Genomic DNA, 57,671 nt, shown 5'->3' on the forward strand with positions numbered 1-57,671 from the left:
CGCCGGTCGCCTTCTCCGGATTGTCGGAGAGTTTGACGGCGGGCCGGCCGTCAACGGACGTGACCTTGCAGACCAGCGAGATCGGATCGAGATCGACCGAGCCGTCCGGCGAACAGCCGACAAAATCATTGGTGAGGTTGGTGCCCCAGCCGAAGGAGAGCCGAACCCGATCGGCAAAGCGCTGGTGGATCGCTTCGATCGATTCGACGTCCATGGCATCCGAGAACACCAGCAGCTTTTGCCTGGGATCGCGGCCTTTCGCCTTCCACCAGGCGATGATCTCCTCGCCGGCTTCGATCGGCGGCGCGCTATCGGGACGGAAACCGGTCCAATCGGCGACCCAATCCGGCGCGTCGCGCATGAAAGCCTTGCTGCCGAACGCGTCGGGCAGCGCGATCAGGAGATTGCCGGCATAGGTCTGCCGCCATTGATCGAGAATGCGATAGGGCGCAAAGCGCAGCTCCTCATCGTCTTTCGCAAGTGCCGCCGCGACCATGGGCAGCTCGTGCGCATTGGTCCCGATCGCCTCGAGGTCGTTGTCCATGGCGAGCAGAACGTTCGAGGTGCCGGTGAAGGAGGAGCCCAGACCTTCCTTGACGGCCTCGACACACCAGCGCTGCCACAGGAAGCCATGGCGGCGGCGAGTACCGAAATCGGACAGCCGCAAGCCCTCGATTTTTCGCAGCCGCTCGACCTTGGTCCACAGCTTCGCCTTGGCGCGCGCGAACAGCACATCAAGCGCGAAACGCCCCTGCCCTTTCATCGCCTGCCGCGACCGCAGCTCGTTGAGGATCGCCAGCGCCGGGATCTCCCACATCGTGGTGTGGGTCCAGGGGCCGTGGAAATGCAGCTCGTATTGGCCTTCCGCCTTGCGCAGCTCATATTCGGGCAGCCGGAAGCTCCCGAGCCAGGCGATGAAATCCGGCGCGAACATGTGGGTCTTGCCGTAGAACGTGTTACCGGCAAGCCAGATCAGCTCTTTCTTGGTGAACCGGATGGTGCGGGCGTGGTCGAGCTGGGCGCGCAGCTCACCCTCGTCGACGATGTCGGCAAGCCGCACCCGCTTGGTGCGGTTGATGACGGAAAAGGTCACCTTCTGATTCGGGTAGAACTCCCGAATCATCTGCATCATCAACAACTTGTAAAAATCGGTATCGAGCAGGCTGCGCACGATCGGGTCGAGGCGCCAATTGTGATTGTAGGTCCTGCTCGCGATGTCGGTTACGGTCATTATGGCGTTTTAGCGCGCCGGCCCTGCCGCAGCCAATGGGGTTTGTCGCAGGGGCTGCTGCGCTAATCCAGGATCGGCGGCAGGCCCGGATCGAAGGCGAGGGCTGATTCGACCCATTTTGCAGCGCGAAGGACACGGACATCCTCGCGGTAACGGCCGGCGATCTGAATGCCAAGCGGCAGGCCGTTCCGGCCGAAGCCGGCGGGCAGCGACACGGCCGGCGCACCAAGGAAGGTCCAGGGGGCGCAATATTCGGCATCGCCGGTCCAATGCAGGCCCTGCGGGGCCTCGCCGAAAGCGGGCAGCGTCAACACGGCATCGAAGCCCTCCAACTCGGTGTCCAACGCCGCGCGCCGCTCCTCCTGGACTGCTTTCGCGATCAGGTAGTCCATCGCGGATTTCCCTTTCCCGGACTCGACATGGGATTTCAAGACGTCGCTGACGCGATCGGGATAACGCGCGATCAGATCCGAAAAGATGACCGTGGCCTCGCTCAGCATGATGGTGTTGATCGCGGTCCAATTCACGGCGTCGAGGGCGGACAGTTCGAGCACCTCCAGCACGGCGCCCGCGCTACGCAGCTTGTCGATGACCGCGCCGAACAGCGCCTGCTGCTCCGGCTCGGCGCGCTCCCATTTGGCGAAGCGCACAATGGCGAGCCGCGGCTTGTCCATCGCGATGACGCCCTCGTCGATATCGATTTCGAAGGACGGCAGCGGCCGACCGTGAATGTCGCCATCGTTCGTGCCGGCGAGCAACGAAAGTGCGAGCGCGACGTCATCGACCCTGCGCGCGAAGAAACCGACATGATCGAGCGACGGGCTCAAGGGGTGCACACCGACGCGCGGAATCGCACCGAAGCTCGGCTTGAAGCCGACCACGCCATTGAAGGCGGCGGGACGGATCACCGAGCCGAGCGTCTGCGAGCCCAGCGCCAGCGGCACGAGGCCGGCCGCCACTGCCGCCGCCGAGCCGGACGAGGAGCCGCCCGGCGTGTGCGCGACATTCCAGGGGTTCACCGTGGGACCCGGATGGCGCCAGGCGAATTCGGTCGAAACCGTCTTGCCGAAGATCGTCGCGCCGAGATTGCGCAAACGCTCGACCACCCAGGCGTCCGCCGCGGGAACGTGGTCCCGGTAGATCGGCGAGCCATTGGTGGTCGGCATGTCGTGCGTGGCAATGATATCCTTGATCGCAACCGGAATGCCGGCCAGCGGCCCACGATGCGGCGCAACGTCCCTCGCCAGATATTCGAACGCCTTCAGGCGCGGCTCGATCAGCTTTGTCCGCGCCAGGCAATCGGCCGCATAGGTCTCTGACGCGGATGGATCGGCTCTGAACTGACGCAACAGATCAAGGACGCCTGCGCCGGCTTTCGGGGCAGGCAAGGCGCGTTGTTCGGTCATGGCAATTTCCCACGGACATTCGAGACAGCGCAGCATAACGCATCCCGAGACGCGCAGCCAAGAAAGGCTACTTACTTCATCGACAGAGCGGGCTCGATGTACTTCCGCACCACAAAGCTCTTATAGTCAGGCTGATTGGCCAGATTGCCGAGCGCAATCTGGGTATCCATCGCGACCTTCAGCGCGTCCGGCGTGATATCGACACTCGGCGGATAGACGCCGTCCGCCAACATGCGCTTGACCGCGGCTTCCACCACCGCCGGCTCGAGCGACGGAAATTCCTTCTTGGCGATCTCAACCGTCTTAGCCTCGTTCTTGGCCATGAAGCGCATCGCCATTTCCATCGCATTGACGACGCGCTGCGCCGTATCGGGATCGACGTCGTTGCGCGCAGTCACCGCCGAGAAGGCGTAGGCGCCATAGGCTTTGGGAAAGCCGAACACCACCTTCATGCCTTTCGCGACCGCCTGGTCCAGCCCCGGCTCATACATCACGGCCACATTGGCCTGCTTGGCGACGAACGGCCCGGGTTCGCTGCCGATCGCGACCTGGATCAGGTCGACGTCGGTCTTGGGATCCATGCCGTTCTCCTTCAACAGCTTCATGAAGAGCGAGGTCGAGGTGGTCGGCATCAACCCGGTGACGACCTTCTGGCCCTTGACGTCCTTGATGCCATCGAACTTGAAATCCGGCGCGGTCGCGATCCACACGGCGGCGCCGTTGACGACGTTGGCGATGATGCCGACCGGCGCTCCCTTGGAGGCTGCGATCGCGGTCCATTCCGGCCCGTGGATCGAGAATTGCGCGCTGCCGGAGATCACGGCGGACAACGCCACGGTCGGCGCGCCGGCGGTCTCCTTGGTCAGATCCAGGCCCTGCTGGGTGAAGAAACCTTCGTCGATCGCGACATAGAGCGGCAAGTATAGCATCGACTGGAACGCCTGGCTCAGCGTCACCTTCTTGTTCTCGGCGAGTGCCGGCGAAGCAAGCAGCAGCGAGATCAGCGCAGCCGCCTTGGCGGCACGCGTCAGCAATGACATCGAAATACTCCGTTCGTTTCTCATGGAAATCAAACCTGAACCTGCTGCGTCGCACTGGCCTGCTTCCACGGCAGGCTGGTGCGCTCGATCATGTCGATGACGTAGTAAAGGAGAAAGCCCACGATCATCAGCGTGAACAGGCCGACCCACACCGTGTTGAGGTCGTAGAGGCTGGAAGCCGTGTAGATCAGGTGACCGAGCCCGCGCTGGGATGAGATGAATTCCCCAACGACGGCCCCGACCAAGCCGAAGCCGATATTGATGCGGAAGGTCGCGATGATGGAAGGCAACGTTGACGGCGCCACCGCCTTGAAAAACACCTGGTGCTTGTCGGCGCCCATCGAGATCAGCAGGGACTGCAGGTCGGGATCGGCATCCTTGGCGGCCTGATAGGCCGCGATCAGCGCGACGATGGCGGTCAGCGACACCGACAAGGCGACCTTCGAGACGAGCCCGGTTCCAAACCACAGCACCACGATCGGAGCCAACGCGATCTTGGGCACGCTGTTGATGGCGACGATGAAGGGCTCCACCAGGCGGGCAACGAACACGGAGTACCACAGCGCCAGCCCTAGCAGGGAGCCGACGATCGTCCCGATCACGAAGCCGAGCAGCGCTTCGAACAGCGTGGTCCAGGTATCGGAAATCAGGTCTCCGCTGGCGAGCATGCGGAAGGCGTTCTGGAAAATGCCAAGCGGCGAGCCGACCAGGAATGCCGATACGAGGCCGAGCCGAACGCCAAGCTCCCACAGCACGAAGAAGGCAATCACCGCCAACGCCTGCAGGACGGCGCGGCCGAGCATCGTGTCGAAAGTCTTGCGGCGTCGCATACGCGCGCGCGATTTCGTCGCCGAAGGTGCGCTGGGGAGGGTCAGGGTCACGCTGTCTTCTCGGTCTGGATGTCGAGCTCGGCGCAGAGCTGATGGAAATAGCCGGAGAAGCGGCTATCGGCGCGCGCCGCAATCGGTGAATGCGCCGCGATGTCGATGTCGTGCACGACCTTCACCCGCGCCGGCCGGCCACTCAGCACCACCACCCGCTTCGACAGCGCCACCGCCTCGTCGATATCGTGAGTCACCAGGATGACGGTCTTGTGGTAGGTCTCGACGGCCTCCTTCAGCACGCCCTCGAGATACAGCCTCGTCTGGTAATCGAGCGCCGAGAACGGCTCGTCGAGCAGCAGGATGTCCGGATCCATGATCAGGGTGCGGATCAAGGCCACGCGCTGCCGCATACCGCCCGACAACGTCTTGGGATAGACGTTCTCAAAACCGGCGAGGCCGAAGTCCTTCAGATATTGCCGCGCCTTGGTCTCCGCTGCGTCGCGCATGACACCGCGAGTCTCCAGGCCCAGCAGCACGTTGCCGAGCACCGTACGCCACGGAAACAAGAGGTCCTTTTGCATCATGTAGCCGATGCGACCGCGCAGGCTTCCGATCTGCGCGCCGCGATAATGCATGGTGCCGGCATCGGCCTCGATCAGGCCGGCGATGATATTGAAGATCGTCGTCTTGCCGCAGCCGGATGGACCGATGATGCTGACGAAATCGCGTTGGTGGATGTCAAAGGACAAATCGTCGAGCACGCGGACTTCGCCGTGCTTGCCATGGAAGGATTTGCTGACGCCGCGGACGCTCAGCTGGGTTTCGGGCTTGGACATGCCGCAGCTGACGCAACTTGCATGCCAAGCCCGAATCCTCGGAGTTTCCATGGTTCAGCCCGTTTCCGGGCACACCGTGCCTCGACGTTTCGCGGTGCATGGCGTGTCTTTGGGCATAACGGCCAAACCTGAGCCCACGGGTTTCGTGAGCGCCACGTGATCGCGATGCGGCATTGCGTCCGCATCCGAGGCTTGTTGCATCGCGAGGCAACCCAGCCGCTTGATACGCGCCCAAGCCGGCCCACGTGAATTTTCACGGACGAGCACCGGCCAGGGGGGCTGGTCGCTTTTCAGTCGTGGAAGATGTGCTAACATTTTTTGTCCGATCCACTGAGTTGGCGGACCAACGAACGTCTCAAGACACGTTTCGAAAAATGATGGCGGCAGCATCGAAGCTGCCTGATGGGAGTGAAGCGATGACATCGGCTTTCCACCGGAGCATTCTTGCGCTTGCGACCTTCGGCCTTCTGGCCGGAACCAGCCTGAGCTACGCGCAGCAGTCGGACGCCGCCCGGCCGCTCAAGAAATACGAGTCCGGCAACAAGGAATTCTGGACGCATCCGCCGGATGACTGGTTCCTTGGCGATGAAACCGAGGCACAGAAGGGGTTGGCGCCGCCATCCGGGCCGCCGACCGGCGCCTCGGAGGCAGAACTCGCCGACATCGTGAAGAAGATCAAGCTGCCGGACGGCTTCAAGATCGAGGTGTGGGCACCCGGCGTGCTGGCGGCGCGCCAGATGGCCTGGGGCGACAAGGGCACCTTGTTCGTCGGCTCGTTCGGGCTCGGCAACGTCTACGCGATCACCGACAAGGGCGGAAAGCGCGAGGTCAAGACGGTCCTGAAGGGACTGAACATGCCGACCGGCGTCGCCTTCCAGGACGGCGCGCTCTACGTCGTCGAGGTCAACAAGCTGGTCAAATACGAGAATGCCGAAGCCAATCTCGACAATCTCGGCCAGGGCAAGGTCGTCTATGACGACATGCCGTCCTATGCCGCGCATGGCTGGAAGTATATTGCGGTCGACAAGGATGGCTGGTTCTACATCCCGTTCGGCCCGCCCTTCAACATCGGCATTCCACCGACCAGCGTGGCGCAGATCCGCCGTGTCGATCCGCGCACCGGCAATGCAGAGATCTGGGCGCTCGGCGTGCGCAACAGCGTCGGCGGCGACGTCGACCCGCGCACCGGCAAATACTGGTTCACCGAGAATGCGCGGGACTGGATCAGCGATGATCTGCCGAGCGACAAGCTCAACATGATCGCCAAGATCGGCGAGCATTTTGGCTATCCCTATTGCCACCAGGGTGACTTGCCGGATCCGAAGTTCGCGATGGGCCACCAATGCTCCGAGTTCACGCCGCCCGTGCTCAAACTCGGCAGTCACGTTGCCCCGCTCGGGATGAAGTTCTACACCGGCGACCAGTTCCCGGCCGAATACAAGAACAACATCCTGATCGCCGAGCACGGCTCCTGGAACCGCCACAAGTATCAGGGCGCACGGATCATGCGCGTGACCGCAGATCCTGACGGCAAGAATGCTAAGCAGGAGGTGTTCGCCTCGGGCTGGATCGAAGGTGATCAGGGCTATCTCGGCCGTCCCGACGACATCGTCCTTGCCAAGGACGGCTCGATCCTGGTGGCGGACGACTGGGCCGGCGCCATCTACCGCATCAGCTACGAGAAGAAGTGATCATCTGAGAGATTTGGGGGCTGCGGCTGCCTTATGGCGGCCGCAGCCTTTGTTTTGAACGGTACACGGCCGTCGGTGCGGGCGGCCCATCACACAAACAAAGACTGCCGTCGCCCGTTGCCGGGACATCCCGGATAGAGCTGGAAACAAGCTTCCGGGCTGACGCGTGGAGGGGAAGGATATGCGAAAGGCTCTGATCGAAGCCGTGCTCGTCACGGCGGCCCTGCTAGCCGACTACTCCGTCACACATGCCGCTGACATCGCCGCCGGCAAGGCCAAGGCCGAGCTCTGCGTCGGCTGCCACGGCGAGAACGGCATTTCACAGACCGAGAACATCCCTTCGCTCGCGGGCCAGCAGGACCAGTTCATCCAATGGCAGCTGGTGTTCTTTCGCGCCGGCACGCGCAAGAACGAGGCGATGCAGCCGATCATCGAACAACTCAACAACGAGGACATCCGCAATCTCGGCGCTTATTTCGCCTCGCTGACGCCGCCAAAGGCGCCGCCGGATGACAATCCCGACCTATCGCAAAAAGGTGCACAGGCGGCTGCGGGCCGCCGCTGCGCCTCATGCCATACCGACAGCTATGCCGGAACCAAGGGCGTGGCGCGGCTTGCTGGCCAGCGCGAAGAATATCTCGTCAAGGCGCTACATGACTACAAGAGCGGCCTGCGCGTCGGCGGCAGCCAAGCCGCGATGGCCGACGTTGCCTACCCTCTGAGCGGCGAAGAGATCGAAGCGCTGGCGCACTATCTCGCGCATTTGTAGCAGCACAGGGACTGTCGTCCCGTGCAGACGCACCCCGCAGGGACGCAAAGCGTACTGAGCTATCCTCGCTGCGCCTCGTATACCTTCAGCTGTGTATAGGCGATGCGCAGCTTCGGCACCGGGACTTTCGCAGCGTCTGCGCGGGCCACGAGATCGCCGATCACATGATCGGCCTCGACCGGCAGGCCGGCCTTGAGATCGCGAAACATCGAGGCCGTCATCGGCGATCCCTCGGTGGTCAGCATGCCGGAGACGCGCTGGAAAAAAGGCCCTGCGGGCGGAAACCCGGCAGCGGCCGCCACCGCGCTGCATTCATCGAGCATGCCGAGCAGAAACTCCTTGCCGCCCGGCGCGGCGAGAATGACCCCGACAGGCGCGCGCATCAGCGTGGTCGAAGCAGCGAGCGACGCCAGGAACACCCATTTCTCCCACATCTCCTGCAGGATATGCTCGCTGGCGGCGGCATTGAAATTGCCGCGCTTGAACAGCTCGAAGATGGCGCGGACGCGGTCGGACATCCCGCCGGCGCGCTCGCCGAAAGCAAACGACTGCATCGGCTGCAGCTGCACGACCTCGCGCTTCTCGTTCAACGTCGCGGCGATGGCGCAGAGCCCGCCGAGCACGTGGTCGCGTCCGAATCTCGCATCGAGCACATCGAGATGGCGCATGCCGTTGAGCAGCGGAATGATCGCAGTCTGCGGTCCAACTGCGGGCGCAAAGGACGCGATCGCGTCATCGAGATCGTAGGCCTTGCAGCTCAGCAGCACGACATCGAAATGCTGCTTCAACGTATCCGCTTGCACGGTCGCCGGATTGGGCAGCGTGGCATCACCGGCCGGGCTCCTGATCACGAGACCTGCCGAGGCGAGCTCGGCTGCACGGCGCGGTCGCACCAGGAACGTGAGGTCGCAGCCGGCCTGCAACAGGCGGCCGCCGAAATAGCCGCCGATCGCGCCGGCACCGACCACGAGAATGCGCATGGGATCTTATCCTGTTCTTGCGAGCGCCGGATACTGCCGCGACGGATAGCCAATGGCGAGTAGCGAATGGGGATGGCTTCCATTCGCCATTCGCTACTCCCTATTCGCCACTCACCACTTCTCGCCGAATGGCCGGATCTCCAGCTCGAACGTCCAAGCGCTCTTCGGCTGCTGGTAGAGCTGCCAGTAGGCACCGGCGACGGACGCCGGCGGCATCAGGAGGTCGGGGTTGTCGAGCGCCTCCTGACCCCAAATCTGCGCCCGCCGCTCGCGCACCCAAGCGGTGTCGACCCCGGAATCGATGATGAGATGGGCGACGTGGATATTCTGCGGCATCAATTCGCGCGCCATCGATTGCGCCACGGCACGCAGACCGAACTTCGCGGACGCAAAGGCCGCATAGCCGGCTCCGCCGCGCAGGGAAGCGGTCGCCCCGGTGAAGAAGATGTTGCCTTGTCCGCGCGGCAGCATCAGCCGCGCCGCCTCGCGGCCGGTCACGAAGCCGGCCCAGCAGGCCATTTCCCATACTTTGCGGAACACGCGGTCGGTGGTTTCCAGAATCGGGAAATTGACGTTGGCCCCGACATTGAAAATCGCGACCTCGAGCGGAGCGTGCTTATCGGCGTCGTTGAGGAAGGCGGTCGTCTCCTCCTCCTTCCGGGCATCGAGCGAGCGACCGAAGATCGTGCCGCCTGCGGCCTCGACCTCCTTGATGAGCGGTTCGAGCTTCTCGCCGTTACGGCGGCCCGCGAACACGGTGAAGCCCTCGGAGGCGAACTTCTTGACGATCTCGGCGCCGATATAGTCGCCGGCCCCGACGACCGCGACGGTGGCGTTACGCTTTTGCATTTCGATCTCCTGTTATTCCGGGGCGCGTCAGCGCGAACCCGGAATCTCGCGCCTCATCTCGGGATTCCGGGTTCATCGCTGCGCGATGCCCCGGAATGACGTCCATGCCGACGTACCCGCGATGACAGCGCTACTTCGCCATAATCATCTCTTCGACATCGCGCAGCTGCTCCTTGCCGAAGAACATCTCGCCGCCGACGAAGAAGGTCGGCGAGCCGAAAGCGCCGCGCTCAACGGCCTGCTGAGTGTTTTCGACGAGCTTCGCTTTCACCTGCGGCTCCTGGGCGCGCGCAAACAACTTTGTGCCATCCAGCCCGGATGAGGTGATCGCGGCAATCGCGACCTCCGGATCATCCATCTTCTTCGGCTCGCGCCACATATGGAAGAACGCCGCCTCGACATAGGGATCGAACACGCCTTCGAGCTGCGCGGCAATGGCCGCACGCATCAGGTTCAGCGTGTTGACTGGAAAGAACGGATTCCAAACATAGGGCTCGACCTGAAAGCGTTTCAGGAAACGCCGCGTCTCCAGCTCGTGGAACTCGCGCTTGTTCTTGATCCCGGCGAACGCCTCAGCGGGCGATCTGTTGTTGGTCGCCTTGAAGATGCCGCCCAGCAGCACCGGCACATATTCGAATTTCATGCCGATCCGCCGCTCGATGGCAGGGATGGCCAGGTGGCTGAGATAGGCGTTCGGACTGCCGAAATCGAACAGGAATTGCGGCGCGGGCCGGCTCATGGGCGATCTCCCCAGACCTTGATTTTGGCCCATCTTGATCCAGCCTCGCAACCGCGTCCAGCATTTTATGATAGTCATCATACATGATGACCATCTCCGGGCGGATCAGACCAGACGGCTGATCGTGCGCTTCCGCCAGACCAGGAGATAGAAGCTCATCTGCAGCAGGAACATCGCCGAAAACGTGATGGGATAGGCGAGCCATACGCCGTCCAGGCCCAGCTGGGAGCTCAGTGCGACGGCCGACGGGACCTCGATGGCTGCAATCGAGAGCATCGAGATCAGCAGCGGCATCCACACCGTGCCACTGGCGCGCATGGCGGCCGAGAACGCCGTCGCCATGCCGAACACAACCGAGCTCCACAGCACGATGTGCAGCGAGCGCTGCGCGAGTTCGAGCACAGGCGGCTCCGTGATGAAAAAGCCCATCAGCGTGCGGGAGAACAGGTAGGCGATTGCCACGAGCCCGCCGGTCAGCACGAGATTCATCTCGAGCCCGGTTCGCACGATGCGGCCGATCTGCCCGGCATTGCCGCGGCCGATCGCCTGCGCGCCGAAGATCGAGACCGAGATCGCGATCGAGATCGCCGGGAACTGCACATAGGCCAGTACCTGGTTGACGGCACCATAGGCCGCGGTCGCGCCCGAGCCGAAACTGTTGACGAGGCCCAGCAGCACCATTTCGGCGAGCGACATCACGATCATGTTGATGGCCGCGGGAATGCCGAGCCGCAGCACAATGCGCAGCAGGAGCGGATCGATCGACATCCCACGCCGGAACGCGGCATCGAAGGCGAGCGGATGCTTGCGCCGGCGCAAATGCGCGTGCAGCCAGATCAGGGTGAGCAAGCTTGAGATCGCAGATGCCCAGGCCGCGCTGGATACACCGAGCTGCGGCAGGCCGAACGTACCGCGGATCAGCATCGGCGTGAGTGCGAGCCCGATGACGGTCGAGACCGCGAGCGCGATCAGCGGCGTCACGGTGTCGCCGACGCCGCGCATCAGCGCCGTGATCAGAATGAAGGTGAACGTCAACGGCATCGCAATCATCATGATGCGCGCGTACGTGACAGCGGCATCGAGGATGTTTGCAGGCGTCGCGAGCGCGACCAGGAGCGGCCGCGCGAACAGTCCGCCAAGCACCGCGATGAAGGCTGCCATCAGCAAGGTCAGGCTCAGCGTCGTGCCGGCAATGGTCTTCACCTTGTCCGTTTGGCCGGCTCCCCAGGCCTGCCCGATCAGCACGCCAGCGCCGGAAGCCAGCCCAAGGACAAAGGCGATGAAGAAGAACATCGCGGGGAAGAACACCGACACCGCCGCAAGCGCGTCGACGCCGATCATCTGCCCGAGATAGACATTGTTGATGGTGCCGAACAACGCCTGCAGGATGTTGCTGAGCATCATCGGCGCGAGAAAGACGAGAAAGGATTTTCGGAGCGACGGAGAAGTCGACACGAGGACGTCCTGCAGGTGAGAGCAAAAATGCGCCGGGCTCGGGGGATAGGCCGGAAGTGGTATCTTATTAGGGCGAACGGTCTCGATAGGCCAGCCCAATGGCGTGATCGCGAATGTCGGCAGGCCAGTCCGCGATCAGCTCGGCGAAACGACGCAGGTCGTCGGCGAACAGCGCGCGTGACGCCTCCTCGAAATGCGGGAAATTCCCGGCCATAGCCGACATGAAGTGATAGGCCGCGTCGCGCGCTTCTCGCGCGCGATCCTTGTCACCGCTTGTGCGGCGCGCCTCGTCGACCAGCTTGCGCAAGGCGACCGAGGCGCCGCCGGGCTGCGCATTCAGCCATTCCCAATGACGGGGCAACAACGTCACCTCACGGGCAACGACGCCCAGTCTGGGTCGGCCCCGACCACGCGGCTCGACGGTCGCGGGCTCTGGGGCGGAGGGTGCCTCGACATGCAGACGCGATGCGACCGCTGCGCCAGTTTCGCGCAGGTCGAGATCTACCGGGCGACCGGTCCGGTCGTTGAAGATCATGATCGGCGCATGCGTGCCGTCGGCGCGTTTGACCGCAAGGGCGACTTCAGCGAGCGGGCCCGTAGCAAGCCGGCGCGCGCCCTCGAAGACAGTAAAGGTTTCGATCATCCTCACGACCCAGCTGGGATTGGCATTGACGAGCCATCTATTAATACCCGGATAAAATAAAATCAATATCACCCGGGTGATTATGTCGCCAGAATACCGGTGGCGAATGGATCGCCGGATTGCATTCAGCCTGCTAGGGAACGGCAGCGAATCCGAAGGCCCCGGGATCACGATGCTGACCGTTCACCACCTCAACAATTCCCGCTCTCAACGCGTGCTGTGGCTGCTCGAAGAGCTCGGCGTCCCCTATGAGATCATCCGCTATGAGCGCCAGCCGGATATGCGCGCCCCCAAGGAACTGCGCGCGATCCACCCGCTGGGCAAATCGCCGGTCATTACCGATAGCGGCCAGACCATCGCCGAATCCGGCGCCATCGTCGAATATCTGATCGAGACCTATGGCAACGGCCGCCTGATTCCGCCGCCGAAAACACCGGAACGGCTGCGCTATAGCTACTGGCTGCATTACGCCGAGGGCTCGGCGATGCCGCTGCTGTTGTTGAAGCTGCTGTTCAACATGATGCCGAAGCGCGCTCCGGCTCTGCTGCGGCCGTTGGTGCGCAAGGTGTCGAACCAGGCGCTGACCACGCTGGTCAATCCGCAGCTCAAGCAGCACATGGCCTTCTGGGAAAGCGAGTTGCAGAAGAGCGAATGGTTCGCCGGCGACGAGTTCACCGCGGCGGACATCCAGATGAGCTTTCCGCTGCAGGCGGCGGCGGCGCGTGGTGGGTTGGAGCAGGGCCATCCGCGCGCGATGGATTTCCTGGCGCGCATCGAGGCGCGCCCCGCCTACAAGCTGGCGCTGGACAAGGGCGGACCGTATACGGTCGGCAGGTAGCGACAGCTTTGAGGAGCCGGCCAGCGGCGCATGGCGCTACTGTCCGGCTGCCGTTGCGCCACGCGTGCGGGGGTCGGACGCACCAATCAGACCGTCAGCGGTCACCAGGATCGAATTGGCCGACGTCTGGCCCATCGGCTCCACAATCCGATGCCCCCTCGCTTTCAGCTCAGCAAGAACCTCTTCGGGAAAGCCGCGCTCCACCCGAACCTCATCAGGCATCCACTGATGATGCAGGCGCGGCGCGGCCACAGCGGCGGCGACGTCCATATGATAATCCAGCACGTCGACGACCACCTGCAGCACGGTCGAGATGATGCGGCTGCCGCCCGGCGAGCCCGTCACCAGCACCGGATTGCCATCCTTCAGCACGATGGTCGGCGACATCGATGACAGTGGTCGCTTGCCTGGTCCGGGCAGATTGGCCTCGAAGCCGACAAGACCGAACGCATTGGACGCGCCGGGCGCCGCGGTGAAATCGTCGAGCTCGTTGTTGAGCAGCACGCCGGTGCCATCGGCCACAAGTCCGACCCCGTATGGGAAATTCAGCGTATAGGTGTTGCTGACCGCGTTACCGTCATTGTCGACCACCGAAAAATGCGTCGTATTGTTGCCTTCGCGCAACGGCGCCACGCGCAGCACGGCATCGGCCGGCGTCGCACGATCCGGGTCGATGCTCGCGCGTTGCCTGGCCGCATAGTCTTTCGACAACATCACCGAAACGGGCGCATCGACGAAGGCGGGATCGCCGAGATAGCGCGCGCGGTCGGCATAGGCGCGCTTCATCGCCTCGATCAAAAGGTGCAGCGAGGCCGCCGAGCCCTGCTTCAGTTCATCGAGGTGAAAGCCTTCGAGGATGTTCAGCGTCTCGATCAGCACAGTGCCGCCGGAGGACGGCAGGGGCATCGAGACGATGTCATAGCCGCGATATGTGCCGCGCACGGGTTGCCGGATCACGGGTTGATACGATTTCAGATCATCGACCGCGATGATGCCACCAGCCTCCTGCACAGCTTTTGCCAGCTTCGCCGCCACGGCACCTTCGTAGAAGCCGCGCGGTCCCTGCTCGGCGATGGCGGTGAGCGTTGCGGCCAGATCGCTCTGGACTAGCCTGTCGCCCTCGTGCAGCGGCGTGCCGTCCGCGCCTGCAAAGATCTTTGCTGAAGCCGGCCACTTTCCGATCCTCGAATAAAATAATGGCAACGTATCCGCGACGTGTCCTTCGACCACGAAGCCGTCGCGTGCGAGCACAATGGCGGGATGGACGAGCTGCGCCAGCGTGAACTTGCCCGAGCCATATTTTTCCAGCGCGAGCGCCAAGCCTGCGACCGTGCCGGGCACGCCGATCGACAGCGCCGAGTCGCGCGACTTCGCATTATCGGGCTTGCCGTCGGCGCCGAGGAACATATCGCGCGTCGCAGCACCCGGCGCCGTCTCGCGGTAGTCGATTGCGATATCCTCTTTGCGCTGCTTCAGATGGATGACCATGAAGCCGCCACCGCCGATATTGCCGGCAGTCGGATAAGTGACGGCCAGCGCAAACCCGGTCGCCACCGCCGCATCGACTGCATTGCCGCCGAGCGCAAGCACGCCCTGCCCGACCCAGGCCGCAATCTTCTCTTGCGCGACCACCATGCCATGAGCAGGCGGTTGGACCGGCGCTGTCACGCCCGACGGCAGCGGTGCATGCAGGCTGTAACGCTGGGCATCCAGCGCTGCTGCAGGGATCACTCCGGCGAGGAGCAGGCCGATGCCTGCCAGGATTGTCCGTCGATTGATTGTGAGAGAGAGCATCAAAATTCCGCCGCGGCTGACATCCAGTGAACGCCACGGATGCTATAGCCCTCAAGCCCCGGCGCAAAACGCGAGGCCGTGATCGTGAAGGACATTTTGGAATGACTGTGACCTCAATGATCTCAGGCAACGAGGCTGTCCAGCGAACCTATCCACCGCCCAGGGCGGTCGTGAGCTGGATCTTTTTCGATTGGGCAGCCCAGCCTTATTTCACCTTGATCATGACCTTCGTCTTCGCCCCCTATTTCGCCGCGCATGTCGCGCCTGATCCGGCGAGCGGCCAAGCGCTGTGGGGCTTCGCCACGGCCGCCGCCGGCATTGTCATTGCAGTTCTGTCGCCCGTGCTCGGAGCGATCGCCGACGCCACCGGCCGGCGAAAGCCGTGGATCGCAGCTTTCGGTGCGATGCTGGTGGTCGGCTCGGCGCTGATGTGGATCGGCCGGCCGCATGCGCCCGAACTGATCACTCCACTTTTGATCGCTTATGTGATCGCGACGATCGGCGTCGAATTCGCCACCGTATTCAACAATGCGATGATGCCGACGCTGGTGCCGCCGGAGCGAATCGGACGCCTGTCCGGCACCGGCTGGGCCACCGGCTATATCGGCGGCATCCTCTCTCTCATTCTTGTGCTCGGCTTCCTCGCCGCCAATCCTGACAGCGGCCGCACCTTGTTCGGGCTGAAACCTCTGTTCGGCCTCGATCCCGTCAGTCATCAGGGCGATCGCATCTCTGGCCCATTGACGGGGATCTGGTTCGTCGTGTTCGTGCTGCCGATGTTTCTGTTCACGCCGGATTATCCGGCGCGACATCGGCTCGGTCCGGCGTTGCGCAAAGGAGTGGCTGAGCTGAAGGAGACCTTGCGCACGCTACCGCAACAGCGTGCGATTGCGCTCTTCCTGATTGCGAACATGATCTACACCGACGGGCTGGTCTCGCTGTTCGCCTTCGGCGGCATCTATGCCGCCGGCACTTTCGGCTGGAACACGATCCAGATCGGCACGTTCGGCATCATCCTCGCGATTGCCGGCGCCTTTGGTGGCTGGATCGGCGGCAAGCTCGACGATGCCTTGGGCCCGAAGACCGTGATCACCGGCAGCATGACGCTACTGCTCGCGGCCATCGTCGGCATTCTCTCGGTCAGCAGGCATTCGATCCTGTTCATCCCGGTCGGGCCACCCGAGCCGGGCGGCGCGCTGTTCGCATCCGCGCCCGAGCGCGCCTATCTCCTGCTCGGTTGTGTGATCGGCACCTGCGGCGCGCCGCTGCAGGCGGCATCGCGCTCGCTCCTGATCCGGATGGCGCCGAGAGAACGCATCGCGCAATATTTCGGCCTGTTCGCGCTGACCGGGAAAGTGACCTCGTTCATCGGCCCGCTGCTGATCGGCATCGTCACTGCGGCAACTGCCAGCCAGAAAGCGGGCATGGCAGTGTTGGTGATGTTCTTCGCAGCCGGACTGGCGCTGCTGGCGCGGGTTAATCCCGCTTCACCATCCCGGCCCAGCGCGTGAACGAGCGCGAGCCATACTGCATCATCCATCAGCGAGCGCCGGTGTTCGACGCCGCAGCTGCCACGATGACCGCCCCGTGACTATGTGCCCCCGCTTTCGCGGGGGCACATAGAAGTGCGTCAATGCCGGAAGTGCCTGATCCCGGTGAACACCATCGCGATCCCGTGCTCCTCGGCGGCCTTGATGACCTCGTCGTCGCGCATCGAGCCGCCGGGCTGAACCACAGCCGTGGCGCCGGCCTCGATGCAGGCCAGCATGCCGTCCGCAAACGGGAAGAACGCATCTGACGCGACCACCGAGCCTTTCGTCAAAGGCTCGGCAAGCTTCAGCTCGGCGGCTGCATCGAGCGCCTTGCGCGCGGCAATGCGTGCCGAATCCACCCGGCTCATCTGGCCCGCGCCGATGCCCACCGTGGCGGAATCCTTCGCGTAGATGATGGTGTTCGACTTCACATGCTTGGCGACGCGGAAGGCAAAGCGGAGGTCACGCAACTCAGCCTCGGTCGGCACGCGCTTGGTGACGACCTTGAGCGCCATGTCGTCGATCACGGCATTGTCGCGGCTCTGCACCAGCAAACCGCCCGCCACCGTTTTCGCAGTTAGCCCAGGCGCGCGCGGGTCGGGCAGGCCGCCTGCGAGCAGCAGGCGGAGATTCTTACGGCCAGCGATGATCGCGATCGCCTCTTCCGTTGCATCGGGCGCGATGATGACTTCGGTGAAGATGCCGGTGACGGCTCGGGCCGTCTCGGCATCCAAGGTCCGGTTCATCGCGATGATGCCGCCGAACGCCGAGGTCGAGTCGCAGGCCAATGCCTTCTGATAGGCGGTGACGAGATCCGGCCCCTCGGCGACGCCACAAGGATTGGCGTGCTTGACGATGACGCAGGCCGCAGTGCGCGCCGGATCGAACTCGGCGATGCATTCATAGGCCGCATCGGTGTCATTGATGTTGTTGTAGGAGAGTTCCTTGCCCTGAAGCTGGCGCGCCGTAGCGACGCCGGGCCGCCGGCCGGGCAGCGCATAGAAGGCCGCTTGCTGATGCGGGTTTTCGCCGTAGCGCAGTGCCTGGATCAGACGGCCGCCGAAGGCGCGATAATCCGGCTTATCGTTCTGGATCGTCGCGTTGAACCAGTTGGAGATCGCAGCGTCGTAGGCCGCGGTGCGCGCATAGGCTTTCGCCGCAAGCTTCCGGCGCAGCAGCAGCGTGGTCGCGCCATCATGTCGGGCAAGCTCATCCAGCACCGCCTGATAATCCTGCACGTCAACGACGACCGCGACATCGTCATGGTTCTTGGCCGCAGCGCGGATCATCGCCGGGCCGCCGATATCGATGTTCTCGATGCAGTCGGCGAAGTCGGCGCCTTTCTCGACCGTGGCTTCGAACGGATAGAGATTGACGATCAGGAGATCGATCGGCGCAATGCCATGCTTCTTCATCGCATCGACATGCTCGGCGTTGCCGCGGATGGCGAGCAGTCCGCCGTGGACTTTCGGATGCAGGGTCTTGACCCGTCCATCCATCATCTCGGGGAAGCCGGTGAGGTCGGACACATCGGCCACCTTCAGGCCGGCTGCGGCGATGGCCTTCGCGGTGCCGCCGGTCGACACCAGCTCGACGCCACCGGCGGCGAGCGAACGGGCGAAATCGACGAGGCCGGTCTTGTCGGAAACGGAAAGAAGCGCGCGGGTTACGCGGCGAAGCTGGTCGGTCATGGGCAGAGTCCTGTTGCAGGAGTTCAATTTGCCCAGGCGCACGGCGGTCCAACCCGCGCTCCCCGATGGTGCTCCATCCAAAGTCGCCAGTCGCGCGAGAGCCGAGTCCTTATCAGCTTTTGGCGTCCGCGACAACGGGCACCGGCGATGCCATCATTCAGAGCGGCAATTCCGGCTCGCGCCGCGCATTCCGCCGCGCACTGGTCTCGGCAGGCGACGCCGACGAGCGCACGAAGCTCCAGCGGATCGAGTCCGTCTGGCGCACCTCCTGCCGGATCACGATCTGAGTGGTCCGGCGCGGACCGTCATTGCCGGCCAGGAAGACGCTGTCCTCGAGGTCGATGCGGTCATCGTCCATGGTCTCGAAGGTCCAGACCTCGCGGTTGGGCAGTACCAGCATGGCGCCGCGGCCGTCGCTGAGCCGGCTGGCCTTCACCGCGGGATGCAAGTGAAAGCGGATCGTATAATCGGAACCGCCACCACGCAGGCGCGCGCCCTGCGCCGGAGTGACCGTGTCCTCGCCGTCGAGCCGCGCTCCATCGTCGGCCACCATCAGGACGCGGCGGTGGATCAAGCCGAACTTGGCGGCATAGCCATTGTGCGAGGTCGACAGCACGGTGCCTTCGGCCACTGCCTCCCGCAGATTTTCCACGCGGGTTGGCCCGGATACGATCGGCGCGCCATGCAGGAGCCGCTTCACTGCCGACATCTCGACGAACTGGCAGGACGAGGTGTTGTGATAGGTCAGGGTCGAATGCGCCACCGTGCTGCGGGCAAACGCCCGCCAGTTGTCGCGGCCGTTGGAAGGCATGCCGCAATTGATGACGATGCGGCAGATGCCGGACGACAGTTCGAAAGCAAGACAGCCGGCATGGGCGTCGTGGCTGAGATGCGGCGGCGGCGGCAGTCCGGTATCCACGATCACCGTCATGGCGCCGGCATCCAGCCGCTGGAACCCCGAATGCGGCATGCTCGCCATCGGGGTGCCGTAGGTGTCGTCATAGGCGAGCAGCGTCGCCAGGAGGTCGGACGGCGTCGCGCCCATGCCGTTGAACAGCGCCATGTTGCCGTCGCCGTGGCGGAAGAACCGCAGCATCGGCATCATGCGGTCGATCGCATTCAGGAGCGCCGGTGGCGGCGCGATGTTACGCGCGGCGAAGGTCTGCCGCAGCGGCAGCAGATCGATCAGAAGATCGATCAGCGCGCCGGGATTGCGGGAGACGTGGCCGCCATCGGGCAGGACCTGGCGCTGCAGTTCGTCGGAAAGTTTGCGGCTGGTGCCGCGGATCTGCTTGGACTGATTGGCAAGGCACAAGGCCGCATAGCACAGCGCAATCGATACCTGCAGCCGCGGCACCCCATCGGGGATATCGATCGTGCCATAGCGAAGGTAGCGGATCTCTCGGGCGAGGCCACGCAGATAGCGGCGATAGAATTTGCCGTCGGAATCCGCAAGCACCAGGGGCGCCTGCGACAGAAGCGAGATCACTCGGCGCGCCAACACATCGGCGCGGCGGCTGACGGGGTGCCGGCCGATCTGATTGGTGATCCAGTCGTCGACCAAAGCACGGGCATTGGCACGGGTCAGGGCGGTGTCCGCGGCACGCAGATGCCGCAACCAGCCGAACCCGAGCAGCGCCACCTCCCAATCCTCCGAGGGCGGCTCGAGGTCGAAGATCGAGCGACCATGGCAGGTGACGATCTTGCCGGCGAACACGAAACGACCGGCGTAGATTTCCGCAGCACGGGTTGCATCCGCCGTCCGCAGATCATGTGGGGCGATGATGAGCCGGTCGGCGCGGCCCGGCCACAAGGCAGACAAAGACACCGCGAGGCCGCTCGCATGCGCCATCAGGCTGCGCGCGAAGCGGCCCAAAACCAGCGTCGATATGCGTCTCGTCTGAGCGGCGGACACGCCTTGCCTTGAGGTGAGGAGGAATCTTCAGCGAAGCCTTACTAGATCGGAAATGCCGCTGATGCACCATTTCGGCCTCGCCGAAAGCTGCCGGTCAGCGCAAAAATCTGGTGCAAAATCAGGATTTAACTAAGGGTTTCATTCTAGCACCCAGACCACGCTACCGCCAGCAGTTCCATACCTGGTAAACGCCAGCGCAGCTCAGCTGCGCCGTTCGAGCCGGGCCGCGTAGAAGCCGTCGAGCCCGCCGAGCCGGGGATCCTGATGCGGCAGATGGCAGGGCAGCGTGCGCAAATCGCCGGCCGGCGTCACGATCTCGCTCAATCCCGCCACCTCGCCAGGTGTGACAGGTATGCGGCGAAGCCCGCTCTCGCCGGCGAGAAAGCTCTCAACCATCTGTTCGCCCTCTTCCGGCTCCAACGAACAGGTGCAGTAGACCAGCGTCCCGCCCGGCTTCAGCAGGCTCATCGCCTTGTGCAGCAGGCGCTTCTGCAAGACGGACAAGGCCGCGATCTCCTGCTCCTGGCGAAGCCAGCCGACATCCGGATGGCGGCGGATCGTGCCGGTGGAGGTACAGGGCGCATCGACCAGAATGGCGTCGAAGCTGTCGCCCGCCGGCTGCCACTCCGCGGCATCGGCGACGACCGATTCGATCTCGAGTTGCAGCCGGGTCATGTTGTCCTTGAGGCGCGCCATGCGGCCGGGGGAGCGGTCGACCGCGGTCACTCGGGCGCCGCCATGCGCGAGCTGCGCGGTCTTGCCGCCCGGCGCCGCGCAAAGATCGGCCACGCTCTTGCCGGCGACATCCCCAAACAGCCGAGCCGGCAGCGCCGCAGCGGCGTCCTGCACCCACCACTGCCCCTCGGCAAAGCCCGGCAGCACGGTCACCGAACCATGCAGGAGCGTCCTGACGGTATCGGTCGGCAATACCTCGCCATGGAGGCGCGCGGCCCACTGCGCGGGTTCGGATTTGACCGTGAGATCGAGCGAGGGCTCGTTACCGAGCGCAGCGGCGATGTCCTTCGCGGTCGCCTCGCCATAATGAGCGATCCAGCGCTTCAGGAGCCAGGGCGCGACGTCGAGCGCCTGGCCTTTGACCTCCTCGACGATGCCTGCACCTTCGCGGGCACAACGGCGCAACACCGCATTGACGAGGCCCGCATATTTCGCCGCGCGCCGGTCGGCCTGGACCAGCCGCACCGAGAGGTCGACCGCCGCATGGTCCGGCACGTCCATCCAGAGGATCTGGGCAGCCCCGATCAAGAGCGCGCTCTGCGCCCGCGGCGCATCGGTCGGAACGCCGCGATCGAGCAGGCGGGACAAGAGATGGCCGAGCGTGCCCAGCCGGCGCAAAGTGGTCGCCACCAGGCGACGCATCAGGGCGCGGTCCCGGTCGGCGAGCTGCTTCAGGCCCGGGTGTGCGCCGGCGCCGTCGAGCTGGTCGTCCAGCGTCCGATGTTTGTGTAAAACCCCGTCGATAACGTCTGCTGCGATCCGCCGTGCGGCCAAGCCGGGCACTTCGGAGGGGGTCGCAAATCGCGGTGGAGGCATGCTGGAGCGTCACTCGCAGAAAAAGAAGGCAGTTCCGCGGGCGATCCGGCGCATGCCAATGAGAGCTGTCGGCACCTCTGCCACGGGAATATGCCGAATATAAGAAGCCGCTCTGCTATTTTAACCCTGTCACTTCACCTCCGGGCACACGATCTGATGATATCGGCCGCAAGCCGGTTCAAGCGGGACACGACACCATGAGCGACCATCCTTCCACGCCGGCGGCACCTCCCGGCGATACCGCACGCAAGCCCCTGACGCCCGCCGCCCAGCGCGCGCTCGCCGAGGCCGAGGAGCGGCGGCGGCAGGCCGCCGAGCACGCCAAGGCCATGCCGAGGGAGCTGCAAGGCCCCAAGGGGCCGGAGCCGACCCGCTACGGCGACTGGGAGCGCAAGGGCATCGCCTCCGACTTTTGAGCCTGGCGCCGGAGCCCCAGCGCAAGCGATTATTGCGCGACCACGACCGTGGTCCCGATCGACACGCGATCATAGAGGTCGGTGATGTCGGCGTTCAGCATCCGGATGCAACCATAAGACACGTAGCCGCCCACCGAGTTCGGCAAATTGGTGCCATGGATCGCATATTCGCCGCCGGCCAAGGTCATTGCCGCGACTCCCATCGGATTCCGCGGCGAGCCGCCCGGAATCACGTCGGGAATGTTCGGCTTGTCGCGCTTGACGTCGGCGGGCGGCGCCCAGGCCGGGTATCTGTACTTGCCCTCGATCGAGGTGGTGCCCGCCCACTGCTTGCCGGCCTTGCCGACGCCGACCGGATAGCGCATGGCGTGCTCGCCATCGAGAATGAGGTAGAGATGGCGCTCGTGGGTCCTCACCACGATCGTACCCGGCGAATATTGGCCGCTCATCCCTACCAGCTCCGGCCGCGCCTCGGCCGCACCCGTCGCCGCAAGTCCCGCCCCGATGGTGACGGCCAGCGTCACCGCAATTCCCTTCAGCATCGTCGCTCGCCCCTTTGCCTCGGCGCGCCCTCGCGTCCGGGAATTTCAAGACGCGCCAACACCTGCAAGGCCGACCGCCCCGAACGCGCAGAGATTTTGCCGAACCGCGTTTACCAGCTGGTTTCCGCGCGACAGCTCGGCGGGGTCGAGGAATGAAGATTTTCAACCTAAAGTAAATGATTCAAAAACAACACTCGCGCGGAAATTGCCGCGCGAGGCCGAAATCGTGAGCAGGAGGCCCGGTCTCAGGCCTGCTTCTCCTTGCGGTTCTGCCGGTGCGTGACGAGGTCGTCGACCACGGCGGGATCGGCCAGCGTCGAGGTGTCGCCGAGCGCACCCGGCTCGTCCTCGGCGATCTTGCGCAGGATACGGCGCATGATCTTGCCCGAGCGGGTCTTCGGCAGGCCTGGCGCGAACTGGATCTGATCCGGCGAGGCGATCGGACCGATCTCCTTGCGGACCCAGCCCACGAGTTCCTTGCGCAGCTCCTCGCTCGGCTGCTCACCTGCCATCAGAGTCACATAGGCGTAGATGCCCTGGCCCTTGATGTCATGGGGATAGCCGACCACGGCGGCTTCCGAGACCTTGGGATGCGCCACCAGCGCGCTCTCGACCTCGGCGGTACCCATGCGGTGGCCAGAGACATTGATGACGTCGTCGACGCGGCCGGTGATCCAGTAATAGCCGTCGGCGTCGCGCCGGCAGCCGTCGCCGGTGAAGTACTTGCCCTTGTAGGTCGAGAAATAGGTCATCTCGAAGCGGGCGTGATCGCCATAGACGGTGCGCATCTGTCCGGGCCAGGAGCGCGTCAGGCACAGATTGCCGGTCGCCTCGCCTTCCAGCGTCTTGCCCTCGGCATCGACGATCTCCGGCACCACGCCGAAGAACGGCAACGTCGCCGATCCCGGCTTCAGCTTGGTCGCGCCCGGCAGCGGCGTGATCAGGATGCCGCCGGTCTCGGTCTGCCACCAGGTATCGACGATCGGGCAGCGGTCCTCGCCGACGACGCGGTGATACCATTCCCAGGCTTCCGGATTGATCGGCTCGCCGACCGAACCCAGCAGCCGCAGGCTCGCGCGCGAGGTCTTCTTCACCGGCTCGTCGCCGCCTTGCATCAGCGCGCGGATCGCGGTCGGCGCGGTGTAGAAGATGTTGACCTTGTGCTTGTCGATCACGTTCCAGAAACGGGAGTTGTCCGGATAGTTCGGCACGCCTTCGAACATCAGCGTGGTCGCGCCATTCGCCAGCGGCCCATAGAGAATGTAGCTGTGGCCGGTGACCCAGCCGACATCGGCCGTGCACCAGTAGATATCGCCATCATGATAGTCGAACACGTATTGGTGCGTGATCGAGGCATAGACCAGATAGCCGCCGGTGGTGTGCAGCACGCCCTTGGGCTGGCCGGTCGAGCCTGAGGTGTAGAGAATGAACAGCGGGTCCTCGGCGTGCATATGCTCGCACGGGCACTCCGTCGTCACGACCTCGGCGGCCTCGTGATACCAGAAGTCGCGGCTCGGCTTCATCTCGACATGACCGCCGGTGCGCTTGACCACGACCACCCAATCGACGCCTTCGACCTTGTTCAGGGCGGCGTCGACATTGGCCTTCAGCGGCACCTTCTTGCCGCCGCGCAGGCCCTCATCCGCGGTGATGATGATCTTGGACTGGCAGTCCTTGATGCGCTGGGCAAGGCTGTCCGGGGAAAAGCCCGCAAACACCACCGAATGGATCGCGCCGATCCGCGCGCAGGCCAGCATGGCATAGGCCGCTTCCGGGATCATCGGCAGGTAGATGGTGACGCGGTCGCCCTTCTTGACGTTCCGGTTCCGCAGGATGTTGGCCATCTTGCAGACTTCGTCGTGCAACTCACGATAGGTGATGTGGCGGCTCTGCGACGGATCGTCGCCCTCCCAGATGATCGCGGTCTGGTCGCCGCGGGTGGCGAGATGGCGGTCGATGCAGTTGTAGGCGGCGTTCAGAACGCCATCCTCGAACCATTTGATCGAGATGTTGCCGGGCGCGAACGAGGTGTGCTCGATCTTCGTCGGCGCCTTGTACCAGTCGACGCGCTTGGCCTGCTCGGCCCAGAAGCCGTTCGGATCGGAGATGGAGCGGGCGTACATCTCGCGATATTTCGCGTCGTTGATGAAGGCGCGTTTCGCCCAATCGGCAGACACGTCGTAGATCTTCTCGGACATTTAATCCTCCACCCTGCGGCTTGCAGATCGGCACTGCGCAAGCCGTCGTTATTGCCACTATGCGTCCGCGTAACCGGCACCGACAAGTAAAGACAAGTTGGACCTTCGACGGGGAGGCAGCCATGCGCCCGATCAAGGATCGTGCGCCGAGATTGCGGCCGTGAGCGGCCCCCGCGCGTCGCCGCGGCGTCAAGGTTACCCCGAATGGCTGCCATGAAAGGGTAATTTGGAACCGTTTTGCCCAATTTTCGGGACTCGCTATCCGTGCATAAACGCCCTACATGCCGCCATTGTTGTGGATAACCCGGCCGGAACCAAAGTGGAGGCAGGGGCATTAAGCGGGTCAAGAACAGAACAAGGCGTCTAAACCGATGAGGGATCAGCAGAATTTCGATGGGCTCCGGTCCCGTGCCGCCGATCCTGACGTCGCACTCGCCAAGGCTCTCGGCCAGTGGCCGCCCAAGCCGCCCCGCCGGAAGCTGTCGCTGAAGGACCTTTCCAACGCCAAAGCCGCAGCGAACGCCAAAACGACCGTCGAAGAACTCGCCACCGAGCACGGGCTGACGCTGGGCGACCAGAACGAATTGACCATCCGCCGGGTCAAGCGCGGCAAGGGCTACAGCTTCGTCCGCGCCAACGGCACCACGGTCCGCGATTCCAGCACCATCCGCCGCCTGCATGCGATGGCCGTGCCGCCGGCCTATCGCGAAGTCCGCTACTCCCCCGATCCAAACTCGCATCTGCAGGCGGTCGGGATCGATGCCGCCGGCCGACTGCAATACCGCTATCATGCCGACTGGGAGAAGGTGCGCGAGCACCGCAAGGCGCACCGGCTCGCCAAGCTGGTCGGTGCGCTGCCGAAGATCCGCCGCGCCGTCACCAAGCATCTGGCCGGCGACGAGCCAACCCGCGAATTCGCGCTCGCCTCGGTGATCGAACTGATCGCGCGCACCGCGATCCGTCCCGGCAACGAGTCCTACGCCAAGCTGAACGGCACCCGCGGCGCCACCACGCTGTTGAAGTCCAACGTCCTCCTGGAAGACGACTCCGTGGTGCTGACCTTCAAGGCCAAGGGCGGCAAGGCGGTGCGCAAGGAATGCGACGCCGCCAAGCTGGTTCGCGCCATCGGCGTCATGCGCCAGCTGCCCGGCCGCCGCATGTTCCAGTATCGCGACGCCCAAGGCGTCGTGCGCGCGGTCTCGACCACCCAGGTCAATGCATTCCTGCGAGAGATCGCCGGCATCAAGATCTCGCTGAAGGATTTTCGCACCCTGATGGCCTCGGCGGTGGCGCTGGAGACCTTGTCGCGGATCACGCCGGCGGCGAGTGCGCGCGGCCGCAAACGCCAGGTGCTGGACGCGGTGCGCGCCGCAGCCGACGAACTCGCCAACACGCCGGCGATCTGCCGCAAAAGCTACGTGCATGACACCATCGTCACCGCGTTCGAGGACGGCATCCTGGAACGCTTCGCCGCGACGTTGAAGGGCCAGCGCTCGCAGAGCAAGCGCGAGCTGCTGCTGGCGCAGGTGGTGGTGGCGGCCGCGGTGTAAGCGGCGCGCCATCGCGTGGACCGGCATCGTCGGCCAAGTTCTCCGTTGTCATCGCCCGGTTCAACCGGGCGATCCAGTAGTCCGAGAGAGTGGTAGTCGATCGAGGGGCCGCGGCGTACTGGATCCCCGCCTTCGCGGGGATGACTGATGAGGATGCCGCGACATCTCTTTCGACCAGATACACCTTCGCCTTCCCGCGACGCATTCGCGCCCGAGTCATGCTCATCTTCCGCCCTCGAATTCGTTGAGGGCGCAGGGAAGGCCGGGAGCTTGCCGCCCCCATGGCCCGCCTGCGGAAAAAAATGCAGGCGGCAGGTACCACAGGTTCGGCCAAGACATCCCGGCCTTCCCTGCGCGATGGTTTTAACGGCTGCTTCGCGTTCTCCCCGGTGCGCCGGGCTTTCTGGCCACCGTTGCCTGCGCGACGCTGGAAGCGTCGTCGCAAGCTTAATCCTAGCGTCGGAGGATCAGGACCGCGCGACTTGACCGTGCGTGACTGCGCCGTTCGTCGGCGAACTAAGAGCTCGCTGCAACGCCTTCACGCCCATCGCATCCCGCTGCCTACGTCCGTGACGATCGCGATACGTCCCCTCAGGTGGCGGCGAGACGGGCGGAATGATCGTTCTGATTTGCCCGACATGGCAAGCGCGCGGCGCTGCGACAAACTAACACGACGGGCAATTTGGGCTTGGGCGGCGGATGCGCGTCACCATATCCGCTGCTTGCTTCCGTCGGGAAATCAAGCGCGAGACGAATCAGGGCGATTTTCGTCGTTCCGTTCGTCAGTGGAAAATGGTGACGAGAGAGGTGGGCTCACCTCGAGTAGGCTCCGAGAGAGAGGGTGATATGGCGGCCGGATGGAAGCATCCGAGGGAGAGAATGCTAAAAGAGCGATCACCTTGCACCTACGGGGAACGGGATAAATTTTGATAGGAAGAAGGGCCTAAGGCACGAATCTCTGAACGTTCTCCGAAGCTTGTCAAAGCCAGACGAGGCCTTTTCCCGTACTTCCCCCCACATTTAGTGTTTGGTTCAGGACCCCGCACTAGTTCTTGACGGGTGCAATGGAGTCGTTCCACACTTCGCCCGACTAGAAACAGATGAAGCCGCTGAGCGGCCAGGCTCAACGGCTTCAGAAGTCTCCAGCCCGCTACTTAACCCGTGAGATGGGCAAGCGGGGCGTCGGCTAGTGCTAGAACTCGATAGAATCGGAGTTTCTGCCGGTGGTCAAGCCTGTCTCTCTGCATACCTCACAGGTGGCTAATGATCACGTTTCCACAAACCTCTCCCTTCGGCCTGCCACTTCAGAATCTTCAACCTTCGATTGTTACGGTCCTTGGTGCTAGCCGGGCCATATACCAATTCCAGTTGCATCCCGTTTGGACGGAGTACCTACCGCGATCCGGCGTCTACATTTTCGTCAAAATGGGTTCGAACGGTAAGTGGGACCCGATCTATATCGGCGAGACACGCAGTTTCCAGCGTCGTCTCTACGAAGACTTGCGACTGCATCATCAATGGCCGGGCATTGTCGCTCACGGGGCCACACATATCCTGACGCTCCACGTTCCCGGTAGCATAGCCGACCGCGAGACCATCGAGACGGATATTCGTCGCATGACGACCACGCCCTGCAACCAGCAATGATCTGTAGAGGGCGATCATTGATCGCCCTCTTACTCGCTAACTCGGACGGTTTCTGACGCGCCCGTTTGAGCTCACGACCGACTGCCTAAGTAGAGACGAATCCTCTGTCTATGACATGTCGCTTATTCATCGATGAAGTTGGTAATGCTGACGTGAAGACGCCGTCCGAGCGTTTTCTTAGTGTCACCGGTATTATTACCAAGGTGCACGGTCATCAGAACATCATCACACCAGAGATCGAGAAGTTAAAGAAAGACTTGTTCAACCATGATCCGATCACGAATCCAGTCATACTGCATCGCAAGGAAATAGTACGAAAAGAAAAACCATTTGGCTCACTTCAGGATCTTGCTGTGAATGCAGAATGGGAAACACGAATTTTAGGCTTGATAGAGACGCTTCCGTACATTGCGGTGACGGTAATAATCGATAAATTGGAGCACCAGAAGAAGTACCAAGTCTGGCACTTCAATCCCTATCACTACTGCATGACCGCTTTGGTTGAGCGATACGTTCTGTGGCTGAACGCTCACAATCTCATTGGTGATGTTGTAGCAGAACCACGATTCAAATTAGTCGATAAGAAACTTAAAGCTGCATTTCAGCACTTCTATTACGAAGGCACCGACAATATCCCGTCAGCGATCGTGCAGGCCCGGCTAACGTCTCACGAACTGAAGTTTGAACCTAAGAGCAGCAACATTTGCGGACTTCAGCTCGTCGAGATGATCGCGCATCCAAGCCATCATAACCTACGTTCCACTTATCCCGGTGAGGCACCCATGACTGCTCCATTTGGATTGCGCGTCGTAGATATCCTTAATCGGGAGCGATACCGGCGCCACCCCAAGACGGGGAAGATCGAAGGGTACGGGACGAAATGCCTCCCCTAAAAAGAAAACGGGGGCCTGAAGCCCCCGGCGAGGGCGACACACCCTCTCCCTCCGTCAGAAATTCTTACTTTGGACAAGCCTTTCGGATTCACGACGGATTATACTACATATATTCGATTCCCGTTGAAAATTCAACAAGTTACTAACCCATTGACACCGAATCGCTTTTTCGTGGAAGAGACTTGGCTTCCTGTTCTCAAGCAGGTGACTGCCGATAAGTAAACTCCCTTCCTTGTTCCGACTCGATCATGCGCTTGGCATCGTCGACGCCGTTGTCACGGTGACCTGTTCTGCCTCTTGACGTCTAGCTCAGAACGAGGTCCCGCCGCCGAACTTGAACTCCTGCACCACGTCGTATTTGCCCTTGGTCAGCGGCACCGCGTAGTCGAAGCGCAGCGGGCCGAAGGGCGAGGCCCAGATCAGGCCGACGCCGACCGAGGTGCGCACCACCTTGCTGTCGTCATATTGCAGGCCGCATTTGCAGGCCGCCGAATTGACCTCGCCCGTTTGTGCCCACGAGGTCGGTCCCTGATAGCCCCAGAGCGAGCCGGCATCGGCATAGACCGCGCCTTTCAGGCCGACTTCCTTCGGCAGGAACCAGAACGGCATCTGCAGTTCGGCCGAGGCGCCCCAATATTTGGTGCCGCCGAGCGAGTCGCCGGTGGCGCCGAAATTGACGTAGGTGATGTCACGCGGCCCGATGCCATTGGAGGCGAAACCGCGCACCAGGTTCGCGCCCATCTGGAAATGGTCGAGCATGCGCAGGTCCTTGTCGCCGACCTTGTTCAGGATGCCGCCCTGCAGATGGATGACGCCGACGATCTCCGACACCAGCGGCGTGAAGTATTTCGCATCGACCGCGGTCTTGAGATAGCTGACGTCGCCGCCGACGCCGGCGAAATCCTGCTTCCAATCGATCAGCAGGCCGTCGGTCGGGTTCTTGTTGTTGTCGAGCGTGTTGTAGGACAGCGTGTAGCCGATCGCCGAGGTCAGCGCGGCGCCGTCGGAGAGCTCCTTGCGCACCGGCAGGGTCGATTCGCCGTCGGCATAGCAGCCCCAGCCGTAATAGCCCGAGCTGGTCGAATTGGTCGGGTCCTTGCCGCCCAGCACGTTGGCAATGTAGGCCGGGGTCGGATTGAAGGCGAGCAGGCTGTTGGCGGAATTGTTGTTGCAGTTCTGATAATAGGACGGCAGCGAGATCTGCTGGCGGTACAATGAATAGCGGAGCTGCAAGGACAGGTCTTCGCGCAGCTGGAAGCCGAGCCGCGGGCTGAAGCCGATCGTGGTCACGCCGTAGCTGGTGTAGCTGTTGGCGAGCTGCTGCTTGTAATAGACGTCGAGGCCGAGCGCGACGCGGTAATCGAGCAGATAGGGCTCCACGAAGGACAGCGATACGCCCCGGCTGTATTGACCGTAGGAGACCGACGCCTTGGCATAGAGGCCGCGACCGAGGAAGTTGCGCTCGGAGATCGACACCTCCGCCAGCGCGCCGTCGCTGGTGGAATAGCCGCCGGACACCGAGAAATCGCCGGTGGATTTCTCCTCGAGATCGACGATGAGGACCACGCGGTCGCTGGACGAGCCCGGCTCGGTGGTGATCTTGACGCTCTTGAAGAAGTCGAGGTTCTTCAGCCGCCGCTCGGCCCGATCGACCAGCGCGCGGTTGTAGGCATCGCCCTCGGAGATATCGAACTCGCGCCGGATCACGTAGTCGCGGGTGCGGGTGTTGCCGCGAACGGTGATGCGCTCGATATAGGTGCGCGGGCCCTCGTCGACCGTGAACACGATCGACACCGTATGCGCCTCGAAATTGCGGTCGCCGCGCGGACGTACGACGGCAAAGGCAAAGCCGCGACGCGACGCCTCGATCTGCATCTCCTCGACCGACTTCTCGACCTGCTCGACGTTATAGAGCGAGCCGGCATCGACGCGCGAAAGGCTGCGCAGCGATTTCGCGTCGAGCGCCGCGATCGAGGACTGGAAATCGACCGAGGCGACCCGGTATTGCTGGCCCTCGTCGATCTTGAAGCTGACCAGGAAACCCTTCTGCTCCGGATCGTATTCGGTGAGCGCGGCCACCACCTGCACGTCGGCATAGCCGTGCTTCAGATAGAAGCGGCGAATCAGGTCGCGGTCGGCCTCGACGCGATCGGGATCGTAAACGTCGTTGCCGCCAAGAAAGCTCAGCCAGTTGGTTTCGTGGGTCTTGATGATGTCGCGCAGGCGCGCCGCGGAGAAGGCGCTGTTGCCGATGAAGGTCACCGACTTGACCGTGGTCTTCACGCCCTCTTCGATCGTGAAGATCAGGTCGACGCGGTTGTTCGGCTGCTCGATGATTTCGGGCGTGACGCGCACGTCATAGCGGCCGGAGCGACGGTAGATCTCGGCGATTCGCGATGCATCGGACTGCACCATCGGCCGGGAGAACGTGCCGCGCGGCTTTGACTGCACCTCGGCCGAGAGCTGCTCATCCTTGAGCTTCTTGTTGCCCTCGAAGGCGACGCGGCCGATCACGGCATTCTCGACCACGGTCACGACAAGACGGCCGCCCTGGCGGTTGATCTTCACGTCCTGGAACAGACCGGTCTCGATCAGCGCCTTCAGGCCGTCGTCGACCTGGCCTGCGTCAAGCGTTCCGTTCGGCCCCGCCTTGAAATAGGAGCGAATGGTTTCGGCCTCGACGCGCCGGTTGCCTTCCACCGCGATCGAAGCCACGGCCTGCGCCACCGCGGGTCCGGCGCCGACGATCCCGATCAAGGGCGCAGCCAGCGGCATGGCGAACATCATCAGGGCGAGCACGCCCCGCCGCAGTGTCAGACCAGTCATCGACGCTCTTTCGCATTCTCAATCCCCGCGCATGCGCAACGCACGATTTGCGTCGGCACGCGCATTCGGAATCGGGTGATGCATCGGAAAGATGGTCAGTATGCGCCGAGTTCGTTTCGCAAAATTTCGAATGATGCTGGGCGTGACTGATTGTTTCTAAGTAGAAAGATTTCAGCCGCGACGGGCGCCGCTGCAGGGATATGTACTACATCCCAGCGCGCGATTTTGTGGCGCGCGGCGGCGGACATCCAATTCTACAAATCGAGATGCTCCGCTGAATTGGCCGGCTTCGGAAATCAATCTCTACAATTCTTCGAATGCCGGCAACACGCGAGAAAAACTGCGGTGCTAGTGTCAGCTCATCCGAACTGAAGCCCCCAAGTCGGTTCGGGTAGGCCCGGTGCGCACCGATTCCCATTTTCATTCCGGCGCACCGGGCCGCCTTTTTTGGCGAGGCGATTTCTCACCCGATGGCGAGATGCTGACTCGTTGCGAGCTTCTCGTCATGACCTGTCATGTCCCGGCAAGGGCGCGCAGCGCCCTTCAAGACGGATGCCCCGGCGATTCACTCCCTTGCTGATCCAAGACGGCGGACGAACAGCACGACCTCCGCGTTGGACCATGTCCGCATTGAACTGCTGCTGAGAGTTCCCCGACCGTAGGCGGCAACCCTGCCGCAACCAGCCGGCAACCTGCGCCCGGCGAAGCGCCATAATCTCCGCCGCTGTGGCCAAAAAACTCTGGATCGGAGCGGCAAAACCGATCAAAACGGCGGCACGAGCATGGCTCGTGCGCCGATGGTTAATCGCGTCTTAACCTCGCCTTATCTATGGTGATTTCATCCGCTTCCACCGGAACCGGGCGATCGGCGGCTTCAACAGGTTTGGCGCGTTGACGTATGGCAATGACCGCTTCATCCCCCGCGCCCGTGGGCGCCGGCCAGTCGGAGGGCGAACGCTCGCCGTTCGTACGGCTGACCGAGCTCCTGTCGCCCTATAGCCCGGGCAAGCCCTTGATTACGCTTGCGGTCGGCGAGCCGCAGCATCCGGTTCCGGATTTCGTCGGCCCTGTGCTGGCCCAGCACATCGCCGCGTTCGGCCGCTATCCGGCCGCCAAGGGCATCGAGCCGTTCCGCAAGGCCGCCACACGGTGGCTGTCGCGCCGCTTCGCCCTGCCGCGGCCGCTCGACCCGGAGAGCGAAATCCTGGTGCTGAACGGCAGCCGCGAGGGCCTGTTCTTCGCCGCGCACGCCGCGCTCCGCCATGTCGGCCCGCGCCGCGGCCGGCCCGCGATCCTGATGCCGAATCCGTTCTATCCCGTGTATGGCGCCGGCGCCCGCACCGCGGGCTGCGAGCCGATCTACCTGCCGACCACGACCGAGACCGGCTTCCTGCCCGACCTCGATGCGCTCGACGAGGCAACGCTGGCGCGCACCGTCGCGTTCTATCTCGCCTCGCCCGCCAATCCGCAAGGCGCGGTGGCGAGCCCGGACTATTTCCGCAAACTGAAGCGGCTCGCCGATCGCTACGGCTTTCTGATCTTCAGCGACGAATGTTATTCGGAGATCTACACGCAGACCGCACCGGGCAGTGTGCTCGAACAGGCTGGCCCGGATTACGGCAACGTCGTCGCATTCCAGTCGCTGTCGAAGCGCTCCAACGTGCCGGGCATGCGGATCGGCTTCGCCGCCGGCGACAAGCGTTTTCTGAGCGCCTTTCACGAGCTGCGCAACGTGGCCGCGCCCCAGGTGCCGGTGCCGCTGCAGCATGTCGCGGTCGCAGCCTACGGCGACGAGGCGCATGTCGAGGAGAACCGCCGGCTCTACCGCATCAAGTTCGACCTGGCCGACCAGATCCTCGGCAACCGCTATGGCTACAAGCGCCCGGCGGGCGGCTTCTGCGTCTGGCTCGATGTGTCCGATCGCGGCGGCGATATCGCTTGCACCGTGAAGCTGTATCGAGACGCCGGCGTGCGCGTGGTGCCGGGCAGCTACCTAGCGCAGCCGCAGGCCGACGGATTCAACCCGGGCGCCGGCTATATCCGGCTGGCGCTGGTGGCCGACAGTGAATCGACCGGCGAGGCGTTGCACCGGCTGGTCGAGGTTTTGGGTTAGCTCCGCGAGACGGATGAGGATGGCGACGATCGAACGAGTCATTCCCCTGGTCAACCACCTGCCGACGTCGCTCCGCGACGCGCTGGTGCGGCGGCTGCGCGAGCTCGTGGGCCTCGTGCTGATCGGCGGCGCGGCGATCGCGGCGGCGGCGTTGATGACCTGGTCGGTGCAGGACCCGAGCCTGAGCCACGCCACCTCGCGCCCGATCCGCAACATCCTCGGCTATCCCGGCGCGATCTGCGCCGACCTGTTGATGCAGATCCTGGGGCTCGGCGCGATCATGGTGATCCTGCCGCTTGCGATCCGCGGCTGGCGCATGCTCACCCACCGTCCGTACGATCGCGAGGCGCTGCGCTTCGGCGCCTGGGTCCTCTGCGCCGTGCTGGCCGCCGGCTTCGCCAGCTGCTGGCCGCATTCGCAGACCTGGCCGCTGCCGACCGGGCTCGGCGGCGTGGTCGGCGACGCGCTGGTGCGCGCGCCGGCGGTCGTGTTCGGACCGCCGAGCTTCCTTTATCGGCTGGTGCTCGGCAGCATGCTGGGATTTGCGATGGTCGCGGCGCTCCTGGTCGCCGGCGGCCTCGGCGCGCGTGAGAGCGAGAACGAACTGGGTGCGGAGGAGGAGGACGAGACCCCCTTGTCCGATCCGGACGAGGAGGACGACAAAGGCGCGGTCCGGCTCGGCTTCGTGTTCCACGCCATCATGAGTGCGAAGGCGCGCGTGGTCTGGTTCCTGACCACGGCCTATCGCGCTTTCGTCTCCAGCGGCCCACAGGCGCGTACCGCCGTCAGCCGCAACGAACCCACGCTCGCCGGGCGCAACCGCGCCAGCCTCGCCCCGAAACTGGAGGACGAGGCCGAGGCGGAGGAGATCGAGGAAGAAGAGGAAGAAGAAGAAGAGGAGGAGGCCCCGGCCGCCCGCGCGCCGCGCAAGAAGCCGGCACCGAAGCCTGCTCCCCGCAAGTCCGACAAATATGATCTGCCGTCGGTCTCGATGCTCGCCGCGCCCAAGGCCGCCGATCGGCAGCCGCTGTCGAAGAGCGAGCTGGAGGCCAATTCGCGCGCGCTGGAAGGCGTGCTGCAGGATTTCGGCGTGCGCGGCGAGATCGTCAAGGCGCATCCCGGTCCGGTGGTGACGCTGTACGAACTCGAGCCGGCGCCTGGCATCAAATCATCCCGCGTCATCGGTCTCGCCGACGACATCGCGCGCTCGATGAGCGCGCTGTCGGCGCGCGTCGCCGTGGTGCCCGGCCGGAACGCGATCGGCATCGAGCTGCCGAATGCGCATCGCGAAAAGGTTTATCTGCGCGAGCTGCTGGTGGCCAAGGAAGCGCAGGAGAGCGTGGCCAAACTGCCGCTCTGCCTCGGCAAGAACATCGGCGGCGAATCGATCATCGTCGACCTCGCCCGCATGCCGCATCTGCTGATCGCCGGCACCACCGGTTCGGGCAAATCGGTCGCGATCAACACCATGATCCTGAGCCTGGTCTACCGTCTCAGGCCGGACCAGTGCCGCCTGATCATGGTGGACCCGAAGATGCTCGAGCTCTCGGTCTATGACGGCATTCCGCATCTTTTGACGCCGGTCGTGACCGATCCGAAGAAGGCCGTGGTCGCCCTGAAATGGGCGGTGCGCGAGATGGAAGAGCGCTACAAGAAGATGGCCAAGCTCGGTGTGCGCAACATCGACGGCTACAACGCCCGCCTTGGCGAAGCCCGCAACAAGGGTGAGGAGCTGACGCGCACGGTCCACACCGGCTTCGACAAGGAGACCGGCAAGGCGATCTATGAGGAAGAGAAGCTCGACCTCGATCCGCTGCCTTATATCGTGATCATCGTCGACGAAATGGCCGACCTGATGATGGTCGCCGGCAAGGACATCGAGGGCGCGGTGCAGCGGCTGGCGCAGATGGCGCGCGCCGCCGGCCTGCACGTGATCCTGGCGACGCAGCGTCCCTCGGTCGACGTCATCACCGGCACCATCAAGGCGAACTTCCCGACCCGCATCTCCTTCCAGGTCACCTCCAAGATCGACAGCCGCACCATCCTCGGCGAAATGGGCGCCGAGCAGCTGCTCGGCCAGGGCGACATGCTCTACATGGCCGGCGGCGGCCGCATCAGCCGCGTGCACGGCCCGTTCTGCTCCGACGAGGAGGTCGAGAAGGTGGTGCGCCATCTGAAGGCGCAGGGCTCGCCGGAATATCTCGAAGCCGTCACCGCGGAAGAACCCAGCGAGGAGGACGGCGCCGTGTTCGATGCCACCGGCATGGGCGGCGGCGGGGGCGACGACCTGTTCTCGCAGGCCGTGGCGATCGTCAAACGGGACCGCAAGGCCTCCACCAGCTACATTCAACGCCGGCTACAGATCGGCTATAATAAGGCTGCTTCGCTGATGGAGCGAATGGAACAAGAGGGTATCGTCGGCCAGGCGAATCATGCCGGCAAGCGCGAGATCCTGGTGCCGGAGGAAGAGGGCGGGTTCTGACATCGCCCATTTGGCCCCAAACCGGCCTCATCTGTGTCGTCATGTTCACGCAATTACGATCACGCGGCCCGACCGAACCGAGTTAGAAACGCGCAAAAGCTCAGGACGTCGTTTTGAATAGCCCAGCCCCGAACACCTCAATTCCGTCGCCTTCCGTCGTGCGCGTCGCGCCGGCTCCTGCCGGCTTGGCGCTGGCAGGGCTGGTCATATTCGCGCTCACGGGCACAGCCGGCCATTGTGCAGCACAGACTGCTCCGCCGAAGGCCGCGAAGGGGCGCGATAGCACGCAGCTCAGCGCGTCCGAGAGCCAACGCGGCCAGCAGACCACCGCCACCACCCAGAGCGTGCCGCCGAACCCGATCATCCCGGACCCACGGCGCAACGTTCCGGCCAGTATTTTCACCACCTTCGATGCCAACCAGAAGGCGCAGGCCGCGAAGGTGAGTGCTTACCTGTCGTCGCTGCAGACGCTGGTGGGAAATTTCGTCCAGGTCGGGCCCGACGGCAGCAAGGTGAAGGGCGACTTCTACATCCAGAAGCCGGGCAAGGTGCGCTTCGAATATGATCCGCCGAGCCCGATCGACATCGTCGCCGACGGCTCCTCGCTGGTGGTGCGCGACCGCAATCTCGCGACCCAGGACGTCTACCCGCTGTCGCAGACGCCGCTGCGCTATCTTCTCTCCGACCGCATCGACCTGCTGAAGGACACCAACGTGATCGCGGTGTCGGCGGACGACATGTACATCAGCATCACGATCGAGGAGAAGCAGGCGCTGATCGGGACCAGCCGAATGCTCCTGATGGTCGGCGTCAAGGACGGCCAGCTCAAGCAATGGACCGTCACCGATCCGCAGGGCTACGACACCACGGTCGCGGTCTACAATCTCGACGCGACCAAGAAGCTCGATCCGAGCCTGTTCAAGATCGACTTCACCAATTATCCGACCACGCCGCCGGGCTGAGACCAGGCGGTCTCGCCCGCAAGCGGCCTGTGGAGAGCTGGGGATAAGCGCCGCGACCGCTCGTAGCGCGACCCCCGGGTGCCCGCAAGTGGCCCAAGAAGGGCAGACTCCGCCACAATCCGTGCTATGACGCATCTCCCATGCGTCTCGTTCTCACCACCTGGAACATCAATTCGGTGCGCCTGCGCATCGATCTCGTCGCCAAATTCATCAAGTCGGTGCGCCCCGATGTGCTCTGCCTGCAGGAGACCAAGTGCATCGACGACGCCTTTCCGCTGAAGCGCTTCAAGCGGCTCGGCTATGAGCACATCGCGCTGAACGGGCAGAAGGGCTATCACGGCGTCGCCGTGATCTCGAAATGGCCGTTCGAGAGCACCGATGTCAGAACCTTCTGCGACAAGATCGACTCCCGCCATATCTCGGTGTCGTTCGGCGAAAAGGCCGAGCTCGCAAGGCCGCTGGTGCTGCACAATTTCTATGTGCCGGCCGGCGGCGACATTCCCGATCCCGCGCTCAATCCGAAATTCGAGCACAAGCTGCAATTCCTCGACGAGATGAAGGCCTGCGAGCCGCTGCACCCGCGCGGCGATGACCGCCACATCCTGGTCGGCGACCTCAATGTCGCGCCCTATGAGAACGACGTCTGGTCGCACAAGCAGCTTTTGAAGGTGGTCTCGCACACCCCGGTCGAATGCGAGAAGCTGCTGGCCGCGCAAGCGCATGGCGAATGGTTCGACGTGGCGCGCGAGCGGATCCCCCAATCGGAAAAGGTCTATACGTGGTGGAGCTACCGCGCGGCGGATTGGACGGTGGGCGATCGCGGCCGCCGGCTCGACCACATCTGGGTGTCGCGCGCGCTCAAGGACCAGGTCAGCGACTTCCGCATCCTGCGCGACGCGCGCGGCTGGGAGCGTCCGTCGGACCACGTCCCGGTGACAGTGACGCTGGAGGTCTGACGCCCCGATTCCGAAGTCCGCACCGCATCGCGGCGCATCCGGTTGCGAATCTCGGAAACGAGGAGCCGTAGCTACTTCGTGACTATCCGCTTCGGGGGCGCGGTCGGCATCGGCGGCGCCGGCGAAATGGAGAACGTCACCCAGGCATTCCAGCCGTCGGGCCGGCGTTCTGCGGCAAATTCCTTGTAAGCCTTGAAATTCAGATAGCCCTGCATCTCGCCGACCGGGAAAATGAACCCGACCTGCGGACCCACGGCCGCGACCTGAGAGCGGAAGCAGCCGACCCGATCACCGGAACCGCTGTCGCAGCCGAGCTGCTTGTAGACGTAGCCCACCAGGCCGACCTGGACCTGCTTGCTCAGGAACTGCGACGCGCCCCAGTCGAAGTGCATGTCGACGCCGCTCTGATACTGCGTGTCGGTATTCTTGAGATTGTAGGTAAAGCCAAGCACGCCGGAGAGCTCATGTCCGGTCTGCGGATTGAAGTAGGTATAGCCGCCGCCCGCATCGATCGCACCATGTCCGATGCCGATATTGGCGAGGCGCGTCGAGCTGTAGGCGCCGACCGGGATGTCACCCATGACGTAAGTCATGTAGTTGTTGACGCCGGCATTCCAGCGCATGGCGAATTGCGGGATCAGATCACCGAAGCCCGCTGTGGAGTCGCTGATGGAATCGAACCGCGAGAACGGGATCGAGCCGAGCGGGGTCGAGAGTATGCCCGTCACCGATCCGTTGAGCGAGGTGGTATTGGCACCATAGATTCCGATCAGGCTGGCTGACGCCTGACCGCCGAGCACCGGCGTTGCAAAGACATAGGTCGCATTCAGCAGCCCGAGATCGACCTTGGCATTCAGATTCGCGTTTACTGTCGCGGTGAGATTCACCGGAATGCGGCCGATCTGGATTTCGCGTGCCCGTGCCACTTCGGCGCCTGCAGAAACCGAGGTGTGATAATAGATCGAAGCGGCCGACCATCCCGGCTGTTGAGGTGTGGCCGCAAGGCTGCCGAATGTGCCGGGGATCCAGAAGCTGATACCACCTTCATCTGCCGAAGCCACGACGGGCGCCGAAGCGACGATTGCGAATACAATTGCGGCCAGCGCCTTGGTCATTCTCATTGCAGCTCCCCCCCTCTGAACCACGGCCCCGTCCCGTGTGCAGTCCCGAACACGACGCTGAAAATATGACACCGACGGACAAGCGGGCCATAGCTGCCTTAGAGCAGGGAAAGTATTTTGCAACCATATGTTGCACAACGGGTACAGAGCCCTATCGCACCGCTCACCTCGGATCATTGAGGGCGCTGCACGCTGCAGCAGCAGGCAACGCAACGCGTAGTCTCACCCAGCGCGCGCGAATGACGTTCTCGTCTGGATCAATTCTCACGCCGCCGTCGTAGGTAAGTGACGTGTCGCACACAACATTATTCCTACTTCTCGCTTGTCGTCCAGTGCGTTGATTTGCGTCAATTCGTGGCTGTCGACACCAGCCCATGATTGTTTTCTATTTTGAAGGGAGACACTGCAATGATCTCCACTCGCTTCTTCGTTGTCGCACTTGCATTTTCCTTCTTGACGCCAGCGGTTGCTCAGCAAAGTCAACCAAGCACCTCTCCACCACTCGGCTCACCTGCTGCAACCACCACCATTCCAGGTGATCAGTTGCCGCCACCGCCGCCGAAATTCGGGGGCGTGATCAAGCACGACGCCAAGGATTCGAAGCCCTGGTGGCCGCCGACGGTGGTGCCGCCCAAGGGCGCGCCGAACGTGCTGCTGATCATGACCGACGACTCCGGTTATGGCGTGCCGAGCACCTTCGGCGGCGTGATCCCGACGCCAACGCTCGATCGGATCGCCAACAACGGCCTGCGCTACACCCAATTCCACTCGACCGCCCTCTGCTCGCCGACACGAGCCGCGTTGATTTCAGGCCGCAATCATCACTCCGTCGGATTCGGCCAGATCAGCGAATTTGCAACCGGCTACCCGGGCTATGACTCGATCATCGGTCCGGAGAACGCCACCATCGGCCGGATCCTGAGCGACAACGGCTACGCCACCTCGTGGTTCGGCAAGAACCACAATACGCCCTCGTTCCAGTACAGCGCGGCGGGACCGTTCGACCAATGGCCGAGCGGGATGGGCTTCCAATACTTCTACGGATTCATGGGCGGCGAGTCCGACCAGTGGACGCCGTATCTCTTCCGCGATCACACCCCGATCTATCCGTGGATCGGCAGGAAGGACTACAACCTCGTCACCGACATGGCGGACGAGGCCATCAAGTACATGAAGGCGCTCGATGCCTCGGCGCCAGACAAACCGTTCTTCATTTACTACGTGCCCGGCGCGACGCACGACCCGCACCAGCCGACCAAGGAATGGATCGACAAGATCAGCAGCATGCACCTGTTCGACCAGGGCTGGGAGAAATTGCGTGAGCAGATCTTTGCCAACCAGAAGCGCCTCGGCGTGATTCCTGCAAACACGCAGCTCACGCCCTGGCCGAACGAGTTGCCGAAATGGGATTCGCTCTCCGAAATCAAGAAGAAGATCGTCATCCGCGAGGCCGACGTGTTCGCCGCCTACACCGCCTATAACGATCACGAGATCGGCCGTGTGGTCCAGGCCGTCGAGGACATGGGCAAACTGGACAACACGTTGATCATCTACATCAACGGCGACAACGGCACGAGCGCGGAAGGCTCGATGATGGGGACGCCGAACTGGCTGACCGTCGCCAACGGCGTGCTGGAACTGCCGGAGCTCGAATATCTGCGGTATTACGAGTCCTGGGGCTCCGACCAGACCTATCCCCATATGGCAGTGCCGTGGGCGTGGGCATTCGACACGCCATTCAAGTGGGTCAAGCAGGTCGCGTCGCATTTCGGCGGGACGCGGCAAGGCATGGCCATCTCGTGGCCTGGTCACATCAACGACGTCGGAGGCATTCGCAGCCAGTTTCACCACGTGATCGACATCGTGCCCACGATCCTCGAGGCGGCCGGGATCAAGGCGCCGGACATGGTCGACGGCATCAAGCAGAAGCCCATCGAGGGGGTGAGCATGGCGTACACCTTCGACAAGGCGAATGCCAACGCGCCGTCCAGACATACCACTCAGTACTTCGAGATGTTCGCCAACCGCGGCATCTATCACGATGGCTGGTATGCCGCGACCACGCCGCCCGAGCCGCCGTGGCTGGTCGGCACGAAGCCGCTGCCTCCGGTCGATCAATACAAGTGGGAACTCTACAACATCGCCGAGGACTTCTCGCAGAACAACGACCTCGCGGCGAAGAATCCCGAAAAGCTCAAGGAGCTGCAGGCGCTGTTCCTCTCGGAGGCGGCAAAGTACCAGGTCCTGCCGCTTGACAACTCGGTGCTCCCGCGCCTCCTCACGCCGCGTCCAAGCGGAACGGCGGGACGATCCGAGTTCGTCTACACGGGCGAGAACGTGGACATTCCGATCGGCAACGCTCCGAGTCTGCTCAACCGCAATTACACGATCACCGCCGACATCACGATTCCGGCGGCCGGCGCGGAAGGAATGATCGCCACCATGGGCGGTCGTTTCGGCGGCTACGGGCTCTACCTGCTCGGCGGCAGGCCGGTCTTCGTCTACAATCTACTCAACCTGAAGCGCTATCGCTTTGAGGGCGGCGTCGGCGCCGAGGACTGGCTGGGCGGCCGAGCCCTCGAGCCGGGCAAGCACACGATCGTGTTCGATTTCAAGTACGACGGACCAGGCCTCGGCAAAGGTGGCACCGGCGTGCTGACGGTCGACGGAAAGGTGCTGTCGCAGCTGAAGATGGAGCATACCATTCCGTTCATGATGGCGATCGATGAGTCTTTCGACGTCGGGCTGGACACCCGTACGCCGGTGGACGACAGCTACAAACTGCCGTTCCGCTTTACCGGCAGCATCGATAAGCTGACCATCAAGACCGGTCCGGAGCAGTTGGCCGCGGAAGAGCGCGAGCAGATGAAACGGGCCCTCGCGACCGGACACGACTGATCGTCGGACGCAGACCGCGGACTCTCTGTGAGTCCGACAGCGCGCGGTCGTCCTGATCCGACCGCGGGGCTTCCTCCAACGAACGGGCATCGACCATGTTGAGCGAACGGAGTCTATCGTTTCACCGCCGGGACCTGCTGACGACCGCCTTCGGCGCAGGGGTCGGCGCCATGCTGCCGGCGGCGACCGCCCGAGCCGCCGGTCCTCTCGAGCGCGCCTTCGGGGACGTGCGAGGAGATGCGGTCGAGGAGTTCGCGTATTTGCTGGGCATGGAAGCATACGTCTATGGCTTCCCCCTTGTGATGATGGATGTCACCAACCGCGTGGAGACTGCGACCTCCGAGGCGGGCGAATATGCCGCGCCTATAAACCAGCTCTTCAAAATGAAAGGGTTTGTCAGTCCGGACTTCAAGAACTGCGTCCGTATCAGCGTCAACTCGGTGTGGTCCGGCGGCGTCTTCGATCTCGAAAAGGAGCCACAGGTCTTCTCGTACCCGGACTCGAATGGACGCTATTTCGTCATCCAGTTGCTGAACATGTGGACCGACGATTTCGCCTCCGTCGGGACCCGCACCACCGGCAGCGCCGGTGGCAACTTTCTGATTGTCGGCCCGAACTGGAACGGCACGGCGCCACCCGACGTCAAAGCTGTCTATCGCTGCTCCACCCGATACGGGTGGGCCCTGGTGCAAATGGCCGCCGCTGGTCCGCAGGACTTCCCGGAAATCCACAAATTGCAGGATGGGCTGAAGCTTACGCCACTGAGCGCCTGGGGTACTCCATACGAGCCTCCGAAGAATGTTCCCGTCGATCCCGACGTCGATCTCACCGCCACACCTTACGATCAGGTGCGATTGATGACAGGGGAGATGTTCTTCAGCCGTCTCGCCGCTCTGCTGAAAGACAATCCGCCGTACCTGGCCGACGCTCCGATGCTTACCAAGCTCAAGCGTATCGGTGTCGAGCCCGGCAAGCCGTTCGACCGCACGACCGTGGAGCCCGCCATCATCAAAGGGCTGAACCGGGTGCCCGCTGAAATCTGGTTCAAGCTTGAAACAGGTCCGTATACCGCGCCTACCGTCAACGGTTGGCAGAACACGCTCAATATCGGGAGATTCGGCACGGATTACACGACGCGCGCGTTCGTCGCCTGGTTCGGACTTGGAGCGCTCACGGCGGACGACGCGGTCTATCCCACGGCCTTCGTCGATGGCGATGGCGATGTTCTCGACGGCTCACAAAAATATCTTCTGCATTTCGCAAAGGATGAGATGCTGCCTTCCGAGAGCGGCGTCTGGTCGATATCGCCGTATCGCGAAAACTTCTACGTCCGCAACGCCATCGATCGCTATGGCGTGACGTCCGGAATGCCGCTGAAATACAATCCGGACGGCTCGTTGGACATCTACATCCAGTCGCGGTCTCCGGGAGGAGACAAGGAAGCAAATTGGCTACCTTGCCCGCCGAGCCTTCCCTTCAACCTGAGCATCCGGGTGTATCAACCGAAGGCTGCCCTCAAGGACGGCACGTACAAGATTCCGCCAATTCGGCGCGTTCGCGACAGTTGACGCGGGTGTGACGGCCAATACGATTCAAAGCGCCGCTCGCTTGAAACCGGCGGCGTCCGCCATTGCTCAGTTGGAGCGGGTCATCGATGGCCGATCATCGGCAATGTCGCTGCGCCCGCAATTCGCTCGGGTCTCTTGTCTCTCGGGTCTCTTGGGCGCAGTGGCAACGTCGATCTCAGTCCTGATTTCCGGATCGGTGAGGTCACCGACAGATCTTTACCATTCCATTCACGCTGTCCGAAGCGTGATTCCTCGACATGATTCCTCAAGGCTGATGCGCTTTGGCTGCGGTGCGCGCCACTCTTGTACAGATCACTTTTTGCGTAATCGTCTTTGCTAGCGCGGTCTCACCTGTTCTTTGCCCAGGTCGGCAGCATGCGGCGCAGCGTATCGTCGCCGAAGACGACGTGATGGACGAGCGCCGCGGCCATGTGGAAGAACGCCAGGGCCAGAAGGACATTAGCCAGGACCTCGTGCACTTCCTTGACGGTATGGGCGAATGCCTTGTCGGCCAGCCACGGCGATGGAATTTCGACGAGCCCAAAAATCGGAAGGGCATGCCCCTTGGCAAATTGCAGCGCGATTCCGCAGATCGGGACTGCAATCAGCAGCGCATAGAGCGCATAATGCATGAGTCGCGAGACCGGGTCGGTCCACTCGACGAGCCACTTTCCGAATTCCGTCGGCGTGACCTTCGGCGGCGGATTTGCCATCCGCCACGGTACCCGAACGAAGGCGATCAGGAGGATGACCAAGCCGATCCAGATGTGAGCGAGCAAGCCCGCGTCCCGCGCGCCTCCCCGAGGAAGCTCATCGCCAAACGTGCCCAAGACCCAGGCCAGGGCCACCAGGGCCACCGTGATCCAGTGCAAGAGCTTTGCGACCGGACCGTACCCTTGACTTAGCTCTTGAGAATCCATGTCCCGTCCTCCTGCGGGAAATTTAGGCCACGCAGCAGGCGAAGATTTGATCCGCATCAAGAGGCAAATCTCGTTTGTTGCTTTCTCGCGTGAGGAAGGTGCGATGCTGCGGACGGAACAGGACACATAAGGAAGGTCATCTTGCGCGACGACATGGAGCGGACGCCTTCAGACAGCTTCGCGCGGCGGCTTGTTCTGGTGTGCCTCGTCGGTGCGGCACTGATCGCGATCTGGAAGCTCTCGGACGTTCTCGTCTTGGCTTTCGGCGCCGCGCTCCTCGCGCTCCTGCTGCGAGGCTTGGCGCACGAACTCGGCCGCAGAACCCGGCTGCCGGATCAATGGGCGGTACTGCCTGTCATCGTCGCGCTTGCCGGATCGATCGGCGCCGTCGGTTGGCTGTTCGGGGCGCAAATCTCGGCGCAATTCAGCGTGCTCGCGAAGGACCTCCCGCAGAGCCTCTCGGAAATCGTCCGCGAATTCGGATCGAGTTCGGTGGGCGTGTGGCTGCTCGGGCAGGTGCGCGACATGAACCTCGGCAACGCGACCGGGCAGGCTGCGGGTTATCTTGCGGCGCTCTTTGGCTCGGTCGTTCGGGCAGGCGCCTACGTCGCCGTCCTGCTGTTCGCTGCGGTCTATCTGGCGGTGCAGCCGACACGGTATATCGAAGCCCTGCTGCGGCTCGTTCCGGCAGATCGCCGCGAGAGAAGCCGCGATGTCGTCGATCTCCTTGGAATGACCCTGCGGCGCTGGCTGATCGGTCAGTCGGTCACGATGGCGGTCGTCGGCACATTGACAAGCATCGGCCTCCTCACGCTCGGCGTCGCTGCGCCGATCGCGCTCGGGATGATCTCGGGGATGTTTGCCTTCATCCCCTATGTCGGGCCGATCCTGGCGTCGGTGTCCGCCATACTCATGGCCGCGATGCAGGGACCGATGCTGGTCGTCTACGTCATCGCGCTCTACGCCGGAATTCATTTTATCGAAGGCAATCTCATTACGCCGTTGGTCCAGGCGGAAGCCGTCGAGCTGCCTCCGGTGCTCACGCTGTTCGCGACGCTCGTCTTCGGATTGTTGTTAGGTCCGTTCGGCGTCCTGCTGGCCGCGCCGCTCGCTGTCGTGCTGCTGGTTCTGGTCAATACGGTCTATATAGAGGGACTGCTCGGCGAACGCCGCGTGTGGCCGTCAAGCCCCAAGCCACCGCGCTGACTTTACGGATGTGGCGCTCATGGACTCCGCGGACGAGCCAGGCCAACACGGGATCGAATGTGGCGTTGCCGCCGCAGCTGAGACCCCAACACCCGTCTTCCGTGCCCGTCGTCTTTCAAAAACCTACCATATGGGCGACGTCGAGGTGCATGCCCTACGGGATGTCGACCTCGATATCTTCGAACGCGAATTTGTCGTGCTGCTGGGACCATCGGGTTCGGGCAAATCGACGCTGCTGAACATCCTTGGCGGGCTGGACAGTCCGACTTCGGGCGAAGCCCATTGGCGCGATCACGATCTGGTCGCGGCAGGAGATGCCGAACTGACGCGCTACCGGCGCGAACATGTCGGCTTCGTCTTCCAATTCTACAATCTCATCCCCAGCCTCACCGTGCTGGAGAACGTCGCGCTGGTCAAAGAGATTGCGGAACGGCCGCTCGATCCTCTGGAGGTGATCAGGCTGGTCGGCCTCGAGCACCGCATCGACCACTTTCCGTCCCAGCTGTCCGGCGGCGAACAGCAGCGCGTGGCGGTGGCCCGCGCCATCGTCAAATCCCCGGACGTGCTGCTCTGCGACGAGCCCACCGGCGCGCTGGATTACGAGACCGGCAAGGTGGTTCTGGCGGCGATCGCGCGTGCCAACGAGAGGTTTGGCACCACGATCATCATCATCACCCATAATGCCGCGATCGCCGGCATGGCCGATCGCGTGCTGCGGCTCGGCGGTGGACGGATCGTCGGCGAAGAGCGCAATGCGCGACGGCTCTCGGCCGACGAGGTGCGCTGGTGAGCCTGCTGGACCGCAAACTGCGGCGCGACATCAGCGCAATGCGCGGCCAAGTGCTTACCATCGCGCTGCTCGTTGCCGCCGGCGTCGCGGTCTTTGTCGGGTCGGTTTCGACCTACGTATCCTTGCGCTCGGCCTGCGAGCGGTTCTACGCGTCCGCCCGGTTTCCAGAGATTTTCGTGACGCTCAAGCGGGCGCCATTGTCGATCGTGCCGCGCCTCAGCGCCACTGCGGGCATCGTTGCCGTCGAGCCCCGCATCGTCCGCGAAGTCATCATCGACTGGCCGGCGGCATCACAGCCGGTGTCGGCACGCATGGTCTCTTTGAATCATGCCGGCGACGAACAGCTGGCGCGGCTACATTTTCGCCGCGGCACGGCACCTGACCCGGGCTCGCCGAGGGACGCCGTCATCAACGAAGCCTTTGCCGAGGCGAACGGCGTGAAGCCCGGCGACGAGGTCCGCGTGCTGCTCAACGGCAAGCTCCAGAGCTTTCGCGTCTCGGGGATCGCGCTGTCACCGGAATATGTCTACGCGGTCAAGCCTGGACTGCCCATTCCGGACGACCGGCTCTACGCTATCCTTTGGGTGGACCGTCGCGCCGCCGAAGCGGCTTTCGACATGAAGGCCGCCTTCAATGATGCCGTCATTTCCCTGGCTCCCGGTGTGGATCCGCAGCCGGTGATCGAAGAACTGGATCGGCTGCTGGACCCCTATGGCTCGGTCGGGGCCATCGCACGCCGGGACCAGCCCTCCAATCGCTTCCTTCAGGATGAGCTGAACCAGCAGAGGGTGATGTCGATCACCATTCCGTTCATCTTCTTTGGTGTCGCCGCGTTCCTTCTGAACAGTGCGCTCGGCAGACTGGTCGGCGCTCAGCGCGAGCAGATCGCAGCACTGAAGGCGCTGGGCTTTCCGACCGTCACACTCGCGCTGCATTATCTGAAGCTCGTCCTGGTCATAGTGCTGATCGGCTCGGTGCTCGGCATCGCTGCCGGTCTTGGCTTCGGGGAAGCGATGATGGCCAGCTATCAGGGCTTTTTCCGCCTGCCCGACCTCCCATTCAACCTGACGCCTTGGTCGATCGTTGCGGGCGTCGCGATCAGCCTGGCCGCAGGTTCGCTGGGCGTCCTGACGGCGTTGCGGGATGTCGTCGGCCTGGCCCCGGCGGTTGCGATGCGACCGGCCGCGCCGCTCGGATTTCGTCGCTCTCTCTTCGAGACGTTTCTGCCGGGCAGGGCGATGACGGTGCGTTGGATGATGATGCTGCGGAACATGGCCGGACGACCGTTCCGTTCGCTGCTCACCGTGGTCGGGGTTGCGTTTGCCGTGCCCATGATGGTGCTGGGCATATTCTGGCGCGACGCCATCGACCAGATGATCGATCTGCAGTTCAATCTGATCGAGCGGGGCAATGTTTCGATCACGTTTTCGCACCCAATGGACCGCGTCATCATTCGCGATCTGGCGCGCCTGCCCGGCGTGTTGGCCGTCGAGGGGCAACGCATCGTGCCGGTTCGGCTGCGTGCCGGACAGCACAGTTATCTGACCTCGGTGATCGGCCTGTCGTCCGCCGACCAGCTTCGCCGGCCGCATGACGCGGCGCTGCGACCGATTGCCGCTTCTCCGGATGGCGTGACGCTGACCCTGAGGCTGGCCGAACGCCTCGGGGTGAAGCCGGGCGATGTGATCACCGTCGAGACGATGGAAGGCCGTCGGCTGAAGCGCGACCTTCCGGTGAGCGCGACCGTCGACGAGTCGATCGGGATGGCATCCTACATGGATATCGATACGCTCAATCGCTTGACCGCAGAAGGAGCCACGATTTCCGCAGCCAGCCTGTATGTCGAGCCGACCGCACTGCCGGCATTGGGGCGAAGCTTCAAGAACCTGCCGACGATCGAATCCGTATCGATGAAAGCCTACACGCTATCGTCATTTCTGGAGAAGATCGGCGGGTTGGTTTTCGTCAGCGCCGGCATTCTCACCGTCTTTGCCGGGATCATCACCGTGGGCGTCGTCTACAACAGCGCGCGGATCAGCCTGCAGGAGCGCGCCTGGGAGCTTGCAAGCCTGCGCGTGCTCGGCTTTACCCGCAGCGAGGTCGCAGGCATCCTGTTTGGAGAATTCGCCGTCGAGATAGCACTGGCCATTCCGATCGGGCTCTCGTTGTCACATGGGATCATCGCCGTGATTGCCCGCTTTCATTCCAACGAAAGCTTCCAGATTCCCGCGGTCATCGAGCCCCGGACGTATCTGATCGCGGCCGGCGTCGTCCTGGCGGCAGCCGCGGGAAGCGCATTCGTCGTCCGCCGGCGCGTCGACCAGCTCGACCTGGTGGCGGCCCTCAAGACAAGGGAATAAGCATGCACGTGGCCATCCGCCGCATCGCGATCGCCGGGGCCCTTATCGCGGTCGCGGCGCTGGTCGCCTGGGCGGTGATGCCGAGCGCCGTGACCGTCGAGACGGCAGTCGTCGCCAAAGGGCGATTTGTTGCCACCGTCGATGACGATGGGAAGACTCGTATCCGCCAGCGCTATGTGGTGGCGGCGCCGCTCGCCGGCCGGCTTGGACGTATCCGCTTCAAGGCAGGAGACCAGATCAAGTCTGACGATGCCGTCGCCACCATCACGCCTTCGCCCGCACCCCTGATGGATCCTCGCAGCCGTCACGAAGCCGAGGAGCGGCTTGGCGCGGCGGAGGCCAATGTGGCGCGCGCCAAGGCAGTGGTCGAGCGGGCGCATGCCCAGAGTGATCAGGCGAACGCCGACGTGGCCCGCACGCGGACACTGGCTGAGCACGGGACGGCGACGGCTCAGGCATTGGAGCACGCCGAGCTCGCTGTTCGGACCGCGGACCGGGATCTGCGCGCAGCAGAGTTCCTGGACCATGCTGCCGAACACGAGCTGAGCCAGATGCGCGCCTTGTTGGCACGCTATAGCGGCAACACAAATCCGGACGAGACCCCGGAAAGCTGGAGCGTCACGGCGCCGGTTACCGGAGTCGTGCTGAAAGTCGCGCAGGAGAGCGAGACGATCGTCCAGCCGGGAACACCGCTCCTGGAGGTCGGCGATCCGCACGATCTCGAAATCGTCGTCGATGTCTTGAGCACGGATGCCGTCGAAATTCGCCCGGGGGCGGATGTGACGATTATTCATTGGGGCCGTCCGGAGCCGCTGTCCGGACGCGTCCGCCGGGTCGAACCGGCAGCCTTCACCAAGATCTCGACTCTCGGGGTGGAAGAGCAACGGGTCAACGTCCTGATCGACATCACCTCGCCGGCGGAGCAGTGGACACGGCTCGGCGATGCCTATCAGCTCGATACGCAGATCGTCGTGTTCACGAAGGATGACGCGACCATCGTTCCGGCCGGAGCTCTCTTTCGCCGCGGCGATCAATGGAGCGTCTACGCCGTCAAGGATGGCCGGGCCGAACTGCGCAGCGTCGAGGTGCTACGCCGCTCGGGTCGGTTTGCCGCAATCGCCTCCGGGCTGACCGACGGCGAAGCGGTTATCGTCTATCCCGGCGATCGTGTTGCGTCGGGAGTGCGCGTCACATCGCGCCCGCAGGCCGCGCCGTAGCCATGCCGGCCAATCTTCAAAGTAGCTACCGCCGGAAAGAATATGACAGCTCTCCGAGATGATGGGTGTCCGATGGGTCTGACCGGCCTCAGCGAAAGCGAAGCGCAGACGCGGCTTGCCGCGGAGGGCGCCAACGAACTCCCTCAGCCGGAGCGTCGCACGCCGCTTCGTATCGTGCTCGAAGTCCTCCGTGAGCCGATGTTCGCGCTGCTGATCGGGGGCGGGGTCATCTACGTCCTGCTCGGGGACATCAAGGAAGCGCTGATCCTGCTCGGCTTCGCGATGCTCTCGATCCTGATCACTGTCGTTCAGGAAAGCAGGACCGAGCGCGTGCTTGACGCGCTGCGCAACTTGGCGAGCCCGCGCGCATTGGTGATCCGCGATGGCGTGCGCAAGCGGATTGCCGGACGCGAGGTGGTCCGCGGCGATCTCATCCTTCTGACCGAGGGCGACCGGGTTCCAGCCGATGGCTTGTTGCTTGAGGCGCGGGATTTGCAAGCCGACGAATCCTTGCTGACCGGCGAGTCCGTTCCGGTGCGAAAGCTCGCCTCGCCCGACGCACAGCGCACGATTGCGGCGCCTGGCGGCGAAGATTCGCCGTACGTCTTTTCAGGCTCGCTCGTGGTTCGCGGCAACGGCACGGCCGAGATCGTCGCCACGGGCGCGCGCAGCCAGATGGGCAAGATCGGGCAATTGCTCCATGGGCTCGAGCCCGAGCCGCCCCGTCTGCAAATCGAGACCCGCAGTCTGGTCCGGCTCGCGGCGATCGGCGGCGGCGCCGTCAGCCTCGTGGTCATGGTCCTCTACGGCTTGTTCCGCGGCGGCTGGCTGGAAGCATTGCTGGCGGGCATTACCATCGGCATGTCGATGTTGCCGGAAGAATTTCCGGTGGTGCTCACGGTGTTCATGGCAATGGGGGCCTGGCGCATCTCCCGCGCGCGGGTGCTGACACGCCGCTCGACGGCGATCGAAGCGCTCGGCTCGGCGACGGTGCTGTGCACGGACAAGACCGGGACGCTGACCGAAAATCGAATGTCCATTGTCGAACTGCGAGCGGGCGAAGCCAGATGGCGGCCTGGCGATGCGGGTCCGGCCAGTGATGACATTCAGCAGCTTGTCACCTTTGGCGTTCTCGCGAGCGCGCCGGAGGCGTTCGATCCGATGGAGAAGGCGCTGCGCGAGGCTGCAGACCGGCTCTCCGAACCAGACGTCGATCCGCGGCCGGACGCAAGACTGGTGAACACCTACGGCCTGCGACCGGAGCTTCTGGCGGTTACGCAAGTTTGGGCCAGAACTGACGGCGAGCCGCTGGTCGTCGCCGCGAAGGGAGCTCCGGAGGCGATTGCTCGGCTGTGCCGGCTCTCGACGAGCGAGACCGCCGATCTGGAAGCGTCGGTCGAAGCCATGGCCGCGCAGGGCATGCGCGTGCTGGCGGTCGCGCGCGCGCAGTATGGCGGGACGAAGCTGCCTGACACGCCGGCCGATTTTGCGTTCGAGCCGCTCGGCCTGATCGGGTTCGCCGACCCGTTGCGGGCGAGTGTTCCGGCCGCAGTGCGGCAGTGCCAGACCGCCGGCATCCGGATCGTGATGATCACGGGCGACTATCCGACGACCGCCGTTGCGATTGCCCGCCAAGCCGGCATTGCGGCGAACGAAGCTGTCACGGGTGAGATGATCAACAGGGAGGACGCCACAGCGCTGGTCTCCTACGCGCGGAGCGCGACCGTGTTTGCGCGGATCGTGCCCGAACAGAAACTGCGCATCGTGGAAGCGCTGAAAGCGGACGGGCAGATCGTCGCCATGACCGGCGACGGCGTCAACGATGCACCCTCGCTGAAGGCGGCGCATATCGGCATCGCCATGGGCGGGCGCGGCACGGATGTCGCCCGCGAAGCCTCCGCCATCGTGCTGCTGGATGACGATTTCGGATCGATCGTCACCGCCGTCCGACTCGGTCGGCGCATCTACGACAATCTGCGCAAGGCGATGAGCTTCATCGTGGCCGTCCATGTCCCCATCGCCGGCCTTGCCTTGCTGCCGCTGCTGCTGGGATTGCCAATCATTTTCAGCCCGATCCACATAGCCTTCCTCGAACTGGTCATCGATCCCGTCTGCTCCCTGGTCTTCGAGGCCGAGACGGAGGAGGAGGACGTGATGCGCCGGCCGCCGCGGTCGCCGACCGAGCGATTGCTGCCGCTTCCATTGATCGCCTGGGGAGCCCTGCAGGGCGCACTTGTGCTTGTCATGGCTGGGGCCATGTTCATCTTCGCATCGAGGAATGGCATGCCCGGCGACGAGGTGAGGGCACTCACCTTTGTTTCGCTCGTTGCCGGCATTTTCAGTCTGGTGCTGGTGGACCGCTCTTTCAGTTCATCGCTCAAGCTTGCGCTGGTTCGTCCCAACTTGGCGCTGCTCTCGATCCTGCTCGGCGTTTGCGCCATGCTCGGCCTCGGCCTGAGCGTCCCGGCCTTACGTGAGCTGTTTCGGTTCGGCGCGCTGCATCTCGACGATCTGGCGCTGGCGCTCGGTTCCGCACTGCTCATCTTCGCGGTGTTGGAGTTGCTGAAGCCGTTCTGGCGGCCGAGGCTCACGGGCCGCCGTCTCAGCCTGGGAGCCGGGGAACTCTGACAAAAGGCCGTTGATCCATATCAGCTGGCTGTCAGCTTCGATCTGCCATATTGCGGGTCAAACAAGCCGTGTTTTCCGGGAGCATGTCCATTGTCCAGGTCCGCCGCGGTCCTGCCCGCCGCAATGAGGGCGCCGGCAATGCGAGCATCTATCCGGAAGCGAATGGCTTGCGGCAGAGCTGCCGGCAATACCGTCAGATTTGCTCTGGCTGGGGCGATCGTCACTGCCGCCCTGGTCGCGTCTTACGCGCCGCCGGCGCTGGCCCTGAGCGAGGAAGATTGGGATTCCTGCGCGCGTGCTGCCGAGTTGGCGTCCGACCGTCCGATCCGCGGCTGCACGGCTGTCATCAAGGCGAGTGAGAGGGTGCTTGCCCATCTCGTCGCCGCCTACAACAACCGGGGTCTTGCCTTCAGGTCCAACGGCGAGCTCGACCGCGCCATCGAGGATTACGACCAGGCCATCCGCCTGCAGCCGGATTATTATATCGCGATCAATAATCGCGGCGTCGCTTTGATGGCCAAAGGGGAGTTCGATCGCGCCATTGCGGATTTCGATCGCGCCATTCAACTGAAGCCGGACTATCTGGCAGCGTTCGGCGCACGCGCAGCAGCTTATGGCCACAAAGGCCTGTTCGATCGCGCGATCGCCGACCTCGACGTGGTGATCAAAGCCGATCCGAAGAATGCGTTGTTCGTCCGTGAGCGGGGAACGATGAAAGCGAAACTCGGCGACCGCATCGGCGCTGAAGTGGACTTCCGCCGCGCCGAGGCTCTCACCTCCGGCGTTGCTCGGACAGAGCGCCCGAAGTGAAGCGCGGCTCCGATCGGACCGCCACGGCCGCGATCAAGGCAGATCCTCGGCCGAGCCGTCGACCACCCCGAATTCCAAAACGGGCATGATCCAATAGACCATCCTGGATCCGGCGAAGGCCGTCTTCAGGCGCTGGATCAATTGCGTTGCATCCTGCCGACGAAGAATGGTCCGCACCATCACTTCATCGGCATGGCCTCTGACCCGTTCGGACGGAGTCTGCAAGCGGACGTTCGGGCCGTGCCCGGCAACAGCAGACGCCGTAAAGCCGGACGCGAGGTCGCCCTGTTCGCCGAAATAATCGAACAGTTCGTCGCGAAGCGATTGCGGGATGACCAGCGTGAGGCAGACGAGCTCGGCACTCATTTGGCGACCTTCGCGGCGCCGCCGAAGCGGCGATAGAGGATTGGCAGCAGGATCAGCGTCAAAGCCGTCGACGAGACCAGCCCGCCGATGACCACGATCGCCAATGGGCGCTGGATCTCCGACCCCGGACCGGTCGCGAACAGCAGCGGGATCAAGCCGAGCGCCGTGATGCTCGCCGTCATCAGGACCGGCCTGAGCCGGCGCTGGGCGCCCTCGACCACGATCTGCCTTTCCGGCACGCCGCGGGCGCGGAGTTGGTTAAAGTAGGAGACCAGCACGACGCCGTTGAGCACCGCGATGCCGAGCAGCGCGATGAACCCGACCGATGCCGGAACCGACAGGTACTCACCGGTCAGGATCAATGCGAAGACACCGCCGATGACGGCGAACGGAATGTTGACCAGGACCAGCAGCGCCTGGCGTATCGAGCCGAAGGTCGTGAACAGCAGCACAAAGATCAGCCCGATCGCAACGGGGACCACGATCGACAGGCGCGCGGCGGCCCGCTGCTGATTTTCGAATTGACCGCCCCAGGTCAGCCGATAGCCTTGCGGCAGCGGCAACTCCGCCGCCACCTTCCGCTGGGCCGCCTCGACGAAGCCGACCATGTCGCGCCCGCGGACATTGACGCGCACCACGCTCATTCGGGATCCGTTCTCTCGGTTGACCTGGACGGGACCGTCGACGCGGCGAATCCGGGCCACTTGCGACAGCGCAACATGCTGACCCGAAGCGAGCGTCAGCGGCAGGCTTGCGAGCAGCGTCGGCGTCTCCCGCGAGGTCTCGCTGCCGCGAACCAGGATCGGGGTGCGGCGGCCGTCTTCGAGCACCGTTCCGATCGTGCGGCCTTCGATCTGGGTGCGCAACGAATTGGCGATCGCGTCCACGCTGAGACCGAGCCGGCCGGCTTCCATGCGGTTCACCGCAACCGTGTAGTACTGCGCACCTTCGTTGAGCGTGGTGTAGACGTCGTCGGCGCCGTCGATGCTGGACAGGATGGCGGACAGCTTGCTCGCGATCTCGTTGAGCTTGGTGATGTCAGGGCCGAATATCTTCACTGCGACATCGCCGCGCACGCCGCTGATCATTTCCTGCACGCGCATGTCGATCGGCTGGGTGAAGCTGAGTGACAGTCCCGGGAAATCGGTCAGCACATGCCTTAGCTCTTCGAGCAGCGCCGTCTTGTCAGCTGCCTTGCGCTCCTCGACCGGCTTCAGGACCAGGAACGTGTCGGTCTGGTTGGGTCCCATCGGGTCGAGCCCGAGCTCGTCGGAGCCGGTTCTCGCGACGATGCCTTTGACGTCCGGCACTTTCGCCAGAATGGCAGACTGAAGCCGCGTATTGATCGCGATCATCTCGTCGAGATTGATCGACGGAAGCGCCTCGACACTGATGATCGTATCGCCTTCGTCCATCGTCGGCATGAACGTCTTGCCGAGCTGGGTATAGGCGTAGGCTGCAGCTGCCAGCGCCAGCAGTGCGGCGATCACAACCTTGCGCTCGTTCTTGAGCGCCCAGCCGAGTGCAGGCGCATACAGGCGCGAGGCCATCCGGACCAGCCATGGATCGCCATGCGATGCGCTCTTCAGGAGGAAGGAGGTCGCAACCGGGATCACCGTAAGCGCGAGCAACAGCGAAGCGGCCAATGCGAATATGATCGCGAGCGCGACCGGAATGAACAGCTTGCCCTCGAGCCCCTGCAGCGTCAGCAGCGGCACGAACACGATGATGATGATCAGCACGCCGGACGCGACCGGCTGCAGCACTTCTGAGACCGAGCGGAAAATGATATGGACGAGCGGAGCGGCCGTTCCCTGCCGCTCCTTGCTGAGATTTCCGACGACGTTCTCGACGACCACGACGAGCGCATCGATCAGCATGCCGATGGCGATGGCAAGGCCACCCAGGCTCATCAGGTTCGCCGACATCCCCACGATGCGCATCACGATCAGGGCGATCACGATTGCGAGCGGCAGGCTCAAGGCGATCACCAGGGAGGCGCGCCAATTGCCCAGAAACAGCAGCAGGAGGACAACCACCAGGACGGTTGCTTCGCCGAGGGCGCGGACCACGGTGCCGACGGCACGGTCGACCAGCCGGCTGCGATCATAAAACACGTTGATGCTGACGCCCTGCGGCAGCAAAGGCTTGAGTTCGTCGAGCCGTGCCCGCACGTCGCTGACGAGCTGGCGCGCATTGGCACCGCGCAGTCCGACGACGATCCCTTCGACGGTTTCGCCGCGACCGTCGCTCGTGACCGCGCCGTAGCGCGTCAAGGATCCCACCTGGACGCGGGCGACGTCCTTGACCCGGATCGGGACGCCGTCCTTGGTATCGATAACGATCTGTCGGATGTCCTCGATCGAGCGGATGCTGCCTTCGATCCGGACCAGGGCGCTGTCCTCGCCCTGGTTGACGCGGCCGGCGCCGTCGTTCTTGCTGTTGGCGTCGATCGCACGCCGAAACATATCGTAGGAAATGCCACGCGCCGCGAGCGCATCGCTGAGCGGCACGATCTCGAACGCACGGACATGACCGCCGAGAGCGTTGACATCGGCGACGCCGGGAACGGTGCGCAGCGCCGGGCGGATCACCCAATCGAGCAGACTTCGCCGCTCGGCGAGCGAGAGGTCCGCACCATCGATGGTGAACATGAACATCTCGCCGAGCGGGCTGGTGATCGGGGCGAGGCCGCCGGTCACACCCTCCGGCAGATCACGGCTGACATTGGCCAGGCGTTCGGAGACCTGGTTGCGCGCCCAATAGATGTCGGTGCCGTCCTCGAAATCGACCGTGACGTCCGCAAGCGCGTATTTGGTCGTCGAGCGCAGGATCTTCTTGTTCGGCAGTCCGAGCAGTTCAAGCTCGATCGGGACCGTGACGCGCTGCTCGACCTCCTCCGGCGTGAGCCCCGGTGCTTTCATGATCACCTTGACCTGGACGGGCGAGACATCCGGAAAGGCGTCGATCGGCAGGCTGGGCAACGCGACCAGTCCGGCACCGACGAGGAGAAGCACGCCGAGTGCGACGAACAGCCGCTGCGAAAGTGCAAATGCGACAAGACGCTCGAGCATGATCAACCCGCACCGAGCTTGAGCAGGACCCCGCGAAGCGCAGAGATGCCGCTGACGGCGATGGCGTCCTTGTCGCTGATCGGACCGGACACCACCACATGCTCCTGGTCCTCTTCGAGCAGCGTAACCGGAACGAGGTGAAAGCCGCCTTCCGTCGCAACGAATACCGAGGCCTGTTCGCCGCGGCGGATCAATGCGCTGTAGGGAATCTGCCAGGCCGTTTCGACAGAGGATACAAATCCGATCCGCGCCTGGGCTGTCTGCCCAGGCCGCAGCTGGCCGTTGTTCGGCACCTCCGCCCGGACCAGGACGGTCTGGGTCGCGGGATCGGCGGTTTCCGAAAC

At 63.5% G+C, this 57,671-nt stretch carries 42 protein-coding genes and 1 riboswitch (2 of these 43 cut by a window edge); of the genes, 20 read left to right on the forward strand and 22 right to left on the reverse strand.

All coding sequences use genetic code 11. The annotated features are described in order from the left end of the window. The 5 genes from pncB to QXZ85_RS08530 form a co-directional block, all read right to left on the reverse strand. Positions 1–1,231, reverse strand: the 5' portion of a protein-coding gene (gene pncB / locus QXZ85_RS08510; RefSeq protein ID WP_315702312.1) for a nicotinate phosphoribosyltransferase. It extends 74 nt beyond the left edge of the window; only the first 1,231 of its 1,305 coding nucleotides appear in the window; its start codon is at positions 1,229–1,231; its stop codon lies beyond the left edge, outside the window. 62 nt (positions 1,232–1,293) lie between these two features. Further along, positions 1,294–2,637, reverse strand: coding sequence for an amidase (locus tag QXZ85_RS08515; RefSeq protein ID WP_315702311.1), 1,344 nt, complete (start codon positions 2,635–2,637; stop codon positions 1,294–1,296). Positions 2,638–2,708: 71 nt separating this feature from the next. Continuing rightward, positions 2,709–3,677 carry an ABC transporter substrate-binding protein gene (locus QXZ85_RS08520; RefSeq protein WP_315702310.1) on the reverse strand — a complete coding sequence of 323 codons (969 nt, stop codon included), beginning with the start codon at positions 3,675–3,677 and terminating at the stop codon, positions 2,709–2,711. A gap of 29 nt (positions 3,678–3,706) precedes the next feature. Continuing rightward, positions 3,707–4,558, reverse strand: coding sequence for an ABC transporter permease (locus tag QXZ85_RS08525; RefSeq protein ID WP_315702309.1), 852 nt, complete (start codon positions 4,556–4,558; stop codon positions 3,707–3,709). Then, positions 4,555–5,337 (reverse strand): ABC transporter ATP-binding protein, encoded by a 783-nt coding sequence (locus QXZ85_RS08530; RefSeq protein WP_315702308.1) that lies wholly within the window; start codon positions 5,335–5,337, stop codon positions 4,555–4,557. Before QXZ85_RS08530 ends, QXZ85_RS08525 begins: the two co-directional genes overlap by 4 nt. Positions 5,338–5,753: 416 nt before the next feature. On the opposite strand from QXZ85_RS08530, the gene QXZ85_RS08535 reads away from it, so the two are divergent. Both QXZ85_RS08535 and QXZ85_RS08540 read left to right on the forward strand, forming a co-directional pair. Then, positions 5,754–7,028, forward strand: a complete 1,275-nt coding sequence (locus QXZ85_RS08535; protein WP_315702307.1) for a PQQ-dependent sugar dehydrogenase — start codon at positions 5,754–5,756, stop codon at positions 7,026–7,028. A 181-nt stretch (positions 7,029–7,209) separates the two neighbouring features. Next, a complete protein-coding gene (locus QXZ85_RS08540; RefSeq protein WP_316173927.1) occupies positions 7,210–7,797 on the forward strand; it encodes a c-type cytochrome in 588 nt (195 codons plus the stop codon). 59 nt (positions 7,798–7,856) lie between these two features. Here the strand turns inward: QXZ85_RS08540 and panE are convergent, their stop codons facing one another. From panE to QXZ85_RS08565, 5 genes are all read right to left on the reverse strand, one after another. After that, a complete protein-coding gene (panE, locus tag QXZ85_RS08545) occupies positions 7,857–8,777 on the reverse strand; it encodes a 2-dehydropantoate 2-reductase (RefSeq protein WP_316173929.1) in 921 nt (306 codons plus the stop codon). Between the two features lie 111 nt (positions 8,778–8,888). Beyond that, positions 8,889–9,626 carry an SDR family oxidoreductase gene (locus QXZ85_RS08550; protein ID WP_315702304.1) on the reverse strand — a complete coding sequence of 246 codons (738 nt, stop codon included), beginning with the start codon at positions 9,624–9,626 and terminating at the stop codon, positions 8,889–8,891. A gap of 130 nt (positions 9,627–9,756) precedes the next feature. Next, positions 9,757–10,365, reverse strand: a complete 609-nt coding sequence (locus QXZ85_RS08555; protein ID WP_315743585.1) for a 2-hydroxychromene-2-carboxylate isomerase — start codon at positions 10,363–10,365, stop codon at positions 9,757–9,759. A gap of 105 nt (positions 10,366–10,470) precedes the next feature. After that, the gene (locus QXZ85_RS08560; protein WP_409977725.1) at positions 10,471–11,769 is read right to left on the reverse strand and encodes an MATE family efflux transporter; all 1,299 of its coding nucleotides are present in this window, start codon (positions 11,767–11,769) and stop codon (positions 10,471–10,473) included. Positions 11,770–11,887: 118 nt separating this feature from the next. Next, a complete protein-coding gene (locus tag QXZ85_RS08565) occupies positions 11,888–12,463 on the reverse strand; it encodes a DUF2239 family protein (protein ID WP_315703144.1) in 576 nt (191 codons plus the stop codon). Positions 12,464–12,635: 172 nt separating this feature from the next. Here QXZ85_RS08565 and QXZ85_RS08570 point away from each other — a divergent pair, with 172 nt between their 5' ends. Then, on the forward strand, positions 12,636–13,301 hold the full coding sequence (locus tag QXZ85_RS08570) for a glutathione S-transferase (RefSeq protein WP_315702301.1): 666 nt from the start codon (positions 12,636–12,638) through the stop codon (positions 13,299–13,301). Between the two features lie 36 nt (positions 13,302–13,337). Here QXZ85_RS08570 and ggt read toward each other — a convergent pair whose 3' ends face one another. Next, a complete protein-coding gene (ggt, locus tag QXZ85_RS08575; RefSeq protein WP_315743588.1) occupies positions 13,338–15,095 on the reverse strand; it encodes a gamma-glutamyltransferase in 1,758 nt (585 codons plus the stop codon). A 101-nt stretch (positions 15,096–15,196) separates the two neighbouring features. On the opposite strand from ggt, the gene QXZ85_RS08580 reads away from it, so the two are divergent. Then, complete coding sequence (locus QXZ85_RS08580; RefSeq protein ID WP_315761573.1) at positions 15,197–16,606, forward strand: MFS transporter; 1,410 nt, start codon at positions 15,197–15,199, stop codon at positions 16,604–16,606. 119 nt (positions 16,607–16,725) lie between these two features. Here the strand turns inward: QXZ85_RS08580 and purH are convergent, their stop codons facing one another. The 3 genes from purH to QXZ85_RS08595 all read right to left on the reverse strand — a co-directional run bounded on the left by purH (position 16,726) and on the right by QXZ85_RS08595 (position 21,784). Continuing rightward, entirely contained in the window at positions 16,726–18,318 is a 1,593-nt protein-coding gene (purH, locus tag QXZ85_RS08585) for a bifunctional phosphoribosylaminoimidazolecarboxamide formyltransferase/IMP cyclohydrolase (RefSeq protein WP_316173931.1), read from the reverse strand. Positions 18,319–18,341: 23 nt separating this feature from the next. Next, a riboswitch (ZMP/ZTP riboswitch) is annotated at positions 18,342–18,422 on the reverse strand. A 53-nt stretch (positions 18,423–18,475) separates the two neighbouring features. Further along, the gene (locus QXZ85_RS08590) at positions 18,476–20,170 is read right to left on the reverse strand and encodes a heparinase II/III family protein (protein ID WP_315702297.1); all 1,695 of its coding nucleotides are present in this window, start codon (positions 20,168–20,170) and stop codon (positions 18,476–18,478) included. 264 nt (positions 20,171–20,434) lie between these two features. After that, the gene (locus QXZ85_RS08595) at positions 20,435–21,784 is read right to left on the reverse strand and encodes an RsmB/NOP family class I SAM-dependent RNA methyltransferase (protein WP_315702296.1); all 1,350 of its coding nucleotides are present in this window, start codon (positions 21,782–21,784) and stop codon (positions 20,435–20,437) included. 197 nt (positions 21,785–21,981) lie between these two features. Between QXZ85_RS08595 and QXZ85_RS08600 the strand changes: the two genes are divergently transcribed. Continuing rightward, positions 21,982–22,200 carry a DUF1674 domain-containing protein gene (locus QXZ85_RS08600; RefSeq protein ID WP_315702295.1) on the forward strand — a complete coding sequence of 73 codons (219 nt, stop codon included), beginning with the start codon at positions 21,982–21,984 and terminating at the stop codon, positions 22,198–22,200. Positions 22,201–22,229: 29 nt separating this feature from the next. Here the strand turns inward: QXZ85_RS08600 and QXZ85_RS08605 are convergent, their stop codons facing one another. Both QXZ85_RS08605 and acs read right to left on the reverse strand, forming a co-directional pair. Further along, a complete protein-coding gene (locus QXZ85_RS08605; RefSeq protein ID WP_315702294.1) occupies positions 22,230–22,742 on the reverse strand; it encodes a L,D-transpeptidase in 513 nt (170 codons plus the stop codon). A gap of 245 nt (positions 22,743–22,987) precedes the next feature. Beyond that, on the reverse strand, positions 22,988–24,940 hold the full coding sequence (acs, locus tag QXZ85_RS08610; protein WP_315761568.1) for an acetate--CoA ligase: 1,953 nt from the start codon (positions 24,938–24,940) through the stop codon (positions 22,988–22,990). Positions 24,941–25,311: 371 nt separating this feature from the next. On the opposite strand from acs, the gene QXZ85_RS08615 reads away from it, so the two are divergent. The 3 genes from QXZ85_RS08615 (at position 25,312) to QXZ85_RS08625 (ending at position 29,030) form a co-directional block, all read left to right on the forward strand. Next, positions 25,312–26,490 (forward strand): DNA topoisomerase IB, encoded by a 1,179-nt coding sequence (locus QXZ85_RS08615; protein WP_315743593.1) that lies wholly within the window; start codon positions 25,312–25,314, stop codon positions 26,488–26,490. Positions 26,491–27,753: 1,263 nt separating this feature from the next. Further along, positions 27,754–28,137, forward strand: a complete 384-nt coding sequence (locus QXZ85_RS08620; protein WP_315743594.1) for a hypothetical protein — start codon at positions 27,754–27,756, stop codon at positions 28,135–28,137. A gap of 110 nt (positions 28,138–28,247) precedes the next feature. Next, entirely contained in the window at positions 28,248–29,030 is a 783-nt protein-coding gene (locus tag QXZ85_RS08625; protein WP_315743596.1) for a DUF3800 domain-containing protein, read from the forward strand. Positions 29,031–29,339: 309 nt separating this feature from the next. Here QXZ85_RS08625 and bamA read toward each other — a convergent pair whose 3' ends face one another. Then, positions 29,340–31,856: an outer membrane protein assembly factor BamA gene (gene bamA / locus QXZ85_RS08630; protein ID WP_316173932.1), complete on the reverse strand. Its 2,517-nt coding sequence runs from the start codon at positions 31,854–31,856 to the stop codon at positions 29,340–29,342. An 898-nt stretch (positions 31,857–32,754) separates the two neighbouring features. Here bamA and QXZ85_RS08635 point away from each other — a divergent pair. From QXZ85_RS08635 to QXZ85_RS08650, 4 genes are all read left to right on the forward strand, one after another. Further along, a complete protein-coding gene (locus QXZ85_RS08635; RefSeq protein ID WP_315743598.1) occupies positions 32,755–33,969 on the forward strand; it encodes an aminotransferase class I/II-fold pyridoxal phosphate-dependent enzyme in 1,215 nt (404 codons plus the stop codon). Positions 33,970–33,982: 13 nt separating this feature from the next. Further along, positions 33,983–36,451: a DNA translocase FtsK gene (locus tag QXZ85_RS08640; RefSeq protein ID WP_315702289.1), complete on the forward strand. Its 2,469-nt coding sequence runs from the start codon at positions 33,983–33,985 to the stop codon at positions 36,449–36,451. A 200-nt stretch (positions 36,452–36,651) separates the two neighbouring features. Next, on the forward strand, positions 36,652–37,413 hold the full coding sequence (locus QXZ85_RS08645; protein ID WP_409977481.1) for an outer membrane lipoprotein carrier protein LolA: 762 nt from the start codon (positions 36,652–36,654) through the stop codon (positions 37,411–37,413). A gap of 140 nt (positions 37,414–37,553) precedes the next feature. Further along, on the forward strand, positions 37,554–38,369 hold the full coding sequence (locus QXZ85_RS08650; RefSeq protein ID WP_315702288.1) for an exodeoxyribonuclease III: 816 nt from the start codon (positions 37,554–37,556) through the stop codon (positions 38,367–38,369). A 71-nt stretch (positions 38,370–38,440) separates the two neighbouring features. Here the strand turns inward: QXZ85_RS08650 and QXZ85_RS08655 are convergent, their stop codons facing one another. Continuing rightward, positions 38,441–39,484 (reverse strand): transporter, encoded by a 1,044-nt coding sequence (locus tag QXZ85_RS08655; RefSeq protein WP_315743637.1) that lies wholly within the window; start codon positions 39,482–39,484, stop codon positions 38,441–38,443. Between the two features lie 414 nt (positions 39,485–39,898). Between QXZ85_RS08655 and QXZ85_RS08660 the strand changes: the two genes are divergently transcribed. Further along, on the forward strand, positions 39,899–42,388 hold the full coding sequence (locus QXZ85_RS08660; RefSeq protein ID WP_315806856.1) for an arylsulfatase: 2,490 nt from the start codon (positions 39,899–39,901) through the stop codon (positions 42,386–42,388). Positions 42,389–42,483: 95 nt separating this feature from the next. Then, the gene (locus tag QXZ85_RS08665) at positions 42,484–43,956 is read left to right on the forward strand and encodes a DUF1254 domain-containing protein (RefSeq protein ID WP_315702286.1); all 1,473 of its coding nucleotides are present in this window, start codon (positions 42,484–42,486) and stop codon (positions 43,954–43,956) included. A 347-nt stretch (positions 43,957–44,303) separates the two neighbouring features. On the opposite strand, the gene QXZ85_RS08670 is transcribed toward QXZ85_RS08665, so the two are convergent. Beyond that, positions 44,304–44,876, reverse strand: coding sequence for a cytochrome b (locus tag QXZ85_RS08670; protein ID WP_315743639.1), 573 nt, complete (start codon positions 44,874–44,876; stop codon positions 44,304–44,306). 141 nt (positions 44,877–45,017) lie between these two features. On the opposite strand from QXZ85_RS08670, the gene QXZ85_RS08675 reads away from it, so the two are divergent. The 6 genes from QXZ85_RS08675 (at position 45,018) to QXZ85_RS08700 (ending at position 53,887) form a co-directional block, all read left to right on the forward strand. After that, positions 45,018–46,082: an AI-2E family transporter gene (locus QXZ85_RS08675; protein WP_315702284.1), complete on the forward strand. Its 1,065-nt coding sequence runs from the start codon at positions 45,018–45,020 to the stop codon at positions 46,080–46,082. Between the two features lie 130 nt (positions 46,083–46,212). Next, complete coding sequence (locus tag QXZ85_RS08680) at positions 46,213–46,872, forward strand: ABC transporter ATP-binding protein (protein WP_315702283.1); 660 nt, start codon at positions 46,213–46,215, stop codon at positions 46,870–46,872. Beyond that, positions 46,869–49,232, forward strand: a complete 2,364-nt coding sequence (locus QXZ85_RS08685) for an ABC transporter permease (protein WP_315702282.1) — start codon at positions 46,869–46,871, stop codon at positions 49,230–49,232. Before QXZ85_RS08680 ends, QXZ85_RS08685 begins: the two co-directional genes overlap by 4 nt. Before the next feature lie 2 nt (positions 49,233–49,234). Continuing rightward, complete coding sequence (locus QXZ85_RS08690; RefSeq protein WP_315702281.1) at positions 49,235–50,449, forward strand: efflux RND transporter periplasmic adaptor subunit; 1,215 nt, start codon at positions 49,235–49,237, stop codon at positions 50,447–50,449. Between the two features lie 72 nt (positions 50,450–50,521). Continuing rightward, on the forward strand, positions 50,522–53,077 hold the full coding sequence (locus QXZ85_RS08695; protein ID WP_316173935.1) for a cation-translocating P-type ATPase: 2,556 nt from the start codon (positions 50,522–50,524) through the stop codon (positions 53,075–53,077). A gap of 162 nt (positions 53,078–53,239) precedes the next feature. Continuing rightward, complete coding sequence (locus tag QXZ85_RS08700) at positions 53,240–53,887, forward strand: tetratricopeptide repeat protein (protein ID WP_315702279.1); 648 nt, start codon at positions 53,240–53,242, stop codon at positions 53,885–53,887. Positions 53,888–53,920: 33 nt separating this feature from the next. Here QXZ85_RS08700 and QXZ85_RS08705 read toward each other — a convergent pair whose 3' ends face one another. The 3 genes in view from QXZ85_RS08705 to QXZ85_RS08715 are tightly spaced (at most 2 nt apart) and all read right to left on the reverse strand, a layout consistent with a single transcriptional unit that may run on beyond the window. Beyond that, positions 53,921–54,253: a DUF3240 family protein gene (locus QXZ85_RS08705; RefSeq protein ID WP_315702278.1), complete on the reverse strand. Its 333-nt coding sequence runs from the start codon at positions 54,251–54,253 to the stop codon at positions 53,921–53,923. Further along, a complete protein-coding gene (locus tag QXZ85_RS08710) occupies positions 54,250–57,327 on the reverse strand; it encodes a CusA/CzcA family heavy metal efflux RND transporter (protein WP_315702277.1) in 3,078 nt (1,025 codons plus the stop codon). The genes QXZ85_RS08705 and QXZ85_RS08710 overlap by 4 nt, the downstream gene beginning before the upstream one ends. Before the next feature lie 2 nt (positions 57,328–57,329). After that, a protein-coding gene (locus QXZ85_RS08715; protein ID WP_315702276.1) for an efflux RND transporter periplasmic adaptor subunit crosses the window boundary here: on the reverse strand, positions 57,330–57,671 show its final stretch. The gene runs 732 nt beyond the window's last position; 342 of the gene's 1,074 nt are visible here — the last part of the coding sequence; the start codon falls outside the window, past its right edge — the gene reads right to left on this strand; the stop codon is at positions 57,330–57,332.

The organism is Bradyrhizobium sp. SZCCHNGR1005, from assembly GCF_032489995.1.
Lineage (GTDB): Bacteria > Pseudomonadota > Alphaproteobacteria > Rhizobiales > Xanthobacteraceae > Bradyrhizobium.

Bases quoted from the DNA above. Each gene is read 5' to 3' on its own strand.
- QXZ85_RS08515 (WP_315702311.1), bottom strand. From the start codon at position 2,637: ATGACCGAACAACGCGCCTTGCCTGCCCCGAAAGCCGGCGCAGGCGTC.
- QXZ85_RS08520 (WP_315702310.1), bottom strand. From the start codon at position 3,677: ATGTCATTGCTGACGCGTGCCGCCAAGGCGGCTGCGCTGATCTCGCTG.
- QXZ85_RS08530 (WP_315702308.1), bottom strand. From the start codon at position 5,337: ATGTCCAAGCCCGAAACCCAGCTGAGCGTCCGCGGCGTCAGCAAATCC.
- QXZ85_RS08535 (WP_315702307.1), top strand. From the start codon at position 5,754: ATGACATCGGCTTTCCACCGGAGCATTCTTGCGCTTGCGACCTTCGGC.
- QXZ85_RS08540 (WP_316173927.1), top strand. From the start codon at position 7,210: ATGCGAAAGGCTCTGATCGAAGCCGTGCTCGTCACGGCGGCCCTGCTA.
- panE (WP_316173929.1), bottom strand. From the start codon at position 8,777: ATGCGCATTCTCGTGGTCGGTGCCGGCGCGATCGGCGGCTATTTCGGC.
- QXZ85_RS08550 (WP_315702304.1), bottom strand. From the start codon at position 9,626: ATGCAAAAGCGTAACGCCACCGTCGCGGTCGTCGGGGCCGGCGACTAT.
- QXZ85_RS08555 (WP_315743585.1), bottom strand. From the start codon at position 10,365: ATGAGCCGGCCCGCGCCGCAATTCCTGTTCGATTTCGGCAGTCCGAAC.
- QXZ85_RS08560 (WP_409977725.1), bottom strand. From the start codon at position 11,769: ATGATGCTCAGCAACATCCTGCAGGCGTTGTTCGGCACCATCAACAAT.
- QXZ85_RS08565 (WP_315703144.1), bottom strand. From the start codon at position 12,463: ATGATCGAAACCTTTACTGTCTTCGAGGGCGCGCGCCGGCTTGCTACG.
- QXZ85_RS08570 (WP_315702301.1), top strand. From the start codon at position 12,636: ATGCTGACCGTTCACCACCTCAACAATTCCCGCTCTCAACGCGTGCTG.
- ggt (WP_315743588.1), bottom strand. From the start codon at position 15,095: ATGCTCTCTCTCACAATCAATCGACGGACAATCCTGGCAGGCATCGGC.
- QXZ85_RS08580 (WP_315761573.1), top strand. From the start codon at position 15,197: ATGACTGTGACCTCAATGATCTCAGGCAACGAGGCTGTCCAGCGAACC.
- purH (WP_316173931.1), bottom strand. From the start codon at position 18,318: ATGACCGACCAGCTTCGCCGCGTAACCCGCGCGCTTCTTTCCGTTTCC.
- QXZ85_RS08590 (WP_315702297.1), bottom strand. From the start codon at position 20,170: ATGGCGCATGCGAGCGGCCTCGCGGTGTCTTTGTCTGCCTTGTGGCCG.
- QXZ85_RS08595 (WP_315702296.1), bottom strand. From the start codon at position 21,784: ATGCCTCCACCGCGATTTGCGACCCCCTCCGAAGTGCCCGGCTTGGCC.
- QXZ85_RS08600 (WP_315702295.1), top strand. From the start codon at position 21,982: ATGAGCGACCATCCTTCCACGCCGGCGGCACCTCCCGGCGATACCGCA.
- QXZ85_RS08605 (WP_315702294.1), bottom strand. From the start codon at position 22,742: ATGCTGAAGGGAATTGCGGTGACGCTGGCCGTCACCATCGGGGCGGGA.
- acs (WP_315761568.1), bottom strand. From the start codon at position 24,940: ATGTCCGAGAAGATCTACGACGTGTCTGCCGATTGGGCGAAACGCGCC.
- QXZ85_RS08615 (WP_315743593.1), top strand. From the start codon at position 25,312: ATGAGGGATCAGCAGAATTTCGATGGGCTCCGGTCCCGTGCCGCCGAT.
- QXZ85_RS08620 (WP_315743594.1), top strand. From the start codon at position 27,754: ATGATCACGTTTCCACAAACCTCTCCCTTCGGCCTGCCACTTCAGAAT.
- QXZ85_RS08625 (WP_315743596.1), top strand. From the start codon at position 28,248: ATGACATGTCGCTTATTCATCGATGAAGTTGGTAATGCTGACGTGAAG.
- bamA (WP_316173932.1), bottom strand. From the start codon at position 31,856: ATGACTGGTCTGACACTGCGGCGGGGCGTGCTCGCCCTGATGATGTTC.
- QXZ85_RS08635 (WP_315743598.1), top strand. From the start codon at position 32,755: ATGGCAATGACCGCTTCATCCCCCGCGCCCGTGGGCGCCGGCCAGTCG.
- QXZ85_RS08640 (WP_315702289.1), top strand. From the start codon at position 33,983: ATGAGGATGGCGACGATCGAACGAGTCATTCCCCTGGTCAACCACCTG.
- QXZ85_RS08650 (WP_315702288.1), top strand. From the start codon at position 37,554: ATGCGTCTCGTTCTCACCACCTGGAACATCAATTCGGTGCGCCTGCGC.
- QXZ85_RS08655 (WP_315743637.1), bottom strand. From the start codon at position 39,484: ATGACCAAGGCGCTGGCCGCAATTGTATTCGCAATCGTCGCTTCGGCG.
- QXZ85_RS08660 (WP_315806856.1), top strand. From the start codon at position 39,899: ATGATCTCCACTCGCTTCTTCGTTGTCGCACTTGCATTTTCCTTCTTG.
- QXZ85_RS08665 (WP_315702286.1), top strand. From the start codon at position 42,484: ATGTTGAGCGAACGGAGTCTATCGTTTCACCGCCGGGACCTGCTGACG.
- QXZ85_RS08670 (WP_315743639.1), bottom strand. From the start codon at position 44,876: ATGGATTCTCAAGAGCTAAGTCAAGGGTACGGTCCGGTCGCAAAGCTC.
- QXZ85_RS08680 (WP_315702283.1), top strand. From the start codon at position 46,213: ATGGGCGACGTCGAGGTGCATGCCCTACGGGATGTCGACCTCGATATC.
- QXZ85_RS08690 (WP_315702281.1), top strand. From the start codon at position 49,235: ATGCACGTGGCCATCCGCCGCATCGCGATCGCCGGGGCCCTTATCGCG.
- QXZ85_RS08695 (WP_316173935.1), top strand. From the start codon at position 50,522: ATGGGTCTGACCGGCCTCAGCGAAAGCGAAGCGCAGACGCGGCTTGCC.
- QXZ85_RS08700 (WP_315702279.1), top strand. From the start codon at position 53,240: ATGGCTTGCGGCAGAGCTGCCGGCAATACCGTCAGATTTGCTCTGGCT.
- QXZ85_RS08705 (WP_315702278.1), bottom strand. From the start codon at position 54,253: ATGAGTGCCGAGCTCGTCTGCCTCACGCTGGTCATCCCGCAATCGCTT.
- QXZ85_RS08710 (WP_315702277.1), bottom strand. From the start codon at position 57,327: ATGCTCGAGCGTCTTGTCGCATTTGCACTTTCGCAGCGGCTGTTCGTC.